55 protein-coding genes (1 of these 55 cut by a window edge) are annotated in these 55,293 nt (G+C 70.7%); 22 read left to right on the forward strand and 33 right to left on the reverse strand.

Annotated features, from left to right (window positions below):
- Nucleotides 1-73 precede the first annotated feature (73 nt).
- The 7 genes from ACIBI4_RS18770 (at nt 74) to ACIBI4_RS18800 (ending at nt 6,451) form a co-directional block, all read left to right on the forward strand.
- Nucleotides 74-721, forward strand: a complete 648-nt coding sequence (locus ACIBI4_RS18770) for a DJ-1/PfpI family protein (protein ID WP_399205022.1) — start codon at nt 74-76, stop codon at nt 719-721.
- A complete protein-coding gene (locus ACIBI4_RS18775; protein ID WP_399205023.1) occupies nt 718-1,164 on the forward strand; it encodes a MarR family winged helix-turn-helix transcriptional regulator in 447 nt (148 codons plus the stop codon). The genes ACIBI4_RS18770 and ACIBI4_RS18775 overlap by 4 nt, the downstream gene beginning before the upstream one ends.
- Before the next feature lie 99 nt (nt 1,165-1,263).
- Complete coding sequence (locus ACIBI4_RS18780; protein ID WP_399205024.1) at nt 1,264-1,596, forward strand: putative quinol monooxygenase; 333 nt, start codon at nt 1,264-1,266, stop codon at nt 1,594-1,596.
- Nucleotides 1,597-1,652: 56 nt separating this feature from the next.
- Entirely contained in the window at nt 1,653-3,590 is a 1,938-nt protein-coding gene (locus ACIBI4_RS18785; protein ID WP_399205295.1) for a protein kinase, read from the forward strand.
- Nucleotides 3,591-3,710: 120 nt separating this feature from the next.
- Entirely contained in the window at nt 3,711-5,237 is a 1,527-nt protein-coding gene (locus ACIBI4_RS18790; protein WP_399205025.1) for a PstS family phosphate ABC transporter substrate-binding protein, read from the forward strand.
- Between the two features lie 61 nt (nt 5,238-5,298).
- Nucleotides 5,299-5,781, forward strand: a complete 483-nt coding sequence (locus ACIBI4_RS18795) for a MarR family transcriptional regulator (RefSeq protein ID WP_399205026.1) — start codon at nt 5,299-5,301, stop codon at nt 5,779-5,781.
- A gap of 115 nt (nt 5,782-5,896) precedes the next feature.
- Nucleotides 5,897-6,451: a hypothetical protein gene (locus tag ACIBI4_RS18800; RefSeq protein ID WP_399205027.1), complete on the forward strand. Its 555-nt coding sequence runs from the start codon at nt 5,897-5,899 to the stop codon at nt 6,449-6,451.
- Here ACIBI4_RS18800 and ACIBI4_RS18805 read toward each other — a convergent pair.
- Entirely contained in the window at nt 6,435-6,851 is a 417-nt protein-coding gene (locus ACIBI4_RS18805) for a hypothetical protein (protein ID WP_399205028.1), read from the reverse strand. The two genes, ACIBI4_RS18800 and ACIBI4_RS18805, sit on opposite strands and share 17 nt — an antisense overlap.
- A gap of 124 nt (nt 6,852-6,975) precedes the next feature.
- On the opposite strand from ACIBI4_RS18805, the gene ACIBI4_RS18810 reads away from it, so the two are divergent.
- The 4 genes from ACIBI4_RS18810 to ACIBI4_RS18825 all read left to right on the forward strand — a co-directional run bounded on the left by ACIBI4_RS18810 (nt 6,976) and on the right by ACIBI4_RS18825 (nt 10,916).
- Nucleotides 6,976-7,812 (forward strand): helix-turn-helix transcriptional regulator, encoded by an 837-nt coding sequence (locus ACIBI4_RS18810; protein ID WP_399205296.1) that lies wholly within the window; start codon nt 6,976-6,978, stop codon nt 7,810-7,812.
- Nucleotides 7,809-8,003, forward strand: a complete 195-nt coding sequence (locus ACIBI4_RS18815; protein ID WP_399205029.1) for a DUF397 domain-containing protein — start codon at nt 7,809-7,811, stop codon at nt 8,001-8,003. The genes ACIBI4_RS18810 and ACIBI4_RS18815 overlap by 4 nt, the downstream gene beginning before the upstream one ends.
- 37 nt (nt 8,004-8,040) lie before the next feature.
- On the forward strand, nt 8,041-9,993 hold the full coding sequence (locus ACIBI4_RS18820; RefSeq protein ID WP_399205030.1) for a serine/threonine protein kinase: 1,953 nt from the start codon (nt 8,041-8,043) through the stop codon (nt 9,991-9,993).
- Nucleotides 9,994-10,190: 197 nt separating this feature from the next.
- A complete protein-coding gene (locus ACIBI4_RS18825; protein ID WP_399205031.1) occupies nt 10,191-10,916 on the forward strand; it encodes a hypothetical protein in 726 nt (241 codons plus the stop codon).
- A gap of 43 nt (nt 10,917-10,959) precedes the next feature.
- On the opposite strand, the gene ACIBI4_RS18830 is transcribed toward ACIBI4_RS18825, so the two are convergent.
- Nucleotides 10,960-11,856: a LysR family transcriptional regulator gene (locus ACIBI4_RS18830; protein ID WP_399205032.1), complete on the reverse strand. Its 897-nt coding sequence runs from the start codon at nt 11,854-11,856 to the stop codon at nt 10,960-10,962.
- Nucleotides 11,857-11,953: 97 nt separating this feature from the next.
- Here ACIBI4_RS18830 and ACIBI4_RS18835 point away from each other — a divergent pair, with 97 nt between their 5' ends.
- Nucleotides 11,954-12,784, forward strand: coding sequence for an oxidoreductase (locus ACIBI4_RS18835; RefSeq protein WP_399205033.1), 831 nt, complete (start codon nt 11,954-11,956; stop codon nt 12,782-12,784).
- Between the two features lie 13 nt (nt 12,785-12,797).
- On the opposite strand, the gene ACIBI4_RS18840 is transcribed toward ACIBI4_RS18835, so the two are convergent.
- Nucleotides 12,798-13,376, reverse strand: a complete 579-nt coding sequence (locus ACIBI4_RS18840) for a Uma2 family endonuclease (RefSeq protein WP_399205034.1) — start codon at nt 13,374-13,376, stop codon at nt 12,798-12,800.
- 72 nt (nt 13,377-13,448) lie between these two features.
- Nucleotides 13,449-14,732 (reverse strand): adenylosuccinate synthase, encoded by a 1,284-nt coding sequence (locus ACIBI4_RS18845; RefSeq protein WP_399205035.1) that lies wholly within the window; start codon nt 14,730-14,732, stop codon nt 13,449-13,451.
- 184 nt (nt 14,733-14,916) lie between these two features.
- On the opposite strand from ACIBI4_RS18845, the gene ACIBI4_RS18850 reads away from it, so the two are divergent.
- A complete protein-coding gene (locus ACIBI4_RS18850; RefSeq protein WP_399205036.1) occupies nt 14,917-15,780 on the forward strand; it encodes a diacylglycerol kinase in 864 nt (287 codons plus the stop codon).
- Nucleotides 15,781-15,807: 27 nt separating this feature from the next.
- On the opposite strand, the gene ACIBI4_RS18855 is transcribed toward ACIBI4_RS18850, so the two are convergent.
- Nucleotides 15,808-16,302 carry a GbsR/MarR family transcriptional regulator gene (locus tag ACIBI4_RS18855; protein ID WP_399205037.1) on the reverse strand — a complete coding sequence of 165 codons (495 nt, stop codon included), beginning with the start codon at nt 16,300-16,302 and terminating at the stop codon, nt 15,808-15,810.
- A gap of 93 nt (nt 16,303-16,395) precedes the next feature.
- Here ACIBI4_RS18855 and ACIBI4_RS18860 point away from each other — a divergent pair, with 93 nt between their 5' ends.
- Together ACIBI4_RS18860 and ACIBI4_RS18865 are read left to right on the forward strand one after the other, a co-directional pair.
- Entirely contained in the window at nt 16,396-17,307 is a 912-nt protein-coding gene (locus tag ACIBI4_RS18860; RefSeq protein WP_399205038.1) for an ATP-binding cassette domain-containing protein, read from the forward strand.
- Nucleotides 17,304-18,914, forward strand: a complete 1,611-nt coding sequence (locus ACIBI4_RS18865; RefSeq protein WP_399205039.1) for an ABC transporter permease — start codon at nt 17,304-17,306, stop codon at nt 18,912-18,914. The genes ACIBI4_RS18860 and ACIBI4_RS18865 overlap by 4 nt, the downstream gene beginning before the upstream one ends.
- 22 nt (nt 18,915-18,936) lie before the next feature.
- Here ACIBI4_RS18865 and ACIBI4_RS18870 read toward each other — a convergent pair whose 3' ends face one another.
- The 9 genes from ACIBI4_RS18870 to ACIBI4_RS18910 form a co-directional block, all read right to left on the reverse strand.
- Nucleotides 18,937-20,151 carry a cytochrome P450 gene (locus tag ACIBI4_RS18870; RefSeq protein ID WP_399205040.1) on the reverse strand — a complete coding sequence of 405 codons (1,215 nt, stop codon included), beginning with the start codon at nt 20,149-20,151 and terminating at the stop codon, nt 18,937-18,939.
- Nucleotides 20,152-20,216: 65 nt separating this feature from the next.
- Nucleotides 20,217-20,891 (reverse strand): response regulator, encoded by a 675-nt coding sequence (locus ACIBI4_RS18875; RefSeq protein ID WP_399205041.1) that lies wholly within the window; start codon nt 20,889-20,891, stop codon nt 20,217-20,219.
- On the reverse strand, nt 20,888-22,270 hold the full coding sequence (locus ACIBI4_RS18880) for a sensor histidine kinase (protein ID WP_399205042.1): 1,383 nt from the start codon (nt 22,268-22,270) through the stop codon (nt 20,888-20,890). Before ACIBI4_RS18880 ends, ACIBI4_RS18875 begins: the two co-directional genes overlap by 4 nt.
- 145 nt (nt 22,271-22,415) lie before the next feature.
- Nucleotides 22,416-23,618, reverse strand: a complete 1,203-nt coding sequence (locus ACIBI4_RS18885) for an NAD(P)/FAD-dependent oxidoreductase (protein WP_399205043.1) — start codon at nt 23,616-23,618, stop codon at nt 22,416-22,418.
- A 142-nt stretch (nt 23,619-23,760) separates the two neighbouring features.
- A complete protein-coding gene (locus ACIBI4_RS18890) occupies nt 23,761-24,708 on the reverse strand; it encodes an RNA polymerase sigma-70 factor (RefSeq protein ID WP_399205044.1) in 948 nt (315 codons plus the stop codon).
- A gap of 78 nt (nt 24,709-24,786) precedes the next feature.
- Nucleotides 24,787-25,665, reverse strand: a complete 879-nt coding sequence (locus ACIBI4_RS18895; RefSeq protein WP_399205045.1) for an alpha/beta hydrolase family protein — start codon at nt 25,663-25,665, stop codon at nt 24,787-24,789.
- Between the two features lie 259 nt (nt 25,666-25,924).
- Nucleotides 25,925-27,142: a kynureninase gene (kynU, locus tag ACIBI4_RS18900; RefSeq protein ID WP_399205046.1), complete on the reverse strand. Its 1,218-nt coding sequence runs from the start codon at nt 27,140-27,142 to the stop codon at nt 25,925-25,927.
- Complete coding sequence (locus ACIBI4_RS18905) at nt 27,135-27,986, reverse strand: tryptophan 2,3-dioxygenase family protein (protein WP_399205047.1); 852 nt, start codon at nt 27,984-27,986, stop codon at nt 27,135-27,137. The genes kynU and ACIBI4_RS18905 overlap by 8 nt, the downstream gene beginning before the upstream one ends.
- Nucleotides 27,987-28,112: 126 nt before the next feature.
- Entirely contained in the window at nt 28,113-29,627 is a 1,515-nt protein-coding gene (locus tag ACIBI4_RS18910) for a hypothetical protein (RefSeq protein ID WP_399205048.1), read from the reverse strand.
- A gap of 63 nt (nt 29,628-29,690) precedes the next feature.
- Here ACIBI4_RS18910 and ACIBI4_RS18915 point away from each other — a divergent pair, with 63 nt between their 5' ends.
- Nucleotides 29,691-30,104 (forward strand): DUF3151 domain-containing protein, encoded by a 414-nt coding sequence (locus tag ACIBI4_RS18915; protein ID WP_399205049.1) that lies wholly within the window; start codon nt 29,691-29,693, stop codon nt 30,102-30,104.
- Between the two features lie 98 nt (nt 30,105-30,202).
- On the opposite strand, the gene fbaA is transcribed toward ACIBI4_RS18915, so the two are convergent.
- The 7 genes from fbaA to ACIBI4_RS18950 form a co-directional block, all read right to left on the reverse strand.
- Nucleotides 30,203-31,225 carry a class II fructose-bisphosphate aldolase gene (gene fbaA / locus ACIBI4_RS18920; protein WP_399205050.1) on the reverse strand — a complete coding sequence of 341 codons (1,023 nt, stop codon included), beginning with the start codon at nt 31,223-31,225 and terminating at the stop codon, nt 30,203-30,205.
- A 202-nt stretch (nt 31,226-31,427) separates the two neighbouring features.
- Nucleotides 31,428-31,976 carry an orotate phosphoribosyltransferase gene (pyrE, locus tag ACIBI4_RS18925; protein WP_399205051.1) on the reverse strand — a complete coding sequence of 183 codons (549 nt, stop codon included), beginning with the start codon at nt 31,974-31,976 and terminating at the stop codon, nt 31,428-31,430.
- Between the two features lie 34 nt (nt 31,977-32,010).
- Nucleotides 32,011-32,808 (reverse strand): aldose 1-epimerase, encoded by a 798-nt coding sequence (locus tag ACIBI4_RS18930; RefSeq protein ID WP_399205052.1) that lies wholly within the window; start codon nt 32,806-32,808, stop codon nt 32,011-32,013.
- Nucleotides 32,809-32,917: 109 nt separating this feature from the next.
- The gene (locus tag ACIBI4_RS18935) at nt 32,918-33,889 is read right to left on the reverse strand and encodes an SRPBCC domain-containing protein (RefSeq protein WP_399205053.1); all 972 of its coding nucleotides are present in this window, start codon (nt 33,887-33,889) and stop codon (nt 32,918-32,920) included.
- Nucleotides 33,890-33,981: 92 nt separating this feature from the next.
- Complete coding sequence (locus ACIBI4_RS18940; protein ID WP_399205054.1) at nt 33,982-35,616, reverse strand: polyamine aminopropyltransferase; 1,635 nt, start codon at nt 35,614-35,616, stop codon at nt 33,982-33,984.
- 104 nt (nt 35,617-35,720) lie between these two features.
- Complete coding sequence (locus ACIBI4_RS18945; RefSeq protein ID WP_399205055.1) at nt 35,721-36,248, reverse strand: DUF2617 family protein; 528 nt, start codon at nt 36,246-36,248, stop codon at nt 35,721-35,723.
- Between the two features lie 469 nt (nt 36,249-36,717).
- Nucleotides 36,718-36,930 (reverse strand): hypothetical protein, encoded by a 213-nt coding sequence (locus tag ACIBI4_RS18950; RefSeq protein ID WP_399205056.1) that lies wholly within the window; start codon nt 36,928-36,930, stop codon nt 36,718-36,720.
- 214 nt (nt 36,931-37,144) lie between these two features.
- Here ACIBI4_RS18950 and ACIBI4_RS18955 point away from each other — a divergent pair, with 214 nt between their 5' ends.
- Complete coding sequence (locus ACIBI4_RS18955) at nt 37,145-38,329, forward strand: pyridoxal phosphate-dependent aminotransferase (protein WP_399205057.1); 1,185 nt, start codon at nt 37,145-37,147, stop codon at nt 38,327-38,329.
- A 76-nt stretch (nt 38,330-38,405) separates the two neighbouring features.
- On the opposite strand, the gene ACIBI4_RS18960 is transcribed toward ACIBI4_RS18955, so the two are convergent.
- Both ACIBI4_RS18960 and ACIBI4_RS18965 read right to left on the reverse strand, forming a co-directional pair.
- Nucleotides 38,406-39,269 carry an immunity 49 family protein gene (locus ACIBI4_RS18960; RefSeq protein ID WP_399205058.1) on the reverse strand — a complete coding sequence of 288 codons (864 nt, stop codon included), beginning with the start codon at nt 39,267-39,269 and terminating at the stop codon, nt 38,406-38,408.
- 358 nt (nt 39,270-39,627) lie between these two features.
- Nucleotides 39,628-40,539 (reverse strand): GNAT family N-acetyltransferase, encoded by a 912-nt coding sequence (locus ACIBI4_RS18965; protein WP_399205059.1) that lies wholly within the window; start codon nt 40,537-40,539, stop codon nt 39,628-39,630.
- Between the two features lie 165 nt (nt 40,540-40,704).
- On the opposite strand from ACIBI4_RS18965, the gene ACIBI4_RS18970 reads away from it, so the two are divergent.
- A complete protein-coding gene (locus ACIBI4_RS18970; protein WP_399205060.1) occupies nt 40,705-41,901 on the forward strand; it encodes a hypothetical protein in 1,197 nt (398 codons plus the stop codon).
- Between the two features lie 9 nt (nt 41,902-41,910).
- Here the strand turns inward: ACIBI4_RS18970 and ACIBI4_RS18975 are convergent, their stop codons facing one another.
- Both ACIBI4_RS18975 and clpB read right to left on the reverse strand, forming a co-directional pair.
- On the reverse strand, nt 41,911-42,459 hold the full coding sequence (locus ACIBI4_RS18975; protein WP_399205061.1) for a YbjN domain-containing protein: 549 nt from the start codon (nt 42,457-42,459) through the stop codon (nt 41,911-41,913).
- 109 nt (nt 42,460-42,568) lie between these two features.
- Nucleotides 42,569-45,154, reverse strand: coding sequence for an ATP-dependent chaperone ClpB (gene clpB, locus ACIBI4_RS18980; protein WP_399205062.1), 2,586 nt, complete (start codon nt 45,152-45,154; stop codon nt 42,569-42,571).
- Nucleotides 45,155-45,337: 183 nt separating this feature from the next.
- Here clpB and ACIBI4_RS18985 point away from each other — a divergent pair, with 183 nt between their 5' ends.
- Nucleotides 45,338-45,742, forward strand: a complete 405-nt coding sequence (locus ACIBI4_RS18985) for a pyridoxamine 5'-phosphate oxidase family protein (protein ID WP_399205063.1) — start codon at nt 45,338-45,340, stop codon at nt 45,740-45,742.
- Between the two features lie 113 nt (nt 45,743-45,855).
- On the opposite strand, the gene ACIBI4_RS18990 is transcribed toward ACIBI4_RS18985, so the two are convergent.
- Nucleotides 45,856-46,191, reverse strand: coding sequence for a hypothetical protein (locus ACIBI4_RS18990; protein WP_399205064.1), 336 nt, complete (start codon nt 46,189-46,191; stop codon nt 45,856-45,858).
- On the reverse strand, nt 46,188-46,397 hold the full coding sequence (locus tag ACIBI4_RS18995; RefSeq protein ID WP_399205065.1) for a hypothetical protein: 210 nt from the start codon (nt 46,395-46,397) through the stop codon (nt 46,188-46,190). The genes ACIBI4_RS18990 and ACIBI4_RS18995 overlap by 4 nt, the downstream gene beginning before the upstream one ends.
- A gap of 129 nt (nt 46,398-46,526) precedes the next feature.
- On the opposite strand from ACIBI4_RS18995, the gene ACIBI4_RS19000 reads away from it, so the two are divergent.
- Complete coding sequence (locus tag ACIBI4_RS19000) at nt 46,527-47,546, forward strand: helix-turn-helix transcriptional regulator (protein ID WP_399205297.1); 1,020 nt, start codon at nt 46,527-46,529, stop codon at nt 47,544-47,546.
- Nucleotides 47,547-47,561: 15 nt separating this feature from the next.
- On the opposite strand, the gene ACIBI4_RS19005 is transcribed toward ACIBI4_RS19000, so the two are convergent.
- Nucleotides 47,562-48,533: a LuxR C-terminal-related transcriptional regulator gene (locus ACIBI4_RS19005; protein ID WP_399205066.1), complete on the reverse strand. Its 972-nt coding sequence runs from the start codon at nt 48,531-48,533 to the stop codon at nt 47,562-47,564.
- 296 nt (nt 48,534-48,829) lie between these two features.
- On the opposite strand from ACIBI4_RS19005, the gene ACIBI4_RS19010 reads away from it, so the two are divergent.
- Nucleotides 48,830-49,744 carry a class I SAM-dependent methyltransferase gene (locus tag ACIBI4_RS19010; protein ID WP_399205067.1) on the forward strand — a complete coding sequence of 305 codons (915 nt, stop codon included), beginning with the start codon at nt 48,830-48,832 and terminating at the stop codon, nt 49,742-49,744.
- Between the two features lie 92 nt (nt 49,745-49,836).
- Here the strand turns inward: ACIBI4_RS19010 and ACIBI4_RS19015 are convergent, their stop codons facing one another.
- Genes ACIBI4_RS19015 through dnaK form a run of 4 tightly spaced genes read right to left on the reverse strand, consistent with a single transcriptional unit; the run spans nt 49,837 to nt 54,061 of the window.
- Nucleotides 49,837-50,292 (reverse strand): heat shock protein transcriptional repressor HspR, encoded by a 456-nt coding sequence (locus ACIBI4_RS19015; RefSeq protein ID WP_399205068.1) that lies wholly within the window; start codon nt 50,290-50,292, stop codon nt 49,837-49,839.
- 5 nt (nt 50,293-50,297) lie between these two features.
- Complete coding sequence (gene dnaJ, locus ACIBI4_RS19020; protein ID WP_399205069.1) at nt 50,298-51,485, reverse strand: molecular chaperone DnaJ; 1,188 nt, start codon at nt 51,483-51,485, stop codon at nt 50,298-50,300.
- Nucleotides 51,486-51,524: 39 nt separating this feature from the next.
- Nucleotides 51,525-52,199 carry a nucleotide exchange factor GrpE gene (gene grpE / locus ACIBI4_RS19025; RefSeq protein WP_399205070.1) on the reverse strand — a complete coding sequence of 225 codons (675 nt, stop codon included), beginning with the start codon at nt 52,197-52,199 and terminating at the stop codon, nt 51,525-51,527.
- Nucleotides 52,196-54,061: a molecular chaperone DnaK gene (dnaK, locus tag ACIBI4_RS19030; protein ID WP_399205071.1), complete on the reverse strand. Its 1,866-nt coding sequence runs from the start codon at nt 54,059-54,061 to the stop codon at nt 52,196-52,198. Before dnaK ends, grpE begins: the two co-directional genes overlap by 4 nt.
- A 204-nt stretch (nt 54,062-54,265) precedes the next feature.
- Here dnaK and ACIBI4_RS19035 point away from each other — a divergent pair, with 204 nt between their 5' ends.
- Nucleotides 54,266-55,084, forward strand: a complete 819-nt coding sequence (locus tag ACIBI4_RS19035) for a glycosyltransferase family 2 protein (RefSeq protein ID WP_399205298.1) — start codon at nt 54,266-54,268, stop codon at nt 55,082-55,084.
- Here ACIBI4_RS19035 and ACIBI4_RS19040 read toward each other — a convergent pair.
- Nucleotides 55,073-55,293, reverse strand: partial view of an FkbM family methyltransferase gene (locus ACIBI4_RS19040; RefSeq protein ID WP_399205072.1) — the 3' end only. The gene runs 592 nt beyond the window's last position; only the last 221 of its 813 coding nucleotides appear in the window; its start codon lies off the right edge, out of view; the stop codon is at nt 55,073-55,075. The two genes, ACIBI4_RS19035 and ACIBI4_RS19040, sit on opposite strands and share 12 nt — an antisense overlap.

Genomic DNA, 55,293 nt, shown 5'->3' on the forward strand with positions numbered 1-55,293 from the left:
TTGACAGCTTGCTGTCATTACGACAAGATGCTGTCAAGCGAACGGTACGAACCGTGACCGCCGGGAGGCAGAGATGACCCGCAAGCCCGCACACATCGCCGTCTACGACACCTTCGCCGACTGGGAGACCGGGTACACCACGACCGGTCTCGTCCGGACCGGCTACCCGACCCGGACCGTCGGCGCCTCCACCGCGCCCGTCACCACCATGGGCGGTCTGCGCGTCACACCCGATCTCGCGCTGGACGGGCTGCGGCCCGAGGACAGTTCGCTGCTCATCCTCACGGGCGCCGACCTGTGGGACACGGGCGACGATCTCGCCCCGTTCGCCCGCAAGGCCCGCGAGTTCCTCGACGCCGGCGTGCCCGTCGCCGCGATCTGCGGCGCGACCGCGGGGCTCGCCCGCGAAGGGCTGCTCGACGACCGCGCGCACACCAGCGCCGTCTCCTTCTACCTCGACGCCACCGGCTACAAGGGCGGCGAGCACTACGTGGACGCGGACGCGGTGACCGACGGTGTCCTCGTCACCGCCGGCCCGACCGAGCCCGTCGCGCTCGCCCGCGAGGTCTTCGCCCTGCTCAAGGTGTACGAGGGCGAGGTGCTCGACGCGTGGTACCGGCTGTTCCATGACTCGGACGCCTCGGCGTTCGAGGTACTCGAAGCCGCCGAGCAGGCCGCGGAGTCCGGGGCTTCCAGGCAGGACGGACAGGACGGACAGTGAGCGAGCGGGCGGGCGAGCTGCTCAGCCGCAGCGCGCTCGGGGTGTTCCGGCTGAACGGGCAGTTCCTCGCGCTCAGCGAGAAGCTGGCGGCGCCCGCGGGCCTGACCGCCGCGTGGTGGCAGGTCCTCGGGGCCGTCCTGCACGAGCCGCGCACGGTGTCCGGGATCGCGCGGACCATGGGGATCACCCGGCAGAGCGTGCAGCGGATCGCGGACCTCCTGGTCGACAAGGGCCTCGCGGCGTACGAGCCGAACCCGGCACATCGCCGCGCCAAGCTGCTCGCGCCCACGTCCGCCGGGCGCGAGGCCATCGCGCTGCTCGCCCCGGGCCACGCGGCGTTCGCGGCGCGGCTCGCGGCGGAGCTGGGCGAGGCGGAGCTGGCGGAGACGGTGGCCGTCCTGGAGCGGCTGTCGGAGGTGCTCGACCGGCTCTCGGAGCAGTGATCCGCCGCCGTCGACGTGCGGGGCCGACTGGCAGGAATTCGCGGTCGGTTGCCGTCCGTCCGCTGGCAGCGGAGGCCGTACGGAGCCGAGGATCGGCGCATGACGCAACCGGTGACCCCGCCCGAGACGCACGCCGTGATCACGAGAGTGAGCGAGGCGCGCGTGCGCCCCGAACGCTTCGAGGACTTCCGGGAGTTGATCGTCTCCGCGGTCCGCGAATTCCCCGACCACAACCCCGGCCTCGTCTCCCATGAGGTACTCGTCGATCCACCGCATTCCCTGCTCTACGTGAGCCGTTGGCGCAGCGAGGAGGATCTGGCCGCGTACGCGGGAGCGGCGTGGCGGGAGCAGCCGGTGATGCTGCCGGGCGAGGAGGACTACCTCCTCGAACCGCTGCGGGTACGTCATTTCACCCACAGCCCATTGGACTGATCGGCGCGCGCACTATCCTCGACGTGACGAGCCGGGGCACGGGGGAGGCGGCGGCCATGGAGTCACTGGCGGCGGGGGATCCGCAGCGGATCGGGGCGTACCGGCTGCTCGGGCGGCTCGGTGCGGGCGGGATGGGCCAGGTGTATCTGGCGCGTTCGGAGCGCGGGCGTACCGTCGCCGTGAAGCTCGTACGCCAGGAGCTCGCCGAGCAGGAGGAGTTCCGCGCGCGCTTCCGCCAGGAGGTGCAGGCGGCGCGGCGCGTCGGCGGGCAGTGGACCGCGCCCGTGCTCGACGCGGACACCGAGGCGGCGATCCCCTGGGTCGCCACCGGCTATGTGGCGGGCCCCTCGCTGCAGCAGGTCGTGGGGGTGGAGCACGGGCCGCTGCCCGAGCGTTCGGTACGGATCCTGGCGGCGGGGCTCGCGCACGCGCTGGGTGACATCCACGCGGCCGGTCTGATCCACCGCGACCTCAAGCCGTCCAACATCCTGGTGACGATCGACGGTCCGCGCGTCATCGACTTCGGGATCGCGCGCGCCCTGGAGACCGTCGCCGACGGCGGGCTCACGCGGACCGGCGCGCTCGTCGGCTCCCCCGGTTTCATGGCGCCCGAGCAGGTACGCGGGGACCGGATCACGCCCGCGTGCGACGTGTTCTGCCTCGGGTCGGTGCTGGCGTACGCGGCGACGGGGCTGCTGCCGTTCGGCAGTGAGAGCAGCGGTGTGCACGCGATGATGTTCCGTATCGCGCAGGAGGAGCCCGACCTCTCCGAACTCCCCGAGAGCCTGCGGGACTTGACCCGCGCCTGCCTGCACAAGGACCCCGCCGCCCGGCCCTCGCTCGCCGACGTCCTGGACGCGACGGGCGCCGAGGACACCGTGCAGGGCGGACGGGCCCTGGAGCCGTGGCTGCCCGGGATGCTGGTGGCCCAACTCGGGCGGCATGCGGTGTCGTTGCTGGATTCGGAGGGGCCGGAGGCTCCTGGTGGGCCGGGGGCTCCTGGTGGGCCGGGGGCTCCTGGTGGGGCGGCTCCGGAACGGGCCGAGCCCTCGCCCGTGCCCTCGCCCTCACCGGAGGAGCCGGCCGCTCCCGGGAGTCCCGACGCCGGGGCGGCTCCGCCTCCGGGCTCCACGCCGCCGTCCCCCGGCGCTCCTGGGGAATCCCACCTCCCGACGGTGATCGTGGGCGGGCACGCGGCGTCGACTCCGCCGCCGGGTGCGGTGGGTCAGCCACCGGCCGGTGCGGGGCCAGGCTCCGGGGCGGGTACGCCGCCGCCCGCCGCGGGCACGCCCCCGCACGGCCACGCACCCGCCTACGGCTACCCGCAACCCCAGCCGGCCCATCTCCAGCCGCAGCCGCACCCCTCGCCGCAGGGCCACCCGTACCCGCCCATGGGTGGCGTGCCGGGTCCGTATGCCCCGCCGCCGCGGCGCAACGGGCGGGCCACCGCGGTGCTCGTCGCCGTCGCCGTGATCGTGGCGATCGGCGCGGGCGGCACGGTGTACGCGGTGATGAAGGGCGACACCGGCAACCGCAAGGAGGGCCGGAACACTCCGACGCCGACCGCGCCGACCACCCCGGGCGAGACCACCGGGCAGCCGCCGACCACGGACCCGCCGCCCACGTCCGACGCCCCGACGACAGATCCGCCGGAGAACGGTGAGATCCCCGTCGAGTTCCTCGGCACCTGGGAGTCCTCGTTCGGCGCGGGCGGCGCGAACACGCGCGTGCTGCGGATCCAGCAGGGCAACGCGGGCGACACCGTCATGAGCCTCACCGGCAAGGGCCCCACCCACGACTGCCGCTGGACCGCGACGCTGCGCTCGGCGGGCAACACCCTGGTGCTCGGACCGTCGAAGGTGACCTTCGGCCAGACCACCGAGTGCAAGCCGGGCGAGGTCAGCGAGCTCCGGCTGATCGACGACGTGACGCTCACACGCGAACTGATCGGAAGCGGCGGCGAACCGCTCACGTACACGCGCGCGGGTGACTGAACCGGACGTCTCTGATCCCCAACGTGCTTGTACGGGGCGGTACTTGAACCCCGGACGAACATCACCCGAACCTCCGGAGCCCGCCCTCCGTCACCGTCACCCCGTTCGTACCGTGACCGCATGGAGTGGCTGAGCACCGAGAATGTCATCGCCGTCGGCACCGCGCTGCTCGGCGTGCTCGCCACGGCAGCCGCGCTCGGCTGGGAGCGGTGGATGTCGAAGCACAAACGCCTCGGCTACCGCGTCCAACTGGACACTCCGGTCGGCAGGAACGGCGCGGACGGCCCCAATGTGCGGCTCGGGCCGTTCGACAACGCACAGGGCAGAAGCGCACAGGACGCGACCCTCGTACTCCTGCGCTTCGAGAACAGCGGCTCGCAGACGATCGCCGTCGCCGACTACCAGAGCGGCGGGAGCCACGGCTTCACCGTCGAGTTCACCGGCCGGCGGGTGAGCGGCGTGGCGGCCACGGTGCCGTCCGACGACCAGCACCTGATGGGCTACCTCTCCGGCCCGGGCGGCCTGCGGCACGAAGGCCACAGCCTCCACGTCCCCCGCGTACCGCTGAACGCGGGCAAGCACTTCAAGCTGCTCGTCCTGCTCGAAGGCGGCGGCACCGGCAGTGCGATCCGTATCGTCGGCGACGTGGCGGGCGGCAAGGTGAAGCCGACCCAGTCGGCGACCTTGGACGACACCCCGCCCCTCCTCGGCAAGCAGGCCCGCCTCCTGACCGCATTCCTCACCCTCTGCATCCTGTCCCTCTCCACGATGGTGATGGTGCGGGGCGAGACACCCCCGCCCATAGGCTGCGAGAAGGGCGAGCTCAAGGTCGTCGGCTCCACGGCGTTCAAGCCGGTGGCCGAGGAACTGGCCGGCAAGTACGAGCGTGACTGCCCGGGCTCCACCGTCACCGTCGAGGCCCGCGGCAGCGCGGCCGGCATCCGCGACCTGATGGCGGCGGGCGCGGAGACGAAGCTCGGCTCACCGGCCGTCGTGACCTTCGCGGACGGCCCGCAGTCCGCCGCCGACGCGAAGCTCACCGAGAACCGCGTCGCGGTCACCGCCTTCGCCATGGTCCTCAACGACAAGGCGGGCCTCAAGGACCTCACCGTCCGCGACCTGCGCCGCCTCTACAAGGGCGAGATCGTCAACTGGTCCCAGCTGGGTGGGCCCGACCTCCCCGTCGTCCTGGTCAGCCGCAACTCCAACTCGGGCACGCGTGGCGTCTTCCAGCGCCGTATCCTGCGCGGCTTCGAGCCCGCCGCCTCCTCCGCGGACTGCAGCCACAAGGACGACGCGCGCGCGAAGGTCTTCCGCTGCGAACTCGACTCCACCGACCAGGTGCTGGCCACCGTCGCCGGCACTCCGGGCGCGATCGGCTACAGCGAGCTGCGCACGGGCACGGAGACGAAGGGGCTGCACCGCCTCCGCATCGACGGCCACGCGCCGACGCCGGCCGACATCGCCCACTCCGCGTACCCCTTCCGTGAGATCGAGTACGCCCACACATACGGCCGCCCGCCCGCCGACTCCCTGGCCTCCTCCTTCCTCCACTACGCGATGCGCGGCGCCGGACAGGACGTGATCCGCACGCATGGCCATCTGCCGTGCTACACGCCGGAGGGGCTGAAGGTGTGCGCGTCGTAGCCGGCACGAGCCCCCCACCACGGTTGACCTCAACCGCACTTGAGCTCCTACGGTCACGAACATGACCGCCACCGAGCCCTCCGCCGAGACCCTCACCGACACGCAGCTCGCCGGGCAGCCCGTCGCCTACTGGACGGGCCTGGCCAACGAGGCGACCGTCGCCTTCATCCGCGCCCGCCTGGCCGAACTGGGCTGCACCCAGCCCCAGTACTGGCTCCTGCGCAACCTCTCGCCCCACGACATCTCACCGGACGGCCGGGGCATGACGATCCCCGAACTCGAACAGGCCATGTCCGCCTACCTCCGCCCCGGGGACGACCTGACGTGGGAGGCCGAGCCCTTGATCGGCCGCGGCTGGCTGACCCGCGACGCGGAGTCCCGCCTCTGGCTCACGGACGAGGGCGAGAAGGCCCGCCTGACCATCAAGTCCCACGCCCCGGCCATCCGCACCGCCCTCCACGAGGGCATCGACGACGCGGATTACGTCACGACGGTGAGAGTCCTGCAGCGGATGATCGTGAACGCGGGCGGGGACCTGGTCTGACACGCCCTCCCCCGCACGGCTGAGCCTGATCACTCCGCGCGCCGATGTGGCCCGGCCGCCCCGCTGGAACAGTCGAGGTGAACCAACCCCCCTCGCCTGCCCCAGGAGGCCACCCATGTCCGCACGCACCGCGCACACCTCTGCCGCGCACACCTCGCCCACGTTCCCGCCGCCGTCCCGGCGCACGATCCGCGCGGCCTACGCCTCCGCCCTCTCCGCGACCGTCGGCTTCATCCCGCTGCACGCCGTGTGGGCCCTCGGCATCCCGCTGTGGGCCGACCCGGACAGGTTCGACACCTGGTACGCGGAGGGCGGCGGCCCGTACCTCTTCGTCCTCAACGCGATGGCCGCCCTGGCCGGCCTCCTCGCCCTGAGCCTGGTCCGCCCATGGGGCCACACCTTCCCGGCCTGGCTCCCCCTCCTACGAGGCCACCGAGTCCCACCCCGCACCCTGACCGCCACGGCCTACACCGTCGCGACGGCCCTCCTCGCCTACACCGCTTTCGCCACGTACCGCACCTTCGTCGAGTGGAACGACCCGGGCGTCTTCAGCCGCTGGATCGCGGTGTACGGGATTCCGCAGTTCTTGGTGTGGGGGATCGGGTTGTTCATCGCGGCGCGGTCGTACGGGCGGCGGGCGTCGGCGTCGCCGCTCACGTCCCGGACGTGAGCGCAGGCCCGTGTACACCCAGCGCGTTCCGCAACAGCAGTACGTGGACCAGATGCCCGTCCGGCGTCGGCCGGCTCAGCCAGCTGAGGGGCCAGGTGCGGCCCGTGAGGGACGGGACCGGGACGTACGAGATGCGGCCCGGTCCGGCTGTCAGGCGGGTGATGTCGGGTGGCCAGGCGCGGTGGGACGTGCTGCCCGGCGGGACGAAGAAGTAGACCGCGCGGCGGCCGTTCGCTTCCGCGACGATCGGGCCCGGGTCGCCGCCGGTGAGTTTGGAGAGGGTGGCGGCGAGGGCGAGGCCGGCGTCTCCGTCGACGCGTACGGCGTCGAACTGGACGCCGGCGAGGTGGAGTTGGATGCCGGTTGCGGGGACCCAGGTGGGGTGGGTTTTTGCGTTCATGGGTTCAGTTTCCGCAGGTCGGGCTAGCGTTTCCATGACTGGCTGTTGACCGGTAGCAACGGTGCGCTATCGGCACAGGCAGGTGGTGACCGGTTGAGTTCGATTGAGTCCGGGGGTGACCGCAATGGCGCGGGCAGAGAACAAGAAGCTGGCGAGTACGGCGACACAGCTGATTGCCGAGTTCGCACGCATGAAGCGCATCGAGAAAAACCTGACCCAGGAGGACGTGGGCCATCTGATCGGGTACACGGCATCAGCCGTCAGCGCCCTGGAGACAGGTGCGCGGCCTCCCAGCGACCTGATGCTCGTCAAGCTGGAGGAGGTACTCGGCGACGAGCAAGGTCTGTTCGACCGGGCACGTGATTTTGTCCGGATGGACAAATACCCGCACCAGTTCAAGGACTTCGCACCCCTGGAGCAGGCAGCGGTGACGCTCTCCTCGTACGTGATGATGACGGTTCATGGGCTCTTCCAGACCGAGGAGTACGCCCGCGCCTTGATCAGCGGCGGCTTTCCGCCCTTGTCCGAGCAACGAGTGGGCGAACTCGTGGAAGCGCGGATGGAGCGCAAGGCGCTGTTCGACCGAGAGCCGGTCGCGCTGATCGAGCTCGTCATCGATGAGGCCGTGCTCCGACGCGTCGTGGGTGACGAGCGGGTCATGCGCGACCAGTTGCTGCACCTCGCCGAGTGTGGCCGGCGGCGGAATGTGACGCTGCAGGTCCTGCCGTTGGACGCGGGGCGTTCCGGCCAGCACGCCGGGACACGAGGACCGATGACCCTGGTGGAGACCAACGAACACGACCGTCTCGTATACCTCGAACCGCAGGACGAGAGCCTGCTGATCAGCGACCGCGCAAAGGTGAGTACGTACACACAGCGCTATGCGAAGATCCGGGCACAGGCACTGGGGCCGCATGAATCGCTGGGCCTCATCGAGAAGTTGGCGGGAGCAACTCAATGACCAGCAACCTGCAGTGGTTCAAGTCCAGCTACAGCAGCGACAGCGGCGGCGAGTGCGTCGAGGTGGCCTTCGCCCACCTCGCCACCGCCCGCAACGAAACAGTGCACGTCCGCGACTCAAAGACCCCCACCCACCCCCACCTCACCCTCACCGCCCCCACCTGGACCACCTTCCTCGACTGGGCCAAGTAGGGCCCAACTCCCGTACAGGCGTGCAAAGATCCGACGCATGGATGGTCTCGAACCGCTGACCCCGGACGAGCCCGCACGGATCGGTCCGTACACGCTCGTCGGCCGCTTGGGGAGCGGTGGAATGGGGCGGGTGTATCTCGCGCGGGACGGTGGCGGGGAAGCCGTTGCCGTGAAGCTCGTGCATGGGGAGCTGGCCGGGCAGAGAGAGTTCCGGGAGCGGTTCGCGCGGGAGGTGACCGCCGCGCGGCGGGTCGGCGGGGAGTGGACCGCGCCCGTCATCGATGCCGATACCGAGGCCGTGGTGCCGTGGGTCGTGACCGGTTACATCCCCGGGATGTCGCTGCAGGCCGTGGTGGGCAGGGAGTACGGTCCGCTGCCCGGGGAGTCGTTGCGCGTGCTCGCGAGCCGGCTGGCGCACGCGCTCAGGTCCGTCCACGAGGCCGGGCTGATCCACCGCGACCTCAAGCCCTCCAACGTCCTGCTCACGGCCGAGGGCCCACGCGTCATCGACTTCGGTGTCGCCCGCGCGCTCGACACCGTCACCGGCGGTCAGCTCACGCAGACCGGCGCGGTGTTGGGCTCACCCGGGTTCATGAGCCCCGAGCAGGTGCGTGGTGAGCGCCTGACGCCCGCATCCGACCTCTTCTCACTCGGCTGCAGCCTCGTCTTCGCGGCGACCGGCCGCAGTCCCTTCGAGGGCGACGACAGCGGGGCGCATGCCCTGATGTTCCGGATCGCGTTCGAGGAGCCGGATCTGGAGGGCGTTCCGGAGGAGATTCTCCCGCTGGTGAGGGAGTGCCTGCGGAAGGAGCCCGGCGAACGGCCGGATGCGGAACGGCTGTTGGAGCTGGCCAATCCCGAGCCGCTCGGGCCGTGGCTGCCGGAGCCCGTACAGGAGCTGCTGACCCGGCATGCGAGCGGTGTACTGGCCGCCGAGGTGCCGGAGCGCGGCGAGGAGGAAGCGGGTTCGCAGCCTCCCACCGGCGGGGATGGCGCGTCCCTGTCCACGGAGCCCGGCCCGAAGCCGAAGCCGAAGCCGAAGCCGCCGGGGCGCAAACGCACCACTCTCATCGCCACCGGCGCGGTCCTCGCCGTCTGCGCGGCGGCGTCGCTGGCGTACGTACTCAATCCCGGGAACGACGGCGGAAGCCGGACGGACGCGAAGGGTTCGGGAGTGGCGGCCGGCGGGGTGACGCAGTCGCCCGGCAAGTCCGGGACGCCCTCGCCGAAGCCGTCCGAGTCCAAGGGGAAGGGCAAGGAGAAGGGCAGGAAATCGCCGAACCCGTCCGCCGAGGAGTCGGGGCAGGGCGGCTCGTCCGGTGGGGACGGCGGCGACGGCAAGGTGGCCGCGGCCTTCATCGGCGGCTGGGAGGGCGAACTGCCCGGCAGCAACGGCGTTCTGCGCCTCGACATCCGCGCGGGGGCCGAGGGCGATACGGTCGCGACCTCCGTGGACGTCGGCAACGACTGGATGTGCGTACGCAAGTCGGTGGCCGTCTCCGCCGACTCCTCCACGCTGGAGCTGAACGGCGGCGAGGTCCCGCTGCAGCGCAATCCGGCCAAGTGCACGTTCCCGACCGAGATGTCGCTGACCGCCGGATCGGCGGACGTCCTGAACCTGAAGTCGAGCGCGGGCAGCGTACGGCTCAGCCGCTCCGGGACGTCCGTCCCCTCCTCGTACGTGGGGAAATGGCAGGCGCTCGACATGGAGGGCAACCGCAACAAGATCTGGTTCACGATCGAGGCGGGCGCGGTCGGCACGGCCCGCATCACGGTGGTCGACAAGCGGTACGAGACGCCGTGCACGACGACGCAGGTGCTGGCGTCGCTCGACAAGGGTCTGGTGTACGGGCCCTCGTCGAAGCCGTCCAGCGGCGACTGCGGCGCCCGCACCAGCGAACGCGTCACGCCGTACGCGGACGGCAAGCTCCTCGTCGAGGAGTGGCGGGGCCTGGGAAGCGGGCCGGCGGAGCTGGTGCGGGCGTCGTGACCTTCCGCCTCAGTCCTTGAGTCTGCAACAGGTCTGCAATAGCTGGGGTGTTCGCGACCCGGAGATCACACAGGGTCGACGTATTGTTGTGTACACAACCAATCTGGCGGCCGGTGGAACGAGGCCCTGGGCGCTGAGGAGATACGCGGATGCGGGCGCGTGGACGTCGTACGACACGGGGCGCCGCCATGGCGGGAATGACTCTCGCCGTTCTGTTGTGCACCGCCTGCGGTTCCGGTGGCGACGGCGGGGCATCCTGGCCGGACAAGGGGCGGCCGGGGCCGACCGGCCAACGCTCCGAAGCCGCACCTGAGAATCCCTGGGGCAAGGCGCAGGCTCCCTTCGACGAAGAGGCCGCCGCGGAGGCGCTGCTGTCGTCGGGGGACATGGGCACCGGGTGGGTACCGGGGGAGGTCGAGACCAAGCCGGGGAAGGCGGTCGACGACAGCGACACATGGGCGCACGTCACGGACAGCCAGTGCCGCGCCGCCCTCACGGGCGAGAAGATGCGCACCACCGGTGGCGCCGAGATCACCTACGAGTCCTCCACGAAGGGTTCGGGCCTCACCATCGGGTCCGAAGCCGGAGGCTATGCCACCGAGAGGCAGGCCACCTCCGCTCTGGAGCATCTGCGCTCCTGGCCCACCGCCTGCGCCGATCGGCGGATCAACTTCGAGGGCAGTGAGGCAGTGACCTTCACCCCCACGCGCTTGACCATGCCGGAGCTCGCCGAGGACCGCACCGCCGTGCGCATGACGCTCAAACGGGTGGGCTCCGAGGGCTGGTTCACCATCATCGACATGTACCACCTGCGCAAGGGACCCAACGTCTCGACGGTGGGAGTGATCCTCAAGGCGGGCACCATGCCACTCGCCGAATCCGAGGTCACCCGCCTCCTCGAAGCCGCCGCCGCACGCCTCTGACCCGCCACGAGGGAGCAGGCCGTCGCCGTATGAGCAGCCGGCCTCACCCCTCCCCCACCGCCAACCGCCCCGCCTCCGCATACCCCCGCACCAACGGCCGCTCGTCCCCCGCCCGCCACGCCAGCGCGAACCGGCTCGGTGCGACGCCGTCGACCGGGCGGGTGATCACGCCTCCGCGGGCGACCAGCGGGACGTTGCCCGCCGCGACCAGGCACACGCCCCGGCCGTCCACCAGCGCCTCGTACGTCTCGTCGATGCTCGCGATCTCCGCGCCGATCCGCGGCGGGCGGCCCGCCCGTTCGTCCGTCGCAAGCCAGTAGTCCCGCAGGTCACCGGCCTCGCGGGGCAGGGCGAGGAAGGGTTCGTCGAGGAGGTCGGTGAAGGGGATGCGGTCGCGCGCGGCCAGCGGATGGCCTTCCGGCAGGGCGACTTGGCGCGGCTCCGTCGCGAGCACCACCCAGCGGAAGCGCTCCGGATCGGCCAACGGCAGCCAGACGAAGGCGATATCGCTGGAGCCGTTCGCGAGACCGGCGGTCGGGTCGTCCCACGTGACCTGCCGCATCCGCACCTCGGCCAGCGGGTGCGCCGCCGTGAACCGGGAGCGGATCGCGGGCCGCAGGCCGCCGCGCGCCGGGCTGTGGCTCATGCCGACGACGAGGGTGGCGCGCGCGGCGGCCTTCGCGCGCTCGACCGCGGCCACGGCCGCCTCCCACGCGGCCAGCACCTGCCGCGCCTGCGGCAGCAGCGCCTCGCCCACGCCCGTGAGCCGTACGCCGTGCCGGTCCCGCTCGAAGAGCGGCGCCCCCAACTGCCGCTCCAGCGCCCGGATCTGCTTGCTGAGCGCGGGCTGCGACACGTACAGGCGCTCGGCGGCGCGCGTGAAGTGCAGCTCCTCGGCGACCGTCACGAAGTAGCGCAGGTCCCGTCCGTGTACGTCCATAACCGATGGCTATCACGGCAGGTCTTGGACGGGGAAGGGCGGACGGGGCGAGGCTTTGACTCGTCAGCGGGAAACGCCACTTCGAGGGGGAGACACCATGAACAAGGTCTGGCTGATCACGGGCGCCAACAGCGGTTTCGGGCGGGCGTTCACGGAGGCGGCGGTCGGCGCCGGTGATGTGGTCGTGGCGGCCGCACGCCGGATCGCGACCCTGGACGATCTTGTCGCCGCCCACCCCGACCAGGTGGAGGCCGTCACGCTGGACGTGACGGACCACGCCGCGATCGACGCGGTGGTCGCGGACATCGTGCGCCGCCACGGACGGATCGACGTCCTGGTCAACAACGCGGGCCGGACGCACGTCGGTTCGGTCGAGGAGAACGGCGACGCCGAACTGCGCTCGCTCTTCGACGTGCACTTCTTCGGGCCCGCGGCCCTGACCCGCGCGGTGCTCCCGCACATGCGCTCCCGCCGCTCGGGGGCGATCGTGCAGCTCAGCAGCGTGGGCGGGCAGATGTCGATGGCCGGCTTCGGCGCGTACAGCGCGACGAAGTTCGCGCTTGAGGGTCTGTCGGAGGCGCTCCAGGCCGAGGTGAAGCCGCTGGGCATCGATGTGCTGATCGTCGAACCGGGCGCGTTCCGCACCAGCCTGTTCGGCAACCACAGCCTGAGCGAGGGCGAGATCGCCGACTACGCGGAGACGGTGGGGGCGACGCGCGCCTACGTCGAGACGGGCGGCGGCCAGCAGGCCGGCGACCCGGCGAAGGCGGCGGCCGCAGTGCTCGCCGCGCTCGACGCACCTGAGACTCCTCTGCGTCTCGCCCTGGGCGGCGATTCGATCGACACGATCCTGGGGCACCTGGACCAGGTCCGGGCGGACCTCACGGCCTGGGACAAGGTGGGGCGCGGCACGGCGTTCGACGCGTAGTGCCTACGGCTCGTCAGCGCACGTAGTTCTTGAGGATCTCGGTGTCGAGGGTGATGCCGACGGGGTCGGGGAGGGTGACTTCCTTACCGAAGGCCGCGGTGTGCACGTCCTCGTAGCGCCCGCGCTCCGGGTCGGGGTTGGTGTGCACGACGACATCACGCGCGGCACGGTCGATCAGCAGATAGACCGGGATTCCGGCGCCCGCGTAGGCCTCGGGCCTCTCCACACGGTCACTGTGCAGGCTGTCGGAGTCGTACGAGGTGACCTCGACGGTCATCAGGATTCCGGCCGGGTCGGACCACTCGCCGTGGCCCCTGAAGTGCTCGTCCGGGGCCAGGGTGCCGTCCGGTCGGGCCCGCCCCATGCCGTGCGTCTCCACCTGAAGCCCCCGCAGGGAGTACAGGTACGCATCGGGTCTGGTCTCCAACAGGCGGCGCAGCAGCCATTGGAGAACCTCGGAGTGATTCCCGTCCGCCACACACTTCTCGCGGATGCGCTGCCCGATGAACTCCAGGGTGACCGTCTCCGGAGCGTGGGCTGCGATCTCTTCGAAGTCCTCGACGAGCATGTAGGCGTCCGTGTGTTCCCTCATGGTCCCGAGTGTCGGCGAAACGCCGTTGGGGGCGGACTGTCACCACACAGTCCGCCCCCAAGGTGTGAACGCCTACAGGAACGAGTTGATCTCGATCGTCTCGGTCCGGCCGGGGCCGACACCGATCGCCGAGATCGGCGCGCCCGACATCTCCTCCAGGGCCTTCACGTACGCCTGCGCGTTCTTCGGCAGGTCCGCGAAGGTCTGGGCCTTGGTGATGTCCTCGGACCAGCCCGGCAGGTACTCGTAGACGGGCTTCGCGTGGTGGAAGTCCGTCTGGGAGTACGGGAGTTCCTCGACGCGCTTGCCGTCGATCTCGTACGCGACGCAGACGGGGATCTGCTCCCAGCCGGTCAGGACGTCCAGCTTGGTGAGGAAGAAGTCCGTGAGGCCGTTGACGCGGGTCGCGTAACGGGCGATCACGGCGTCGAACCAACCACAGCGGCGGTCACGGCCCGTCGTCACACCGCGCTCGCCGCCGATGCGGCGCAGGTCCTCGCCGTCCTGGTCGAACAGCTCGGTCGGGAACGGGCCCGCACCGACGCGCGTCGTGTACGCCTTGAGGATGCCGATGACCCGGTTGATCTTCGTCGGGCCGACGCCCGCACCCGTGCAGGCGCCGCCCGCGGTCGGGTTCGAGGACGTGACGAAGGGGTACGTGCCGTGGTCCACGTCGAGGAGCGTGCCCTGGCCGCCCTCGAAGAGGACGACCTTGCCCTCGTCGATGGCGTTGTTCAGGATCAGCGTGGTGTCCGCGACGAACGGCTTGATCTGCTCCGCGTACTGCAGCATCTCCTCGACGATCTTGTCCGTCTCGATCGCGCGACGGTTGAAGACCTTCGTCAGGAGCTGGTTCTTGGTGTCGAGGGCCGCTTCGACCTTCTGGGTGAGGATCGACTCGTCGTAGAGGTCCTGGACGCGGATGCCCACACGGTTGATCTTGTCGGCGTAGGTCGGGCCGATGCCGCGACCGGTCGTGCCGATCTTCCGCTTACCGAGGAACCGTTCCGTCACCTTGTCGACGGTGACGTTGTACGGCGTGATGAGGTGGGCGTTTCCGCTGATCAGAAGCTTGGACGTGTCGACACCGCGGTCGTTCAGTCCGCTCAGCTCGGAGAGCAGGACGGCCGGGTCGACGACGACACCGTTGCCGATGACCGGCGTACAGCCGGGCGAGAGGATCCCGGAAGGGAGCAAGTGGAGCGCATACTTCTGGTCGCCTACGACAACCGTGTGGCCGGCGTTGTTGCCACCCTGGTAGCGCACCACATAGTCAACGGAGCCACCGAGCAGGTCGGTGGCCTTTCCCTTGCCCTCGTCACCCCACTGAGCACCGAGCAGCACAAGTGCGGGCACAGGCGTACACCCCTTCCGGGCGGGGCATGTCCAAGGTCAGGGGCGTACGTGTGCACGTACACCTGGCGGTCCCCATTGACCGCGGACGTCGGACCGGTGCCCCGGAATAGACCAAGCCCCTGGCGCAATAGCGCAAGGGGCTCTTGCACAAAGATGCTACCCCGTACCTTGAGGAAGGACCGAGGTGTCGGCTTCAGCGCCCGCCGCGAACACGGCTCAGCCGCTCCTTGTCGTCGTCGATCCCGCCGCCAGGCGCGCGGACGGGGAGTCCGTCCGCATCGCGAAGGACGTGCTCTGCGCACGCTCCGGCGGCCCGGTGAAGATCTGTCTGCCGGACGGGCCGGAGGAATTCGCCCGGGCGCTGCAGCGCCGCGGGGCGCGCAGACCGGTGGTCGTCGGGGACGACCGGGCGCTGCTGCGCGCGGTCGCCGTGCTGCACCGCGAGCGTGAGCTGGCCTCGGCGGTCCTGTCACTGGTGCCCGTGGGCACACAGACCCGGCTCGCCCAGGACCTGGGCGTGCCGTCCGGACCGGTCGCGGCGGCCTCCGCGGTGCTCGACGGTGCGGGGCGGCAGCTGGACCTCCTGGTGGACGACAGCGACGGTGTCGTCCTGGGCGACCTGCGCATTCCCGCGCTGGCGCCGTCAGGGAGCGGGACCGCCTCCGCCGGGTCCGGGGCCGAGCCCCACGGCCGTGACCACTGGTGGCGCACCTGCCAGTCCCTCGTACGGACGCTCGTCCGCCCCGCCCCGGCCGGAGCGCCGGGACCTTCTCGGCTGCGGGTCGAGGCGGACGGGGTGACGCTCGTGGACCTGGACCAGCCGGTCGAGGACATCTGGGTCTCCACGTCGCGTGGCGGCCTCGCCCGCGTGGAGGTCCGCCCGACGTCGGTGGGCGCCGCGGCCCCGTCCCTCCTCACCCGCGCCCGCTCGGTCACGGTCTCGGGCCCGGACTTCCGCTACCGCGCGGACGCGCTGACGGCGGGTCCGGTCCGGACGCGGACGTGGACGGTGCGGGCGGGGGCCTGGACGCTGACGTTGCCGGCGTAGCGCCCTCGCGCAGCCCCTGCGCGGGGATCAGGCGTTCGGCCCGAAGACCCGCTCGCGATGCGCCCGCCAGCGGTCCATGAGCGTGCCGAGCTCGTTGTCGAGGAACGTGAAGAACTCGAGGGTCTCGGCGATCCGCCGGCCCGCGTCCGTCTCGGGGCCGAGCATGGAGACGCCCTCCTTGAGGGTCGCCTCCCAGCGCTTGAGGATCGACTCGCGGTTGGTGAGCGCCTCGTACCAGCTGCTGCTGTGCACGCGATAGCGCTCACGGCGTGAACCGGGCTCGCGCTCGCGCGAGACCATGTGGACCTGGGAGAGATAGCGGATCGCGCCGGAGACCGCGGCCGGGCTGATCTGCAGCTCCTTGCCGAGCTCGGCGGAGGTCATCACGCCCGTCTCGGAGGCGAGAAGTCCCGCGAACACGCGCGACGGCATCCGCGGCATCCCCGCCTCGACCAGCTGAGCGGCGAACTTCTCCACGAAATCCGACCGCACCGTGTCGGCTGCCCCACCGCTCTGACTCATCCGTCGATCCTCTCCCCTGCTCATGACGCCACGGTCGAGTTTATACGCTTCCTTAACTTCACAAATTCGTGAACTTACCGTACGTTCAAAAGCATGACGAAGGCAATCACCGTCTCCGGACTGCACAAGTCGTTCGGCAAGACACATGCGCTGGACGGTCTCGACCTCGACGTCGAAACCGGCGAGGTCCACGGCTTCCTCGGCCCGAACGGTGCCGGGAAGTCCACGACCATCCGCGTCCTGCTCGGCCTCCTGCGCGCCGACTCCGGCGCCGCCCAGCTCCTGGGCAAGGACCCGTGGAACGACGCGGTGGAGCTGCACCGCCGTATCGCCTACGTCCCCGGTGATGTGACCCTGTGGCGCAACCTCAGCGGCGGCGAGGTCATCGACCTGTACGGCAGGCTGCGCGGAGGACTCGACAAGGCGCGGCGCGCGAGCCTGATCGAGCGGTTCGAGCTCGACCCGACCAAGAAGGGCCGTACGTACTCCAAGGGCAACCGCCAGAAGGTCGCCCTCGTCGCGGCCTTCGCCTCCGACGTCGATCTGCTGATCCTCGACGAGCCGACCTCCGGACTCGACCCCCTCATGGAGGAGGTCTTCCAGGTGTGCGTGCGCGAGGAGCAGGCGCGCGGCCGGACCGTGCTCCTGTCGAGCCACATCCTCAGCGAGGTCGAGGAGCTCTGCGACCGGGTGAGCATCATCCGCAAGGGAGCGGCCGTCGAGACCGGCTCGCTCGCGGACCTGCGCCATCTGACCCGTACCGCCGTGTCCGCCGAACTCGCGGGCGCGCCCAACGGGTTGTCACAGCTCCCGGGCGTCCACGATCTCGACATCCAGGGCCACCGGGTCCGCCTCCAGGTCGACTCGGACAAGCTCGACGCGGTGCTCAAGTCGCTCGCGGAGTCCGGCGTACGGACGCTGACGAGCACGCCGCCCACCCTGGAAGAGCTGTTCATGCGGCACTACCAGGACGATGTCCGCAGCGAAGAGGCGATGGCGCGATGACTGCGGTGACTGCGGACTTCGCGCCGCGAACCGGCGGCAACCGCCATCTCGCGGGCACCGGCACGCTGTTGCGGCTCGCCCTGCGCCGCGACCGGATCATGCTGCCCCTGTGGGTGCTCGCCATCGGCGGCACCACGGCGAGCGCCGCGGGCTCGCTCGGCTCGGTCTACAACACGCCCGAGGAGCGCGCGAACGTCGTCACCTCGATGGCGACGAACAGTTCGCTGCGTTCGCTGTACGGGCCCGTCTTCGACGACTCGCTCGGGGCGCTGGTCTCCTGGCGGTACGTGGCGTTCATGGGCGCGTTCGCCGCGGTGATGAGCCTGCTCATCGTCGTCCGGCACACGCGCGAGGAGGAGGAGACCGGGCGGCAGGAGATGCTGTCGTCCGCGATGGTGGGGCGGCGGGCACCGCTGACCGCCGCGCTCCTCGTGGCGCTGACCGCCAACGCCGGGATCGCGCTCCTGACGACGCTCGGGCTCGCGGGCGAAGGCGCCGCCGGCGCGCTGGCCCTTGGGCTCGCGATCGGCGGGGTCGGCATGGTCTTCGCGACCATGGCGGCCGTCATGGCCCAGCTCACCGAGACCGCACGGCTCGCGAAGGGCCTCACCGCGGCTGTCCTGGGCCTCGCATGGGCACTGAAGGCGGCGGGCGACGCGGCCTCGACGGACGGTTCGCACGTTCTGACCTGGCTCTCCCCGATCGGCTGGGCCGAGAACCTGCGCGCCTTCGCGGGTGAACGCTGGTGGGTGGTGCTGCTGTTCGCGGCCGTGATCGTGATCCAGGGCGCGGTCGCGTACAACCTCGCGGGCCGCCGCGACGTCGGCATGAGCTTCCTGCCGGCCCGTCCCGGTCCGGCGAACGGCCGCCTCTCCACGGCCACTTCGCTGGCCTGGCGGCTGCAGAAGGGCTCGCTGCTCGGCTGGGGCATCGGCTTCCTGCTCGCGGGCCTGATGTTCGGCTCGATGACGGACGGCGCATCGGATCTCGTCGGCGACAACGAGAACACCCGCGAGATCCTGGAGCGCATGGGCGGCCAGACCGGCGTCACCAACTCCTTCCTCGCCGCGATGACCGGCATGCTCGCGATGCTCGCCGCGCTGTACATCGTCCAGTCGGTGCTCCGCCTCAACGGCGAGGAGACCTCGCAGCGCGCGGAGCCGATCCTCGCGGGCGCGGTCGGCCGGATCCAGTGGGCGATGGGCCATCTGTACGTGGCGTTCGGCGGCGCGGCCGTGATCATGCTGCTCGGCGGGCTCGGCCTCGCGGCCGGCTACGGGCAGGACTACGGGCCGATCCTCGGCGCGGTCCTCGTGCAGACCGTGGCGGTCTGGCTGCTCGGCTCGTTCGCGGTCCTCGTGTACGGCTTCCTGCCGCGGGCGGCGGCCCTCGGCTGGGCGTACGCGGGCCTCTCGCTCGGCCTCGGCTGGCTGGGCGCGGCGCTGAACCTGCCGTCGGCGGTGATGAACCTGTCGCCCTTCGAGCATCTGCCGAAGCTGCCCGGCAACGAGATGCTGTGGACGCCGGTCCTCATCCAGCTCGCGCTCGCCGCGGCGTTCACGGTGGCGGGGCTCGTGGGGCTGCGGCGCAGGGATCTGCAGACCTGAGCCCTCGGGCCGGGGCGCGGCCTCAGACCTCGACCGGAAGGCTCGCCAGCCCTCTGATCACGAACCCGTCCTTGCGCTGCGGCTCCCCCACGAGCCGCAGCGCAGGCGCCTGCCGGAGCAACTGGCCGAAGGACGCGGCGAGTTCGACACGGGCCAGCGGGGCGCCCAGGCAGTAGTGGATGCCGGCGCCGAGCGAGACGTGCGGGTTGTCCGCCCGTGTGAGGTCGAGGCGGTCCGGGTCGGGGAAGACGGCGGGGTCCCGGTTCGCGGAGCCGAAGAGCAGCGCGACCTCGCTGCCCCGGGGGATCCGGACCTCACCGACCTCGATGTCGTCGAGCACCCAGCGCTCGAAGAGATGGAGCGGGGTGTCGTACCGCAGGATTTCTTCCACAGCTGTGGACAACTTTTCCGGAGCGGGGTCCGCGCGCAGAGCGTCCAGCTGCTCCGGGTTACGGAACAGGGCAAGCCACCCGTTCCCGGTCGTGTTCACCGTCGCCTCATGACCCGCGTTGAGCAGCAGCACACAGGTGGAGATCATCTCCTGCTCGCTGAGCCGCTCCCCGTCCTCGTACGCGGCGATCAGACCGGAGATCAGATCCTCCCCCGGCTCCTTGCGCCGCCCGGCGATCAACTCGCGCAGATACGCGGAGAACTCCAGCGAGGCGGTGACGGCCTTGCGTGCCGTCGCCTCGGAGGGATTCAGCTCGTACATCCCGCAGATGTCCGCCGACCACGGCCGCAGCAAGTACCGGTCGTTCTCCGGGATTCCCAGCATCTGGGCGATCACGGCGACGGGCAGCGGTTCGGCGAGCTCCGCCACCAGATCCCCACCGCCGTTCGCCACGATCCGCGCCACGAGCGTGGCGGCCAGCTCCTCGACGTACGGCTGGAGTTCGCGCACCGTACCCGGCGTGAAGGCTTTCGAGACGAGCCGTCGGATCCGGGGATGCCGCGGCGCCTCCAGGTCGAGCAGCCCGTTGTCGTTGAGCGTGTGGAAGGGCTCGTGTCCGGGCGGGGGCGAGGTGCGGCCGAACTCCTCGTGCGTGAACCGGTGCAGATACGTGCGCCCGAGCCGTCGGTCCCTGAGCAGGGCGGACACATCCGCGTGGTGCGGGATCAGCCACTGCCGCGAGGGCTCGAACCACAACGCCCGTCCGGTGGCACGGAGTTCGGCGTAGGCGGGGTAGGGGTCGGCGGCGAAGCCGGGGGACGACGGGGCGAAGGCGGACGGTGTCATACGGCGACTCTAAGGAGCCGCGCACCCGCAGGTCACGGCCCGCGCGCCACCGGCCGCACACTCCCTCACCCCGGCGTCACCAACCGCGCCTCATACGCGAACACCGCCGCCTGCGTGCGGTCCCTGAGGCCGAGCTTCACCAGGATGCGGGAGACGTGGGTCTTGATGGTGGATTCGGCGACGACGAGGTGGTCGGCGATCTCCGCGTTCGACAGGCCCTGGGCGATGAGGACCAGGACCTCCGTCTCGCGTTCCGTGAGGTCGCCGATCTGGTCCTGGGCCGGGGCCTTGAGGCCGCTCGTCGCGCCGATCCGCGAGAACTCCACGATGAGCCGCTTCGTGACGGTCGGCGCGAGCAGGGCCTCGCCCGCCGCCACCACCCGTACACCTTCGGCGAGTTGACGCGCGGAGGCGTCCTTGAGCAGGAAGCCCGACGCTCCCGCCCGCAGCGCCTCGTACACGTACTCGTCGAGGTCGAAGGTGGTCAGGACCAGGACCTTCGTGGCGGCGTCGGACGCGACGATCTCGCGGGTGGCCTCGATGCCGTTCATCTCCGGCATGCGGATGTCCATCAGGACGACGTCCGGCCGGAGTTCGGCGACGCGCGCGATGGCCTCGCGGCCGTTGACCGCCTCGCCGACCACCTCGATGTCCGGCATCGCGTTGAGGAGGACGGAGAAGCCCTCGCGGACCATCATCTGGTCGTCGACGATGACGACCCGGATACCGCCGCCGCTCATGCGCTCTCCTCCGCGGGCTCCTGGTCGGTGGGCGCGACCGGCAGGAACACGCTCACCTCGTAGCCGCCGTCCGCGCTCTCGCCGGCGGTCATCGCCCCGCCCAGCATGGCCACCCGCTCGCGCATCCCCGTGAGGCCGTGCCCCGCGCCGGGTGACGTCTTGATCAGTCCGGTCGCCGGGCCGTTGACGATCCGCAGACCCAATCCGCCGAGCACGTACGACACTTCCACCTTGGCCTGCGCGCCCGGCGCGTGCCGCAGAGTGTTGCTGAGGGCCTCCTGCACGATGCGGTACGCGGACAGCTCCACACCCGGCGGCAGTTCGCGTACGGCCCCCGTCACCGTCTTGTCGACCACGAGTCCGATCTCCCGCACGTTGTGCACGAGCCCGTCGAGATCCGCGAGCGTCGGCTGCGGCGCGTCCGGCGCCTCGTAATCCTCCGCCCGTACGACCCCGAGCACGCGCCGCAGCTCGGTGAGCGCCGCCACCGCGTTCTCGCGGATCGTCGCGAAGGCCTGCTCCAGCTCCGGCGGCGGATTCTCCACGCGGTACGGGGCCGCCTCGGCCTGGATCGCCACGACGCTCATGTGGTGGGCCACGACGTCGTGCAGTTCGCGCGCGATGTTGGTGCGCTCTTCGAGACGGGTGCGCTTGGAACGTTCGGCCTGCGTGTCCACCTCCTTCGCGGCCACCTCGGCCTCCTTGACCGCGACCTCGCGCCGGGCCGTGTTCCAGCCGCCGAAGGCGACGGCGGCCGTGAGGGAGAGCGCGGAGAGGATCACCATGGCGGTCAGGGCGTCGTCGCCGTTGCCCTCGTAGCCGACGACGACACCGGCGAAGGCGAGGGTCAGCAGCCACATCTCGGCCGCCACCCTCGGCCGGCTGCGCAGGGCGACCTGGGTCATCACGACGAGATGGCCGAGGAAGCCGGCGGCCGTCCACGGGAAGGCGCCGTGGACGGCGACACCCCCGATCACCACTCCGAACATGCTGATCCCGAGCGACAGCCAGAACGCCGCGACCGGCCGGGACAGTGTGAGCAGCACGGGCGCGGCGGCGACGAGGCCCTGCAGCAGACCGACGAAGTCGTCGTTGTTCTCCGCGACGCCGAGCAGGAAGACGAACACGGCGGCCAGGACGACGGTCGCGTGCGGCAGCCACCGCCCCCGGTCCCGGAAGCGCCGCGGTATGCGCTTCACCAGGCGGTGGTCGGCGGGCAGCGGAGGCAGAGGCCGGAAGGCGAACGCGCCGGTGAAGAGGTCGGCGCGCAGCGCACCGAGGCCGCCGCGGATGAGCCGGGCCTCGGTGCGTGCGCCACCGTCCTCGGTGCGTGCGCCGCCGTCCGCGGCGCCAGGGGATTCGTGCGCTGTCTGGTTCACGGTGACGACGGTATGCGGCCCCGCGACCTGCGTCGTCACCTGCGGGCCGGATCCTTCGGGGTCCGTCTCAGGTACTACGGGCCGCCGCCCCGCCGACCACGCGGAGAGGGCCGGGACACGAAGTCCCGGCCCTCTCCGGCTCACCTCAGGCAACCGCCGGCGCGAGCTCCCCGGCCTTCACGCGGCGCCCGCGCGACATGACCGTCGCTCCCGGGTTGGCCACACCCCAGGCCGCGCCCTTGCAGATGATCTCCTTGTAGAGCGCCGCGGTACGGCCCGTGATCGTGCGCTGCGTCGAGACGTCGTCGGCGGTCACGAACTGGATCAGACCGTCCTTGCGGCCCAGCGAGATGCACTGGTTGAAGTAGCGCAGCGGCATCTTCGGCTGCTTGAGGCCCGTCAGGTCCGCGGTGATCGCGTCCGCCGCCTGCCACGCCATCGGGGTGCCCGAGGCGCAGGACATCCGCAGCGCCTTGTCGCCGGCGCCCATCGCGTAGCCCGCGTCGCCGACCGCGTACACCTCCGGGTGCGACACCGAGCGCATCATCCCGTCGACGACGATCTGACCGTTCTCGGTGACCTCGAGTCCGCTGGCCTGCGCGAGCGGGTGGACGGCGAAACCGGTGGTCCAGACGGTGACCTCGGAGGCGATCAGCTCGCCGTCCGCGGTCTTCACCTGGCCCGGCTCCACGGCCGCGACCTGCGTGTTCTCGTACGCCGTGATGCCGAGGCGGCCGAAGACCTTGCGCACGTGCGCCGCGCCCTTGGTGCTCAGCCAGTCGCCGAGCCCGCCACTGGCCGCGAGCGCCACGTCGAGGTCGGGGCGGGTCTCGGCGATCTCGGTGACGGCCTCGATGCCGGTGAGCCCGCCGCCCACGACCAGGACCTTCCGGCCCGGCTCCAGCGTCTCCAGGCGCGAGCGCAGCCGCAGCGCGCCCGGCCGGCTCGCGACCTCGTACGCGTGCTCGGCGACGCCCGGGACGCCGTGGTCGTTCGAGCGGCTGCCCAGCGCGTACACGAGCGAGTCGTACGGGAGGTCCTCCTCGCCCGCCGTGCTCACGACGCGCACGGACCTGCGGTCCACTTCGACGGCGGTCACCTTCGCGAGCTTCATGTCCACGCCCGTACCGGCGAACATCGCGTCGAACGGCCGGTGCTTCAGGTCCTGGCCCGCGGCGAGCTGGTGGTTGCGGACCCGCTCGACGAAGTCCGGCTCGGCGTTGACGAGGGTGATCTCGACGTCGTCGCGGTGCAGCCTCTTGGCGAGGCGGCCCGCCGCGGAGGCCCCGGCGTAACCGGCGCCGAGGACGACGATGCGGTGCTTGCCCTTGCCTGCGGTACCAGTCATGTCCCTGCTCCTGTCGACTCTTCGCTGTCTCTCTTCGCGGTTACGCCCCTTGAACCGGGCAGCCCGCGGATTCCTGACAGGAGAGCGGTGTGACCTGCGCCACAGAGGGTGCGATGGGGTCGGAGCAGGCCGTACGTGCAGGTCAGAACAGGGCGTCGACCAGCGGTTCTCCCCGGTCGGCCGAGGCCCAGACCTCCGTGGCGCGCCCCAGCTTCTCCGGGTTGACCTGACTGCGGACCGCGACAATGCCCTCGTCGGTCTGCTCCAGGCACATGACCCCGTAGACCTTGCCGTCGACCACGACGACCAGGGCCGGGGAGCCGTTGGCCGTGGAGGCGTAGACCGAGGCCGTACCGCCGAGCATCCTGCGCTTGACGTCGGCCGGCTTGAACAGGCCGCGCAGGAACTTCGCCACCGCGACCGCCCCCTCGAACGGCGTGGCCTTCGCCGGCACATGCCCGCCGCCGTCGCCGACCGCGATGGCATCGGAAGTCAGCAGCTTCACCAGCGGTTCGGTCTGCCCGCTGGTCGCCGCCGCGAGGAACTCCTCGACGATCCGCTTCGCCGCCGCCTCGTCGATCTCGGCACGCGCCTTGCCCTGCGCGATGTGCTTCCTGGCCCGGCTGAACGTCTGCTGGCTGGCCGCCTCGCTGATGTCGAGGATCTCCGCGATCTCCCGGTGCCCGTACGCGAAGGCCTCCTTGAGCACGTACACCGCGCGCTCGTTCGGCGAGAGCCGCTCCATCAGCGTCAGGACGGCGTACGAGACCGACTCGCGCTGCTCGGCCGTGTCGGCCGGGCCCAGCATCGGGTCGCCTTCGAGGAGCGGTTCGGGCAGCCACTGGCCGACATAGGTCTCGCGGCGGGCGCGGGCGGAGGTCAGCTGGTTGAGGCAGAGGTTGGTGAGCACCTTGGTCAGCCAGGCCTCGGGGACCTCGATCCGCTCGACATCGGCCGCCTGCCAGCGCAGATACGTCTCCTGCACGAGGTCCTCGGCCTCGCCCGACGAGCCGAGCATGCGGTAGGCGATGGCTTCGAGACGGGGGCGGGCGGCCTCGAAACGGTCCACGTCGGTCAGCGTCAGGGGCATGTCCGCATCGTAGCGAGCGGGGTGCGGGGCGGCCCGCTCGGCTGCGGCAGCCCTGGCGGGCCGCGCCCAGATGCCGCCCTAGAACGCCAGCTGGGCGATCTCCTCGGCGACGACCGCGGAAGCGTCGGCGGCCGGGTCGATCAGCGGGAAGTGCCCGATGCCTTCGAGCAGCGTCAGACCGACGACCTCCCCCGCCTTCGCGGCGGCGTCCGCGTACGCCTCTGCGACGGTGTACGGGACGTCGGTGTCCTCGCGGCCTTGGACCAGGACGGTGGCGATGCCCGTCGGAAGCAGCCGGGCAGGGTCGGACAGAAGAGCCCGCTCCTCGAACTTGCCCTCGCCTCCCAGAAGTTGAGTGGTCGCGTCGCCGCACACCTTCAGCTCGCGCGCCCGCTCGAAGTCGGCGATCGGGGCGAGGGCCACGACGCCGCGCAGATGCGTGGGATACGGGGCGTGCCACGGGCTGTCCTCGGGCAGAACATGCCGGGACGCGGCCCACAGCGCGAGCTGGCCGCCCGCGGAGTGGCCGGTCAGGACGGTGCGCCTCGGATCGGCCTGCGGCAGATGCTCCCGTACGAGGGCGGGGAGGGCGTCGAGGGCGGCGGCCACGTCGTCGAAGGTCTCCGGCCACCGTCCCGCGACGGGACCGCTCCCGCCCTGCGCGGGGATCGAACTCCCCCTGCGGTACTCGATGTTGGCGACGGCGAAGCCCTGGCGGGCGAGGAAGTCCGCGAGCGGGGTGATGTGCTTGCGGTCGTACGGGGTGCGCCAGGCGCCGCCGTGGAAGAGGGCGACGAGGGGTGTGCTGTGGGCTCCTTCGCCCCTGGGGGCGTAGAAGTCCACGACCTGGTCCGGGTGTTCGCCGTACGCGGCCGTTCCGTCCGGTTCGACCGGCGGGTGCGAGAACGCCGAGTGTTCTTCTGCGGCGGCTCGGGCTGCGCGCGGGTCGTCGGACATTGGGGGGCCTTTCGGAGGGTTGCTGTTGTGGCGCGTTCGTGGTGGTGCGGATGGCTCGATTTTTCCCCAACCCCGCCCCTTCCCGAAACCGGGGGCTCCGCCCCCGGACCCCCGTATCGCGCCTTAAGGGCGCTCGTCCTCAAACGCCGGACGGGCTGAATTTTCAGCCCGTCCGGCGTTTGAGGACATCCGAACGAAGTTCGGATCCGGGGTCTGGGGCGAAGCCCCAGTTTCGGGAAGGGGCGGGGTGGGGGGAAAGCTAAAGGACCTCAGCCAACACCCGAGCCGCACGCTCCACGTCCCCGAACCCCAGATACAGCGGCGTGAACCCGAAGCGCAGGACATCCGGCGCACGGAAGTCCCCGACGACACCCCGGGCGATCAGCTCAGCCATGACCGCAGACGCGTCGTCGCACTGCAGAGCCACCTGACTGCCCCGCTCCTCATGAGCGAGCGGGGTCAGAACAGACACCCGCCCCGACGGCACATACGACGAAACGCACTCCAGGAAGAAGTCCGTCAGGGCAAGGGACTTCGACCGCACCGCCTCCACCGACACCCCGGACCACACCGAAAGCGCCGCCTCCAGCGCCGCCATCGACAGGATGTCCGGCGTCCCGACGCGCCCGCGCCGAGCCCCGTCCACGGGAACGAACTCCGGCCGCATCCCGAAAGGTTCGGCATGCGAGTTCCACCCGGGCAGCGGCGAGTCGAACAACGCCTGGTGGCGCGCGGCCACGTACAGGTACGCGGGCGAACCGGGCCCGCCGTTCAGGTACTTGTACGTGCAGCCGACCGCCAGATCGACCCCATGCGCATCGAGCCCGACCGGCAGCGCACCCGCGCTGTGGCACAGGTCCCAGACGACGAGCGCCCCCGCCGCCTGCACCGCAGAGGTCAGCGCGGGCAGATCGGCCAGCCGCCCCGACCGGTAGTCCACATGGTTGACGAGCACGACCGCCGTCCGCGGCCCCACCGCCGAAGCCATCTCCTCGACCGGAACGGGCCGCACCGTGCACCCTGTCATCCGGGCCGCCGACGAGGCGATGTACCCGTCCGTCGGGAAGGTCGCCGCGTCCACGAGGATCTCGTCCCGCCCGGCCCCGGCGAGCCGCACCCCGCCGACCACGGCCTTGAACACGTTGACCGAGGTCGAGTCGCCGACCACGATCTGCCCGGGCGCCGCGCCCACGAGCGGCGCGATCAGGTCACCGATCCGCTCGGGCGCCTCCCACCACCCGGACTCCGTCCACGACCGGATCCGCAGCTGCCCCCACTCGCGCGCGATCACGTCCGCGACATGCGCGGGCACGGCGGCGGGCAGGGCGCCGAGCGAGTTGCCGTCCAGGTACACGGCCGCGTCGTCGGGCTCCTGGTCCGGCGCGGCGTCGAGCACGAACTGCTCGCGTATCTTGCCCAGTTCATCGGCCGCGTCCAGTTCCGCGGCCCGTATCGCGAGCGAGGTCGGCTCAGACATAGGACCGCGCCGTCCACAGCTCGGGGAAAACGTTCTTGCGGGCGCGCTTCTCCAGCCAGGCCACACCCGCCGACCCGCCCGTCCCGGTCTTCGACCCCATCGCGCGGCGCGTCGCCACGAGGTGATCGTTGCGCCAGCGCCACACCAGCTCGCCGACATCGGTCAACGCCTCGCCGAGCCGGACCAGTTCACCGTCCTGGTCGCCGCCGTACACCTCGGCCCACACGGCCTCGACCTCGGCCGAGGGCTCGTACTTCTGCGAGAGGTCGCGGTCGAGGACGGCCTGCGGGACCGCGTATCCGCGGCGGGCGAGCAGCTGCAGCACCTCGTCGTAGAGCGAGGGCTCGTGCAGGGCCTTCTCCAGCTCCATGTGGACGCGCGGCGCACCCCGGTGCGGGACGAGCATCGAGGCGGACTTGTCGCCGAGCAGGAACTCCATGCGCCGGTACATCGCCGACTGGAAGCCGGAGCCCTCGCCGAGAGCGGCGCGGTAGGAGTTGAACTGTGCGGGGGTGAGGCCGATGAGCGGCGTCCAGGACGCGTTCAGCGCTTCGAGTTCCCGTACGGAACGCTTCAGGGCGTCCTTCGCGACGGTCAGCTCGTCGTCGCGGATCGCCCGGGCTGCGGTCTCCCACTCGTGCACGATCACGGTGAACCAGAGTTCCATGACCTGCGTGGTCACCAGGAAGACCATTTCCCCGGGATCGTCCGAGAGGGTCTTCTGCAGGTGGGTGAGGACGTCGGCCTGGACGTAGTCCTCGTACGGCGTGGTGCCGGCGAAGTCGAGATGCGGGGTCTCCGGGGTGTCCGGGACGGCTGCCGCCTCTGCGGTCTCGTGGGACATCACTGTCTCCTCGGTACTTCGGGTAGCGGTCCGCCCCTGCCGATGCCGGCACGGGGGCCCCGGTCCCCACCGGCATCCTCCGCAATCCTCCCCCGTATCGGCAAGGGCTGCCTGGTCACAGCCGTCTCACGGGCTCTGTGCACCCGGCCTGACCAGCACGGTCCAGCCGCTCGTGTACGTATCCGGCACAGGGTGCCGCTCCCATCCGGCGGCCCACGGCGGCGGCTCGCGGCGCAGCAGCACGAGGGCGTCGGGGACGTGCGGCTCCTTGGTGGCGCGGCAGCCCGCGGTGTACGCGACGGGCTGCAGCTGAGCGTTCCCGCCGAGCACGCACGGCGCCCGCACCCTTTCGCCGGCGACCACCCGCGCGACCCGCTCCCAGTCACTGCGCGCCCGCTCCTGGATTGCCCCATGCCGCTGCAGCACGAGCAGCTGCCCGGCGGCATGGACCCCGAGGACGGCAAGGACGACGGCCCGTTTCGTACGGGATCCCCGCACCCACTCCCACACGGCAAGCACCCCCAGCCCGGCGGGCAGGGCGAGCAGTGCGTACGCGGGGAAGAGGAAGCGGGGCGCGGCGTAGGGCACGAGGACGAAGTACGGGGCGGCGGCGCAGGTGGCGGTGGTGAGGATGAGAGGGAGGGGGAGGGGGGAGGTGGGGCGGGCGGGCACGGCCCCTCCGTCGCCACCCGTCCCCCACTCGCGCTCGCGCTCCCGCTCGCGCTCCCGCTCCCGCTCCCGCTCCCGCTCCCGCCGAGCCCACACCACCCCCGCCACCCCGAGCCCGACGAGCACCACCCACACCGCCACCCCTGGCGGACTCACCTCGTCCCCGTCGCACGGGCGGCACAGGAGGCGGCCGTCGAGGGCCGCGAGGTGGGCGCGGAGCGAGAGCACCGGGCGCAGGCCGCCCTGGATCTCGCTCGCCGCCTCGATCCGCGCCCCCACACCCCCGTACCGCAGCCGCGCCTCCACCACCCAGGGCAGGAGTCCGGCCGCCACACCGCCGACGACCGCGAGGGCCGCCCCGCGCCACCGCCACCACGCCGCGGCGCCCGCGAGTGAAAGCCCCACCCACACGCCGTCGTTGGGCCGCATCAGCGTGGCCGTCGCGAGACCGAGCACGATCCCCGCGTACGGCCCGGCGCGCGAACCACCGAGCGACCCGGCACCGACACCGATACCGGCACCGGCACCCCCACCCCCAGGCCGCACCAGCAGCCACCCGCTCGCCGCCAGCGCCCCCATCGCCGTGTAGTGGTTGGGCATCGCGTGCCCGGCGTAGAACAGGACGCTCCACACGCCCGCGTACACCCCGGCCGCCGCCGGCACCGCACGCGCGGGCCGCAGCACCCGCAGCCAGGGCAGGAATCCCAGGTACAGCGCGCCCGCCCACAGCGCGAGCAGCCACAGCCGCAGCAGCACCACCGAGTCGCTCCACAGCGCGACGGGCGCGATCAGGAGCGGGACGCCCCGCGTGCGCGGTGCGCTGAACGCGACGTCCAGGCCGTCCGCGTACGAGGGGAAGCGGGTCGCGTAGACGAGCTCGTCCCAGCCGAGCGGCAGCCCCCAGGGCATCAGGAGCACGGACACGGCGGCCCCGCCCACGGCGACCGCGGCGAGTGCGCGACGGACCGGCATGGGCGCCTCCCTCGTCGTCCCCGAGGAAACCACCCGCCGGGACCGGGTGACAGACTTGCGGCCATGGACACCCACAAGAACCTGCTCGGCGGCCCCGGCCCGACCCTTCTGGCGGAGAACGAGGCCGCGAAGGCCCTCGTCGCCACGGCGAGCCCGGCCGAGGCGGCCGCCGCGCACCCCACGTACTCCCTGGCCTGGGCGCTGCTCGCGGACGAGGCCTTCGCGGGCGGCCGGACCATCGAGTCGTACGCGTACGCCCGCACCGGCTACCACCGCGGCCTCGACGCCCTGCGCCGCTCCGGCTGGAAGGGCCACGGCCCGGTCCCGTGGAGCCACGAGGCCAACCGCGGCTTCCTGCGCTGCCTGGCCGCCCTGGCCCGCGCGGCCGGCGCGATCGACGAGAAGGACGAGCACGAGCGCTGCCTGCAGTTCCTGCGCGACAGCAGCGAAGAGGCGTACGACCAGCTGATGGTCTGAGCCCACGGCATGACGAAGGGCCCGGGTCCCGTACGACGGTACGGAATCCGGGCCCTTCGACTTGCTTGCTTCGGGCCCGAGTTGAGCGGGCCGGAGCCTTACTTCAGCTTCGTGCCCGCCGAACGCAGCGCCTGGCAAGCCTCCAGGACACGGGCGGCCATGCCCGCCTCGGCGGCCTTGCCCCAGGTGCGCGGGTCGTAGGTCTTCTTCGAGCCGACCTCGCCGTCGACCTTCAGGACGCCGTCGTAGTTCTTGAACATGTGGTCGGCGACCGGGCGCGTGAACGCGTACTGCGTGTCCGTGTCCAGGTTCTGCTTCACGACGCCGTACTCAAGGGCGGTGTGGATCTCCTCCAGCGTGGAGCCCGAGCCGCCGTGGAAGACGAAGTCGAACGGGGAGGTCTTGCCGTACTTGGCGCCGACACCCGCCTGCAGCTCCTTGAGCAGCTCGGGCTTGAGGACGACGTTGCCCGGCTTGTAGACGCCGTGCACGTTGCCGAACGAGGCGGCGAGCAGGTAGCGGCCCTTCTCGCCCAGGCCCAGGGCCTCGGCGGTACGGATCGCGTCGTCGACCGTCGTGTACAGCTCGTCGTTGATCTCGTGGCTGACGCCGTCCTCCTCGCCACCGGTCGGGGTGATCTCGACCTCGAGGATGATCTTCGCGGCGGCGGCCTTGGCGAGCAGCTCCTGCCCGATGGCCAGGTTGTCCGCGAGGGTCTCGGCGGAGCCGTCCCACATATGACTCTGGAAAAGAGGTGCCTCGCCGCGGGCCACGCGCTCGGCGGAGATGTCCAGGAGCGGGCGGACGTAGGTGTCCAGCTTGTCCTTGGGGCAGTGGTCCGTGTGCAGCGCGACGGTGATGTCGTACTTCTTCGCGACGACGTGCGCGAACTCGGCGAGCGCGACCGCGCCCGTGACCATGTCCTTGTTGTGCTGGCCGCCCAGGAACTCGGCACCGCCGGTCGAGATCTGGACGATGCCGTCGCTCTCCGCCTCCGCGAAGCCGCGCAGGGCAGCGTGCAGCGTCTGAGAGGAGGTCACGTTGATGGCCGGGTAGGCGAACTTGCCTGCCTTCGCCCGGTCGAGCATCTCGTTGTAGACCTCGGGGGTTGCGATGGGCATCTGTCCGCTCCTTGATGTACGCGGTGTGGGTGCTTGGCGTCCCGGGCGGTCGGACCGCCCGGAACCCCTCACTGAGGGGATGACGTCATCGTCGCCCCTATCCTTCCAGACTTACGGGATTGCTCCAGTCCACGGGGAGACGCGAAACGGGGGACCAAAGTCCCCCGTTTCATGGCGTTCGTCCCCGCGGGCCGCAGGGCGCTCAGGCGAGGCCGAGCTCGTCCTTGCCGAACGCGAAGAGATACGGCACCCCGGCGCCGTCCTGGATCTTCTCGGCGGCACCCGTGGCGCGGTCCACGATGGTGGCCACGCCGACGACCTCGGCGCCCGCCTCGCGTACGGCCTGAACGGCCTCGAGCGGGGAGCCGCCGGTGGTCGAGGTGTCCTCGACGACCAGGACACGGCGGCCCTTGATCTCCGGGCCCTCGACGCGGCGCTGCAGACCGTGCGCCTTCGCGGCTTTGCGCACCACGAACGCGTCGAGCCTGCGGCCGCGCGCGGCGGCGGCGTGCAGCATCGAGGCGGCGACCGGGTCGGCGCCCATGGTCAGACCGCCGACGGCGTCGAAGTCCAGCTCGTCGGTGAGGTCGAGCAGGACCTGGCCGACCAGCGGGGCGGCCTCGCCGTCGAGGGTGATGCGGCGCAGGTCGACGTAGTAGTCGGCCTCGATGCCGGAGGAAAGCGTCACCTTGCCGTGCACGACGGCCTTGTCCTTGATCTGCTGCAGCAGCTCGCCGCGTACGTCACTCATGGGGCCAGGGTATCGGGGCGTCCGCCGGGCCCGTTCAGAGACGCCGCCAGCTCCACGTCGTCGACGCCTCCAGCGGATCGATGGGCGTGACCAGGCGCGGGTGCGTGTTCAGACCGTTCGGCGGACCGGTCTGGGGCTCGACGCAGACGCCGTCGGGCTGGTGGTCGTAGACGACGACCCACTGCTCACGGCTCTTGACCCGCAGCTCCAGCTCGTCGGCCCACGTGACCGTCACATCGACACCGTTCGGCATGCCGAAGCAGTCGTCCCACGGGCTCGGCTGCGGGTCGATGCGCTTGCCGGTCGGCAGATAGTTCTCGCCGCGCTCCTCCTGCCACGCCGCGTCGAAGGCGATCTCCGCCTCCGCGCCGCCCTCGCGCAGGTGCCGCTTGAACCAGGGGTGCCAGCCGATCTGCGCGGGGAAGGACTCCCCGTACGTCTCGACGCCCATCGTGACGGTCACCTTGTCCCCGGACAGCGAGAAGATCTGCGTGACGCGGCCGTCCCACGGCCAGGGATCGGTCAGGTCGTACGTGAACACCGCCTCGTCCGCCGAGGAGCGGACCAGCTTCCAGGGCTTGTCGCGCACGGTGCCGTGGATCGCGTGCGGGGGGTCGGTGATGGGCAGCTGGTAGGTCTGCCCGCCGCTGAGGAACCGTCCGTTCTCGGTACGGCCGCACCACGGCACCATCGGAAAGCTGCCGTAGTGGTCGCCCTGCCGCAGCACTTCGGTGCCGTCGATCCGCAGCGAACCGATCCGGCAGCCGTTGCCGCCCTGCACGGTGAGCTCCGCGGGGCCGGCGGTCAGCGTGATGTCGTCCTTTGTCGTCACCCTTCGACCCTAGCCGTGCGGGTGGGGGTGCGGCTCGGTGTGGTGGGTACGGGCGGGCGGGGGCCGCTCTTGCCGTGGTGGCCGCTTGTGGTGGCCCTTGTGCCCGTGGCTACTTGCGGCGGCGCAGGACCCGGCTCACGACGATGGCCGAGGCCACGGCCAGCGCGGCCGCGGGGGCGACCCAGCGCAAGGTGTCGGAGGCGGTGGTGCTGTCCGGCGCGGGCATCGGGGCGTACCGGCCGCGCGGCGGGGCGTGGTCGACCTCCTCGGCGCTGCGCCCGATCATCGTCCGCCGCGCGTGCGCCGCCTCACTCGGCACGTCCCCGAACACCTCGTCCACCTCGTCCACGAGCGCCTCGTCGAAGGCGGGGTCGAGGGAGGGCGGGGGGATCTCGGCGTCGTAGATGGAGGCGGGGGGTTCTTCGGGGTCGGCCCCGGCCCTGGCTTCGGCTTCGGCTTCGGCTTCGGCTTCGGCTTCGGCTTCGGCTTCGGCTTCGGCGAGAGGGTTCTCGGCTTCGGCGAGGGGTTCTTCGTCTGGTTCCGCTGCCGCTGCGGCTTCCGCGTCGGCCGGAGCGTCTTGTGCGGCCGCCTCTTCGGCAACGGGTTCCCCGACCGGAGGCTTCTCGGCCAGAGCAGAAGCCTCCGCGGCCTGCCCCTCCGCTCCCGCCACTTCCCCCAACCGCTCCGCGAACCGTGTCAGCAACCGGCGCGCGGTCGACTGGATCGCGGTGTCGTCCGCCTCCGCCGCCCGCCCCTCGGCCTTCGCGCCGCCGCTGAACGCCAGCGTCGTACCGCCGTCGGCCGCCACCAGGCGCAGTTTCAGGGCGAGTTGGACGGATCCGGAGCCGCGCACCTCCGAGGCGTCGCCCTCGATCGCGTACGCACCGCCGCGCTTGGCGACCTTCGCGGAGCCGCGGTACGTGATGGTGTGACCGCCGATCCGCACCTTGAGGCGCCCTTCGAGCGGCCCGCCGTCGGCCGCGCGCTGCAGCCCGGGCACGGACCGGGCGACCTGACCGGGGTCCCCCAGCGCGCGCCGCAGTTCCGCTTCGGACACCGGGACGAACACCTCGAGCTCCATGCCTCGCGAGCCTACCGGGGTGGTTCGTACGGGGGCAGTGGTTCTGAGCGTTCGGGTGCAGCAGCCCGGACAGCGGCCTCCGGGGCACCGCCTCAGTAGCGCGGATGCACCAGCGTGGACGGCCCCACGTCCACCCGGGTCCGCTCCACCCTCCGCGCCCCCGCCTCCAGCACCCCCAGGGTCAGCGACCGGTACCGGTAGCCGTCGTCGAGCCCGAGCCCCGGCTTGGTGTGGCCGGCCAGGACGAAGCCCCAGCCCTGGGGGGCCTGCCGCCCCGCCGACCCCCGGTCGGGCCCGGCGGCGAAGCCCGCGAGCCGGCCGTCCACCCCGTACCGCACGGTCCGCAGCCCGGCCGCGCGCACGCTCGCGTCCACCGTCCAGAACGTCCGCGGCCGGGTGCGAGCCGATCCCGCGTGCACCGCGAACCGTCCGTCGGGCGCGAGCAGCCGGCCGGTGAGGCCGAAGAATTCCTGCGAGTAGAGCTTGGTGGACGCGGTGATCCCGGGGTCGGGCAGGTCGGAGATCACCACGTCGTACGCGGAGCCCGCGGCCGGGACCCCGGCGCCGGACGCGGGTGCCGTACGCAGCCACTGGAACGCGTCCGCGTGCACCACCCGCACCCGGGGATCCGCGAACGCCCCCTTGTTCAGCGCGACGAGCGCGGGATCGCGGCGCGCCAACGCGACGACCTCCGCGTCGAGTTCGACCACGTCGACCTGCCGCACCCCGGAGTGCCGCAGCACCTCCCGTAACGCCAGACCGTCCCCGCCGCCGAGAATCAGCACCCGGCCGTGCGGCCCCGCCATCGCGGGCTGGACCAGCGCCTCGTGGTACCGGTGCTCGTCGCGGCCGCTGACGCGCAGCCTGCCGTCGAGGTACAGGTTGAGCGGGCCGCCGACGGGGCCGGTGAGGACGACCTCCTGGACCTCGGTCTGGACGGCGACCCGCACCCCGGGCCCGTACACCGCGCGCCGTGCCGCCCGCTCGAAGTCGTCGACGAGGATCGCGGCGGCGGCGAGGAGCGCGAGCACCCCGACGTTCACGATGACGAGGAGCCTGCGGCTGCGGCGGCTCAGGTCGTGCCGGAAGAGCCAGAGCACCAGGCCGCCGCCCGCGATCACATTGACCGCACCGGTCAGGAGCGCACCCGTCAACTGCCCGAAGACCGGCAGGAGAAGGAAGGGGAACGCGAGCCCGCCGACCAGCGCCCCCACATAGTCCGCGGCGAACAGATCGGCGACCGCACCGCCCGCGTCCTGGCGGCGGATGCGCTGGATCAGCGTCATCAGGAGGGGGACCTCGGCGCCGATGAGGACGCCGATCGCCAGCGAGAACGCCACGAGCAGGGCGCGCGCCTCGCCGCCCCAGACGAAGCCCGCGTACAACGCCATCGCACTGCAGCCGCCGACGAGCGCGAGCACCGCCTCGACCATGCCGAAACCGGCCGCGGCGCGGCAGCGCAGCCGCTTGGCCGCGAGCGAGCCGAGGCCCATCGCGAAGACCATGACGGACAGGACGACGGAGACCTGCGTGACCGAGTCCCCGATCAAGTACGACCCCAGGGCCACCAGTTCGAGTTCGTAGACGAGACCGCAGGCCGCGCAGATGAAGACGCCCAGGAGCACCAGGAACCGTCCGGTGCGCACGGACACGGGCAGCCGGGCACCGGCCACTGCCTCCCGGGGCGCGGGGACGCCGGGAGCTGTGGGCACGGACGGTTCGATCACGCTCCGAACGCTACGTCACGACCGGTGGACAGCCTGTCACCCACAAGGCTTAACTCGCAGGTCGGAGGTTGAGCGCGGAGAGGGCCCCGCGGGGAGCCCCTTTCTCACACCGCGGCGGGCTGCCGCACCCCGACACGCGTCCGGGTCGCGACCAACTGCCCTTCCTGCGGATACGCGTGCCACGTGCGCCAGTGCACCTGCGACGGATGGTCCGGGCGGCGCTGCACCAGCATCGCGGTGAACGCGTGCGGGCTGCCAGGGAAGACGCCCGCGAGCCCGTTGGGATGGTCGGAGACCAGCGCGATCAGCTCCTGCGCGCGCCCGGCGAACGAGCCGCGCGAGAGCGTCTCGACGCGCGCGGCGAACTCGTACTCCCAGTCCCCCACCCGCTTCGCGACCCCCAGCGGCAGCGGGGTGCTGCTGCCCGGCATACAGGCCACGGTCTCCGAGCAGGTGCCCTCCGCCTGGTCGAGGAGCACTTGGTGGGAGGCGCCGAGCAGCCGTAACTGCACCTTGGCGTCCGCCAGTTCGAGATCGAGGACCGCGAGCGCCGGCAGCGGCTCGCGGCCGAGCGCCCAGGCGAGGTCGGCCGCGCGCGTGTCGGTGTAGGAGGTCTGGAGGGTCGTGAGCATGGGTCGGCTCCGCAAACACGCAGTGGGAGGGAGGGCGGACCTGGCACTTGGGCCGGCATGGGGGCTTGGCTCTTGCGGTCCGGGCTGCGTCAACAGGGGAAAGGGAATCATGAAGGGGCGCGCCACCACAGCGTTTTTACCCAACTTCGTCGGGTTTCCATCCCCCCGAGGGCCCCACAGTTCAACTGTTCTCCACTCTTCAACAAGCAGGTGCCCGACGGGACTTCTCTCCCCGCCGGGCACCTTGGTGTGACGACTATGCCGGATGCATTCCCTCTGGCAGTTGCCACGTACTGACCGGCTCCCCGACCGGCTCGCTGACCGGCTCCCCGACCGGCTCCCCGAATGCACCGCCCGATCGGCGGCCCGCGCCGGCCTTCCGGTGACGGACCGGCTGCCCCGTGTCAGCCGCCTCCGCCGCGGAGCGGCCGCCCCGTGCCGGCCGCTCCGCCCGTGCCATGAGGCCTGGTCAGCTGCCTCCACCACCGCATCCGCCGCCACCGCCGCCACACGACGAGCCGCTGCTGCACGACGACCCGCCGCCGCAGCCACCGCCGCCGCCGCTGCCGCCGGCCCAGCCACTGCGCCGGCGGCGCCCCGAGCTGCTGTTCCCCTGTGCGCCGACGACGCCCAGCACCGCCAGAACGACGACCACGACGGCCACCGCGATGAAGATCCCCACGGAGATCACCCCGCCTTCCTGTCCCCCGAAGCGGCGATCCCGCTTCTTGCGTGCGGTGGGGATGCCCCGCGCCGGAGCGCCCCAAAGCGGAGTTGAGCTACTTCAGAGGTTCGGGGCTCGGTGTTCGGGGCGCTGGGTTCGCGGCTCTGGGTTTGGGGCTCTGGGTCCGGGGTTCGCGGTTCGGGGTTGAGCGGGTGCACCCGGTCGGCCCAGGATGTCCGCCATGACCGCACCCGCAGCCCGCCCGCTCCTCAACGCCCGCCTCGCCGAGTTCGGCACCACGATCTTTGCCGAGATGTCCGCGCTCGCCGTCCGCACCGGCGCCATCAACCTCGGCCAGGGCTTCCCGGACACGGACGGCCCCGAGTCCGTACGGGAAGCGGCAGTACGGGCGTTGCGCGACGGCCGCGGCAACCAGTACCCGCCGGGCCCGGGCGTCCCCGAGCTGCGCACCGCCATCACCGACCACCAACAGCGCTTCTACGACCTGACCTTCGACCCCGACACCGAGGTCCTGGTCACCGCGGGCGCGACGGAGGCCATCGCCGCGACCATGCTCGCCCTGCTCGAGCCGGGCGACGAGGTCATCGCCTTCGAGCCGTACTACGACTCGTACGCCGCGACCATCGCAATGGCGGGCGCCAAGCGCGTCCCCCTGACGCTCCGCGCCCCGGACTTCCGCCCCGACCTCGACGCACTCCGGGACGCGATCACCGACCGCACCCGCCTGCTGCTCCTCAATTCCCCGCACAACCCGACGGGCATGGTCCTGACCCGCGACGAGCTGACAGCCATCGCCGAGCTGGCGGTCGAGCGCGACCTGATCGTGGTGACGGACGAGGTGTACGAGCACCTGGTCTTCGACGGCGAGCACGTACCCCTCATCTCGCTCCCCGGCATGCGCGACCGCACGGTCTCGATCTCATCCTCCGGAAAAACCTTCTCGTTCACGGGCTGGAAGGTCGGCTGGATCACCGCCGCGGCCCCACTGATCGCGGCGGTCCGCACCGCCAAGCAGTTCCTCACGTACGTCTCCGCGGGCCCCTTCCAGTACGCCATCGCGGAGGCGCTGCGACTCCCGGACACCTACTTCACCGAGTTCCGCACAGCCCTCGCCGCCAAGCGCGACATCCTCTCCGCGGGCCTGGAAGCGGCAGGCTTCGAGGTCCACCGCCCCCAGGGCACGTACTTCATCACGACCGACGTCGCCCGCCTCGGCGAACACGACGCCCTCACCTTCTGCCGCTCCCTGCCGGAACGCTGCGGCGTGGTCGCCGTGCCCAACTCGGTGTTCTACGACGACAAGGAGGCGGGCCGCAGCCAGGTGCGGTTCGCGTTCTGCAAGCAGGACGACGTACTTCACGAGGCTGCCGGCCGCCTGCAGCGGTTGGAGTGCTGACCTGGCGCTGTCGAGCGTATTGCAGCTCAGGTAGCACTGCAGAAGGAGCAGATGTTCATCGTGCGGCCGGCTCGGATCAGGTGGGGAATTCCCCGAGCCAGGCCCGGTTGAGGAGTTCGCTCGGAATGTAGGGCGATTCGATGTCGAGCGGGAACTGGGCATCGTAGGCAAGGCAGGCCATGGCCAGCGGCCCGAGCGCGAGGTAACCCTCCACCGAGCTCGCACGGTCCTCCGATGCGCTCCAGTACGCCTTGTGCTGTTGCAGCGCCTCAACAAGCGTCTGCTGGAATTCCTCTCGGTCCTTGCGGATGAAGCGGTGGAAGAGGCTGATCGGCTGGAAGAGGAGTCTGTCCAGCGACTCCGGGTCCGTGGTCTGCGCTCGTTCGGGGTGAGACATCTCGATGGCTGCAACCAACTTGTCTACAAGACCCGGCTGTTCAAGCCAGTAGGTCTGCAGCGTATCGATCCAGTGAAAGATGAACTTGTCGTATTCCACCGGGCTTTCACGCAGCATCTCGAGCGTCACGTTGCACAGCATGGTCATGCGGGCCTGATCGCGGCACACGATTGCGAAGTAGAAGGCCGTGAGCCAGTTTCCGGCCGTGTGGGCCGACAGCGGTCCGGTGGGCGCCAGGGCGCGGATCTCGTCGCTGATGCGGCACTCGACCGGGTCGCTTCCACGTGGAGCGGACGTGGCGAAGAGCGCGGAGCTGATCTGCATCGCGGAGACCACTGCCTCCCACGTGGGGAGGTAAGAGGCGTCCGGGTCGACGGCCAGGCGCGCGTTGACGTGAACCTGGGCGACCATGAGCGTCGCATCGAGCATGTCCGGGGAGCGCTCCAGAGCGTCGACCATAGAAGCCAGTTGCTGGCCAAGGCTGCCGGCGTAAGCCGCGTCGTCCGGCCCGGCGCTGCCGTGCCTGCTGACTGACACTGTCACGGGACGTTCCTGCCCTATCCGAATTCCGCTTGAACGAGTCAAAAGCCGCCTTACCCGACCCGTTGAACTTGCCTTCGAGGGGCTGCGCGGCAGCGATCAGCTGACGGATCAGCGACCCCAGATCATCACTCGACGTCTGCGACTGCGACCGCAGACTCGACAGCACCGACGCGCCCATATCGAACTTCATACGTGCACCCACCCCCGTGGATATCGATCTACCAGGCAGAGCTGGACCGGCCCTGCAACCCCGTCCTGCGCATGCGGAACATACGCACCACCGCTGTCGATCATCCTCACCCGAATGCCCCTGCAAACACCATGTGGATCAGGCCAAACCGGATTCGGCGCGTGCGACTCAGAGATCGAGCCACCAGCCTCGGGACGTCTGCGTGAGCGGGGCGAAGCCCGCGTGCGTGAGGAACGTGTGCAGGGCGGGTTCGTCGGGCTCCGTGTAGGCGAGCAGCCGCGTGGTGCCTCCGAGGGTGAGCCAGTCGGCGGCCTGGCCGAGGAGCCACGTGGCGATGCCCCGGCGGCGGTGGTCGTTTGCGGTCCAGAGGTTGCCGAGGTCGGCCCAGCCGGGCTGGCTCGCCAGGCGGGTCGGGCCGACGACGCCCGCGTCGACCTCGATGGCGCCGGCCTCGATGGCGCCGCGGTACGCGGTGAAGCGGGTCCCGTTCACGCCGAGTGTGCGACGCACCGTCAGGCCGCCAGGGGCCGGCGGGCGCGGCAGGGCGTCGACCGTCGCGAGCAGGACTGTCTCGGTGTGCTCGCCCGGTGTGAAGCCCGCGCCGCGCAGCAGGGTCCGGATGTGCGGCCACTGTTCCGGGATGCCGTAGACGCCGGGTGCGGGCAGGGCGCCCTCGGCGACGAGGCGGGGCGCGCGCCAGTCGCGTGCCTGTGCCACGACGGCGTCGGTGAGGGTGGCTGCCGCGCGGGACGCGTCCGGCCAGAACGGGGCGTCGAGCCAGTGGAGCAGCCACTGGAGTTCGGCCGTGCCGCGGTACGACGGGCCGACCTCGCGTCCGGTGCCGTAGCGCACGAGGTGGGCGGCGGCGCTGATGCGGCCGCGCTGATCGGCGACGAGGGTGGTGCGCTCGCGCACCCACGGGTCGACGACGAACTCGCCGGGCTGCCGCTCGATCTGGCTCAGTACGGCGTTGACCGGTACGGACACACCCGGCGTGACCGCCTGGACGTGGGCGTTGACCAGGTCGGTCAGCTGATCACGGTCACCGCGCCGGAACGCGCGGACCTCCACCGTGGACATGGCTCTCCCCTTCACTCATCGGTCCTGAGGAAAAGCCGCCACCGGTGCGGTACCCGGCCACGGTAGCGCGCAGCCCGCGTACGCCGGTTGAAGTCCCGGTAACGGATTGGCCGCCCCCGGACGCGTTCACCCAGCACGTGGGGACAAAAGCCGCATCGTACGCATGTGACGCAGAATCAGATCCGGCCCGCCCGCCCCCTCGTCCGCCCGGCCGTCGCGGCCGGGCACCTCCCCGCCCCCGTCCTCGCCCTCGGCGTCTTCGTCGCCGCGCGGTGTGCGGGGATCGCGGTGCTGGCCGTCGTGGCGCGGTGGACCGGGCAGGGGACGTTCGCGCTGCTCGGCGGGTCGTGGGACGCGCGGTGGTACACGGGGATCGCGGCGCACGGGTACGGGCGCACGCTGCACTTCGGGCCCGACGTCACCCACAGCGACCTGGCGTTCTTCCCGCTGTACCCGGGGCTGATCCGCGCCGTCACCACCGTGCTCCCGGTGAGCGGGGGCGCGGCGGGGCTGCTCGTCGCGTGGAGTGCGGCCGCGCTCGCCGCGTACGGGATCTTCGCTCTCGGCGCGCGCCTCTACGACCGGCGTACGGCGACGCTGCTCGTCGCGCTCTGGGGGCTGCTTCCGCACTCGGTCGTGCTGTCGGTGGCGTACACCGAACCGGTCCTCACCGCGTGCGCCGCCTGGTCCCTGTACGCCCTGCTCACCGGCCGCCCGCTCGCGGCGGGCGCGCTGGCGGCGCTCGCGGGTCTTTCGCGGCCGAGCGGGTTCGCGGTCGCGGCGGCGGTGATCGCGGTGGCCGCGTATCAAGGGGTACGGGACGGAGGTGCCCGGTGCGTACGGGACGGAGGTGCCCGGGCCCGGTGGGTGGCGGGTGCGCTGCTCGCTCCCGCCGGGTGGTGCGCGTACGTCCTGTGGGTGGGGCGGCGGCAGGGCGATCTGCTCGGCGGCTACTTCGCCGTGCAGGACGGCTGGGGTTCGCGCTTCGACTTCGGGCTCGCGTCCCTGCGCTTCACGCGGCACCTGCTCCTGGACGGCGACCGCTTCGTCTTCCCCGTGGCGCTGCTCGTCGTGGCGGCCGGGGTGGTCCTGTTCGCGCTGCTCGTGGCCGACCGGGCGCCGCTCGCGCTCCTCGTGTACAGCGGGGTGCTGCTCCTGATCGCGGTCGGCGGCTCCGGGTTCTACGAGTCCAAGGCGCGCTTCCTGCTCCCGGCGTTCCCGCTGCTCGTCCCGCTCGCGCGGGCCCTGGCCCGGACGACGAGAGCCCGGCCGTGGCACGCGGGCGTGGTGCTCGCGTCCCTGGCCGGGCTCTCGCTCGGATACGGGGCCTACCTGGTGGCCGTGGCCCGGATGCCGCTGTAGACCGGGCGGCTACTCGCCGTCCTCGTCCGCGGGCTTCTCCGCCGAGTCCACGTCCTCGACGAGGCCGAGGTGCTCGACCAGCCAGCGGTCGAACTCGATAGCGGCGCGCACCCAGCTGACCGTCGAGGACACGAAGTGCTCAAGGAGCACACCGGTGCCGATGAGGGTCTGCGCCTCGCCGATGAGGCGGATGGTCGCGGTGCCGTCCTCGTCCTCGTGGGTGTGGCTGTAGACCTTGGGCCACAGGGTGCGGCGGTTCCAGTCGTCGATCGCGTCGAGGATCTGGGTCTTGGACTCCATGGCGTGCGGACGGTCGTAGAACGTGCGCACCGAGAAGACGGCCTGGTCGCCCTCACCACGGAACATGAAGTACGTACGGAACTCCTCCCACGGCGCGACGAGGTCACCCTCGTCGTCCACACCGTGCTTGAGCTCCATCTGGTCCAGAAGCTGCTTGACGAGATCCTGGTCCGGGACGACGGCGCCCGCCGGGCCCTGGGCCTGCTGCTGCTTGGGCTGGCCCCCGAAATTCGGAATCGAGGACGGGTCGATGCTCACGCGGGATTTCCCTTCGTACGGATTGACCCATCCTCTCCCATGCCGGGCGGGGCTTGTAAAGCCCCGCCCTGGGCGGGTCCGGGGGTTCCGCTGCGGGCGGACGGGATGCCTACGCGGCCGGGCCCACGACCAGCCCCTCCCCGGCCACGTCCACCCGCACCGTGTCCCCGTCCTGGACCTCCCCGGAGAGGATCTCCTTCGCGAGGCGGTCACCGATCGCGGTCTGGATGAGGCGGCGCAGGGGGCGTGCGCCGTACGCCGGGTCGTTGCCCTCGTCGGCGAGCCAGGCGAGTGCGGCCGGGGTGACGTCGAGCGTGAGCTGCCGTTCGGCGAGGCGCCTGGCGAGGCGGGCGATCTGGAGCTCGGCGATGTGCGCCAGCTCGTCCTTGTTCAGGGCCGAGAAGACGACGAGGTCGTCGAGGCGGTTGAGGAACTCCGGCTTGAACGAGGCCCGGACCACCTCCAGGACCTGCTGCTTCTTCTCCTCCTCCGACGTCAGCGGCTCCACCAGATACTGGCTGCCGAGGTTCGAGGTCAGGATCAGGATCGTGTTGCGGAAGTCGACCGTGCGGCCCTGCCCGTCGGTGAGGCGCCCGTCGTCGAGCACCTGCAGCAGGACGTCGAAGACCTCCGGATGCGCCTTCTCGACCTCGTCGAGCAGCACGACGGAGTACGGACGCCGGCGTACCGCTTCCGTCAGCTGTCCGCCCTCCTCGTATCCGACGTAGCCGGGAGGCGCACCCACGAGCCGGGCGACGCTGTGCTTCTCCCCGTACTCCGACATGTCGATACGGACCATCGCCCGCTCGTCGTCGAAGAGGAAGTCGGCCAGCGCCTTCGCCAGCTCGGTCTTGCCGACACCGGTCGGTCCGAGGAAGAGGAACGAACCGGTGGGGCGGTCGGGGTCGGCGATGCCCGCGCGCGTGCGGCGCACGGCGTCCGAGACCGCCTGCACGGCCTCGCTCTGCCCGATGAGCCGCTTGCCGAGCTCGCCCTCCATGCGCAGCAGCTTCTGCGTCTCGCCTTCGAGGAGGCGCCCGGCCGGGATCCCGGTCCAGGAGCCGACCACGTCCGCGATGTCGTCAGGCCCGACCTCGTCCTTGACCATCGTGTCCTTGGCCACCTCTTGCTCGGCCTCGGACGCCTCCTGCAGCTCACGCTCCAGGGTGGGGATCTCCCCGTACAGCAGCTTGCTCGCACTGTCGAAGTCGCCGTCGCGCTGGGCGCGTTCGGCCTGGCCGCGCAGGGCGTCCAGCTTCTCCTTCAGCTCACCGACCCGGTTGAGGGAGGACTTCTCCTTCTCCCAGCGCGCGGTGAGCCCGCGCAGCTCCTCCTCCTTGTCGGCGAGGTCGCGGCGCAGCTTCTCCAGACGCTGCACGCTCGCCGCGTCGGTCTCCTTGCCGAGCGCGAGCTCCTCCATCTTCAACCGGTCGACGGCGCGCTGGAGTTCGTCGATCTCGACGGGGGACGAATCGATCTCCATACGGAGACGGGAGGCGGCCTCGTCGACCAGGTCGATGGCCTTGTCGGGCAGGAAGCGCGAGGTGATGTAGCGGTCGGAGAGCGTGGCGGCGGCCACGAGCGCGGAGTCCGCGATGACGACCTTGTGGTGGGCCTCGTACCGCCCCTTCAGGCCGCGCAGGATCGCGATGGTGTCCTCGACGGACGGCTCGGCGACCAGGACCTGCTGGAAGCGGCGCTCCAGGGCGGGGTCCTTCTCGATCCGCTCGCGGTACTCGTCGAGCGTGGTCGCGCCGACCATGCGCAGCTCGCCGCGGGCGAGCATGGGCTTGAGCATGTTGCCCGCGTCCATGGCGGAGTCGCCGCCGGCGCCCGCGCCGACGACCGTGTGCAGCTCGTCGATGAACGTGATGATCTGCCCGTCGCTCTCCTTGATCTCGGAGAGGACGGTCTTCAGGCGCTCCTCGAACTCACCGCGGTACTTGGCGCCCGCGACCATCGCACCGAGGTCGAGGGAGACGAGCCGCTTGTCGCGCAGCGACTCCGGTACGTCGCCCTTCACGATCCGCTGGGCGAGCCCCTCGACGACGGCGGTCTTGCCGACACCGGGCTCACCGATGAGCACGGGGTTGTTCTTGGTGCGGCGGCTCAGCACCTGCACCACGCGCCGGATCTCCTGGTCCCGCCCGATGACGGGGTCGAGCTTCCCCTCGCGTGCGGCGGCGGTGAAGTCCGTCCCGAACTTCTCCAGCGCCTTGTACGAGCCTTCGGGATCGGCGGTGGTCACGCGGCGGGCACCCCTCGTCTTCTGGAACGCGTCGAGCAGGCGCTTGGCGGTGGCGCCCTCCCCGGCCAGTACGGAACCGGCCCGACCGCCCTTCTCGGCGGTCCCGATCAGCAGATGCTCGGTCGACAGGAACTCGTCACCGAGCTCCTTGGCCCGTTTCGCGGCCTCCGTGATCACGGCGAGCATCTCGCGGTTCGGCTGCGGCGGCGAGACGGTGGACCCCGTCACACTCGGCAGCCCCGCGAGCACGCGCTCGGCCCCGGCCCGTACGACGGCCTGATCGGCGTCGACGGCGGCGAGCAGGTCGGTGATGTTCTCGTTGTCCTGCCCCTCCAGGAGCGCAAGCAGCAGGTGCGCGGGGGTCAGATCGGGGTGTCCGGCGGACACGGCGCGGCTGGTCGCCGCGTTGATCGCGTCCCGGCTCCTGTTGGTCAGCTCGGCGTCCACGTGGGGGGTCTCCTCCTGGTGGTAGGGGTCGGCGTCGGGCCCGGTCAGGGTCTGACTGGGTCAACGTGCACAAAGTTGAGTCTATTCCACTCAACTATTCCACTCAAGGTGCGCCGTCACGGCGTCCGGCCCACTCGAGGTACCGCCGTCACGGCGTCAGGAGGGATGGCTTAGGTTCCGGTCATGGCCATCGACCCGCGCTCCCCCGACGCCGCCTACCTCAGCTTCTGGCGCGAACGGCACATGTGCACCCTCACGACGCTCCGGCCCGACGGCACCCCGCACGTGGTGCCGGTCGCGGCGACGTACGACCCTGAGGCCGGGGTCGCGCGCGTGATCACCAACAAGGCGAGCAAGAAGGTGTCCCACATCCTGGCGGCGGGCCCGGACGGCGCCCGCGTGGCGCTCTGCCAGGTCGACGGCCGGCGCTGGGCCACGCTGGAGGGCCTCGCCCGGATCCACACGGACGAGGAGCTCATCGCGGACGCGGTCGAGCGCTACACGGAGCGGTTCACGCGCGTGCCGTCACCGAACCCGGACCGGGTCCTGGTGGAGATCACACTGACGCGTGCGATGGGGCGGAGCTGAGCCGGCCGCCCCGGCCGGGCCCCGAAAACACAGCGGCGCCACCGTGTTCAGGTCCACGGTGACGCCGCTGTGGGGGGAAGCGCCTGAGCGATGTTTGACGACGGGGGATCGCGTCAGGCACTGCGGGGGGTGGCGGGGATTTGTACGGGGTCGACCAGCGGCTCGACAAGCTGGTGGTCGCGCTGATCAAGGTTCACGAAGATCATTCCGTAGCGCACCGCACACCGCACGGGCTGCGGCGCGCCACGGGGCCGGCGCAAGCACCGGAAGGCCCGGACGTCATCGTCCTCCGCGTCACGCACGACCACCACGGGCTCACCGAACAGGGTGACCATCAACGAGTCACCAGGGCGGGGAATCGCCGTGGCGAGATCGATGAAGTGCCAGCCCGAGCGGTAGGCGGTGGCCATTTCGCGACGGAAGGTTCTGTCGTCCGGGGGCGTCGTCATGCGCGCCCGCTCGGGGAGGCAGAGCCCCACGTCGGCTCACCCGCGAGCACGCTGCCTGCAGGCTCGCTGCCCCACGTCGGTTCGCCGACGGCGGTGTTGCCCGCGGGAGCACTGCCCCACGTCGGCTCGCCATTGGCGACAAACACACCGAGGGCGGCTGCCGCCGCGATGGCCAGAGCGCTGAGTGCACGAACCATCCTGGTCATGGCCGTTCTCCACCTCGTTTGATCAAACTCCTTGACTCCTGCGTTTAAGACGATGGCTCAGACAGAACCCTTCCACCAGCAGATACAGGCATCATGTTCCTGTAATTCAGGACCCTGAGGGGGGTGGAAATGACGTCAAAGCGGGGCGATTCGGGAAGGCATCAGGGCGAAGAAGAGCGGTGCACTGGGGACGATCTGTGCACCGGTGGCAAGGACCTGTACGCGCAAGCTCTGCGTGCGGGGCGCATCAGGCGCTCTGCTGTGCAACATGTGCCATGCCTGCTTCGGCTGGCGCTGCTGCGCCCCGATTCCGAGGACACCGAATGGCTCTGGCCGGTTCCCCCGTCGGTCGCGCTGAACCAGCTGATACACCCCCTTGAACGGGAGATCCACGAGCGTAGACAGCAGGCCAGCTCCCTCGCCGATGCGTTCGAGCCATTTATGACGATCACCACGCCGGCGCCGACAGCAGACCATTCGATCACGGTGCTCGACGGGTTCACGGCCATCAACGCCGCGCTCGACCGCGCGATGGACGAGTGCACCGAGGAGTTGCTCGCCATACAGCCCGGAAGCGGACGTACTCCCGAGGTTCTGGAGGAAGGGCTGCGCAGGGTCGCGCCACTGATCGAGCGCAAGGTACGCATGCGAACCCTGTACCAGCACACCGCCCGACATCATTCGGCCACCATCGGATACGTCGAGCGCGTGGGACCCTACGGGCTCGAAGTGCGCACTCTCGAGGAGATCGTCGACCGGTTGATCCTCGTGGACCGCAAGGTGGCGTTCGTACCCGCCCGGAGTGACCGCCGGGTCGCCCTCGAACTGCGCCATGAAGGTCTTGTCAGCTACTTGGTCGGAGTGTTCGAGCAGTTCTGGCTGCTCGGCACCGATTGGGCGGAGGAAGTCCACTACCAGGCGGAACAGCACGGCCTCACGGGCGTGCAGCGCTCGATAGCCAAACTTCTCGTAGAGGGCCACGTGGACGAGGCCATAGCCCGCCGCCTCGGCATGAATGTCCGCACCTGCCGGGCCCACATAGCCAAGATCGCCGCCACCCTCGGCAGCGGCAGCCGGGCTCAACTCGGGTATCTGATAGCGAAGTCGGGGATCCTGGAACAGGACGATCAGGGCCCGTCCCAGGCATGATCCGCCGGACAGGCCCTAGGCGGGCGGTACGTGCAGGCCGGTCTGGGCGATGCGGACGCCGAGTTGGGTGCGGGTCGCGCAGCCCAGCGTCTCGGAGAGCCGGCCTATGTGGTGCCTGCATGTGCGTACGTTGATGCCGAGCCGCTCAGCGATGACGGCGTCGGTGTACCCCTCGGCCAGGAGGGCCGCGATGGCGTGTTCGCGGTGACTGACGCCCTCGACGACGCCGGCGTAAGGCACGTGTTCGGAGAACGGAACAGCCCGGTGCCAGAACCTGTCGAACACCCCGACGAGATAGTCGATCAGGGCAGGATGCCTCAACTCCAAGGCGACCGAGCGGTCCGGACTGGCCGGAATGAACGCCACGGCGCGATCGAAAATCAGTAGGCGCTCGCCCACCTCGTCGAGCGTGCGGACCTCCACCGAGCCTTCCAGCTGCTCCAGGTAGGTCTCCAATCCCTGCCCGTGCCGGGCGACATGGGTGTACAGACTGCGGGTGCGCACCCCTCGTTCCTGCAGGTCGAGCGCGCGCGGCAGCGCCCCGCTCAGGTCACGCTCCGAACGGATACCGGACGGCTGCATGGCACGCAATTCCGCGACACAGGCGGCTGTCGCCTCGTCGATGGCGAGGTTGATACGCGGCATGCCTTCGAGCACCCTGAGTGCAGCACTCGGAGAAGCATTCGCTGCCCTGGGTACGGCACTTCGCTCGGCCATTCCGGCGAGCACGCCCGCCCTTCGTCGTATCTCCCCCAGCTCTCCCTCGAATTCCCGCAGCAGACGAGCGACCACCACGCCGGGATTCGTGGGCAGCAACCACGCCATGTCCAAGGGATCCGGGTGCAAGAGGCCCAACTCGACCAGGCAGCGCGCATCCGTCACCTTCGACCGCGAGATTCGCCCAGCCTGCAGCGCCGCCTGATAGGCCTCTTCTCCGGCGTCGCACAATTCCTCGACGTCATGCCGATGCGTATCGCCTTCGGCCACCGCCCTACCCCCAAATCCGGTACTCCGCGCCCATTATCCCGGGGCTCGACGCAGAACTGACGCCACCTGACCCATCCCCTCACCTCCCCCACAAATGCAGCCAAGCCCAAGAGGGCCCACCCGTCCACGAGAACCGGAACATCCCGGCCACCACCCTTGAAGACAAAGGGCCCTCACCTTCAGCACCGCACACAAAAGGACCACCCCCTTCCGTAGCCCAACTGCCATCCCCGCTTCTCCCGCAGGGGCCCGCACATTGGTTGTGACGGGGAGAGCCTCGGCCTACGGTCCACGCCATGCGAGCGCTCATCACCAGCAAGGCCGGCAGGCGTACCCTGCGGCCCATCGTCCAGCTCATAGACCAGCGAGTGGAACGCCAGGTCCGGCGTGTCATCGAGGAGTCCGGACGGGCCGAGGTGACGCAGCAGGAGCTGAACCGGCTGCGGAACCGGCAGCGGCCGTTGGAGCTGTTCTTCGACGGCACCGGGCGAGGGGCGTCCAGGCTGCCTTCCGCGCCTCATCTCAACCGGACCATCAGTGAGTTGACCGAGGTGACGGGCGCCGGGCAGGAGGCCGTCGAGCGGACCGTCGCGCAGGCATTCCGGCTGCTCATCGCATTGGAGGCGCTGGGTGTGGGGCGGATCGCGGGCGGCACGATGAACATCGTGGGCAAGCTGTCCGCCGTGCCGCTGCTCGATCCGCCGAACGACGAGTTCCTGGAGATCGGGACGCTGTACGGGATGTTCAGCGCCGGGATGAGCCGGATGATGCAGCGGGCCGGCCGCACGCCGGAGCTGACGATCGTCGACCCCTTGGCAGGCAGCCAGCTGCAGCCCGGGGCCACGATGGGCGTCGACGCTTCCGGTACGCCCGTGAACGAGGCCGCCGTACGCACCAACCTGTCACTCGTCGGCGCCGACGCCCGTATCCGGCAAGGGTTTTCGGAGGACCCGGAGGTCCGCGCCGAGATCTCCGACCGCGAGTACGGCGTGATCATCGTGGACGGTGACCACTCCGCCGCGGGCGTCGCCGCCGATCTCGAGTGGGCCGAACAGATCGCCGCGCCAGGCGGGGTGGTCGTGCTCGACGACTTCGGTCACCCCAAGTGGCAGGGGATCAAGGAGGCGTTCGATAAGCACATGGCAGGTCGGACCCGGTTCCGGTTCCTCGGGCAGGTCGCCCACTCCGGCTACCTCAAGGCAGAGGGGTAGCGGGGGCAGCGGCTTCAGTACAGCGAAGAAGGCCCCTTCCTGTCAGTGGCAGGAAGGGGCCCTCGTTCAGGCCGTGGGGAGCGGGACGCCGCTCAGTCCGTGGGCTTCTTCGGCCGCCACACCACGAGCGCCGACGTCTGCTGGACCTCCTGATAGGGCACCAGATCGCGGCGGTACGAGGCGTGCACCGCCGCTTCACGTTGCTGCAGCGTGGCGGCGGCTCCCTCCAGCGCGGCGGCGAGTTCGGCCACGCGGGACTGCAGCGCGGCGACCTGGTTCTCCAGCTCGATGATGCGCTTGATGCCGGCCAGGTTGATGCCCTCGTCCTGCGACAGCGCCTGCACCTGGCGGAGCAGTTCGATGTCGCGGGCCGAGTAGCGCCGGCCCCGGCCCGCGGTGCGGTCCGGGGAGACGAGACCGAGGCGGTCGTACTGCCTCAGGGTCTGCGGGTGCAGGCCGGACAGCTGCGCCGCCACCGAGATGACGTAGACCGGTGTCTCGTCGGTCAGTTCGTACGGATTACGGCTTCGCCCCGAGCGGCTGTCCATGTGCCTCATGCTCCCTTCGCGGCCTGGAAGAGTTCTGCCCGGGGATCGTGGTCCTCAGTCGCCTCGGCATAGGCGGTGAGGGCGTCACGCGCCCCGTCGGAAAGCTCCGTCGGCACGGCCACTTCGACCGTGACGAGGAGGTCGCCCCGCGTCCCGTCCTTGCGGACCGCACCCTTTCCGCGGGCGCGCATGGTGCGGCCGTTGGGGGTGCCCGGGGGCAGTTTGAGCTTGACCGCGGGGCCGCCCAGGGTCGGGACCCTGATCTCGCCGCCGAGGGTCGCCTCGGTGAAGGACACCGGGACGGTCACCGTGAGGTTGTCGTCCTTGCGGCCGAACACCGGGTGCTTGTCCACGTGCACGACGACGTACAAGTCGCCCGCGGGCCCGCCCCGTTCACCGGGTGCGCCCTTGCCGCGCAGCCGGATCCGCTGGCCGTCCGAGACGCCCGCCGGGATCCGGACCTGCATGGTGCGCGAGGACTTGGCGCGGCCGGAGCCCTTGCAGACCTCGCAGGGGTCCTGGGCGATGAGGCCGCGGCCCTTGCAGTCCACACACGGGTCGGTGAGCGAGAAGCCGCCACCGCCGCCGCGCGAGACCTGGCCGGTGCCGACACAGGTCGGGCACACGCGAGGCGTGCCGTTCTTGTCGCCGGTGCCCGAACAGGCCTTGCAGGGCTGCTGCGAGGACATCCGCAGCGGGACGGTCGCGCCGTCCACCGCCTCGGTGAAGGACAGGGTGACCTCGGACTCGATGTCCTGGCCGCGGCGGGGCTGGGTCCGCGGACCCGTGCCGGTGCCGCCGCGGTTGAACAGCCCGCCGAACACGTCCCCGAGGCCGCCCCCGAAGGTGCCGCCCTGGGTGCCCTGCGAACCGCCCGCGCCGCCGCCGAAGAGGTCGCCGAGGTCGAAGTTGAACGAGCCGCCGCCCGCGCCGGGACCGGCACGGAAGCCGCCGTTCCCGAACAGGGCGCGCGCCTCGTCGTACTCCTTGCGCTTCTTCGGGTCACCGAGGACGTCGTTCGCCTCGGAGATCTCCTTGAAGCGCTCCTCCGCCTTGGCGTTGCCCTTGTTGGCGTCCGGGTGGAACTCGCGGGCGAGCTTGCGGTACGCCTTCTTGATCTCGGCCTCGGTGGCGTCCTTCGGGACGCCGAGGACCTTGTAGTAGTCCTTCTCGATGAAGTCCTTGGTGCTCATCCCCGGCGTCCCTCCTCACGTCTACCGGTGGTGATCGCGTCAGCCCTCGTCCGGGCCACCGCTCTCCTTGTCGTCAGCGGCCGCGTCATCGGCGTCCTTGGCCGCCTGCGCGCCCGGCTGGGGCTCGGCGACGGCCACCCGCGCGGGGCGGATGGTGCGCTCGCCGATGCGATACCCGGGCTGCAGGATCGCGACGCAGGTCGTCTCCGTGACGTCCGGCGCGTACGAGTGCATCAGGGCCTCGTGGATCGTCGGGTCGAAGGGCTCGCCCTCCTTGCCGAACTGCTGCAGGCCCATCTTCGCCGCGACCGTCTCCAGGGATTCGGCCACGGACTTGAACCCGCCCACGAGCTCGCCGTGTTCACGGGCGCGCCCGATGTCGTCGAGCACCGGGAGCAGCTCGGTCAGGAGGTTCGCCACGGCGATCTCCTTGACCGTGATCCGGTCGCGCTCCACCCGGCGGCGGTAGTTCTGGTACTCGGCCTGCAGCCGCTGGATGTCCGCGGTGCGCTCGTTGAGCGCCGTACGCATCTGGTCCAGCTGCGCCGTCAGCGCCACTGTCGCGTCCCCGGCCGGGGCCGCCCCCTCCTTCTCAGGAGCGGGGGCGGCCTTCGGCTCGGCGGACTCGGCGGCCTCGGAGGTGTCGCCGTTGTCGCCGGAGGAGACGTCGGTGGGCTCGTTCTGCTCGTCGAACCCGGGGGTCTCCTCGGTCACGCGGCACCGCCCTTGTCAAAGTTGGGCTTCTCGTCGTCGACGATCTCGGCGTCCACGACGTCGTCCTCGGCCTTGGCCTCGCCCGGCTGGTCCTGCGGACCCTCGGCGCCGCCCGCGGCCTGCGCGCCCTGGGCGTCGGCGTACATCGCCTGGCCCAGCTTCTGCGCGACGACCTGCACCTTCTCGGTGGCGGTGCGGATCGCGGCCGAGTCCTCGCCCTTGAGCGTCTCCTTGAGCTCGCTCACGGCCTCCTCGACCTCGGTCTTCACCTCGCCCGGGACCTTGTCCTCATTGTCCTTGAGGAACTTCTCCGTCTGGTAGACGAGCTGCTCGCCCTGGTTACGGGACTCGGCGGCCTCCTTGCGGCGCTGGTCCTCGTCCGCGTACTGCTCGGCCTCCTGGCGCATGCGGTCGACCTCGTCCTTCGGCAGCGAGGAGCCGCCGGTGACGGTCATCTTCTGCTCCTTGCCCGTGCCGAGGTCCTTCGCGGTCACGTGCATGATGCCGTTGGCGTCGATGTCGAAGGAGACCTCGATCTGCGGGACACCACGCGGGGCCGGCGGCAGACCGGTCAGCTCGAACATCCCGAGCTTCTTGTTGTACGCCGCGATCTCGCGCTCGCCCTGGTAGACCTGGATCTGCACGGAGGGCTGGTTGTCCTCGGCCGTCGTGAAGATCTCGGACCGCTTGGTCGGGATCGTGGTGTTGCGCTCGATGAGCTTGGTCATGATGCCGCCCTTGGTCTCGATACCAAGCGACAGCGGGGTCACGTCGAGGAGCAGGACGTCCTTGACCTCACCCTTGAGGACACCGGCCTGCAGGGCGGCGCCGATGGCGACGACCTCGTCCGGGTTCACACCCTTGTTGGCGTCCTTGCCGCCGGTGAGCTCCTTGACGAGCTCGGCCACGGCGGGCATACGGGTCGAGCCGCCGACGAGAACGACGTGGTCGATCTCGGACAGCTGGATGCCGGCGTCCTTGATGACGTTGTTGAACGGGTTCTTGCACCGCTCGAGAAGGTCGGACGTCAGCTGCTGGAACTGGGCGCGCGTGAGCTTCTCGTCCAGGTGCAGGGGGCCCTCGGCGGAGGCCGTGATGTAGGGCAGGTTGATCGTGGTCTCAGTGGAGGACGAGAGCTCGATCTTCGCCTTCTCGGCGGCCTCGCGCAGGCGCTGGAGCGCCATCTTGTCCTTGCCGAGGTCCACACCGTGACCGTTGTTGAACTGCTTCACCAGGTAGTCGACGACGCGCTGGTCCCAGTCGTCACCACCGAGGTGGTTGTCACCGTTGGTGGCCTTCACCTCGACGACGCCGTCGCCGATCTCGAGCAGCGAGACGTCGAAGGTGCCGCCACCGAGGTCGAAGACGAGAATGGTCTGGTCGTCCTTGTCGAGACCGTAGGCCAGGGCGGCCGCAGTCGGCTCGTTGACAATACGCAGGACGTTCAGACCCGCGATCTCACCGGCCTCCTTCGTCGCCTGACGCTCGGAGTCGTTGAAGTACGCCGGGACGGTGATGACCGCGTCCGTGACCTTCTCGCCCAGGTACGCCTCGGCGTCCCGCTTCAGCTTCTGCAGCACGAAGGCGCTGATCTGCTGGGGGTTGAAGTTCTTGTCGTCGATCGCGACCTTCCAGTCGGTGCCCATGTGGCGCTTCACCGAGCGGATGGTGCGGTCCACGTTGGTGACGGCCTGCCGCTTGGCGACCTCACCGACGAGAACCTCGCCGTTCTTCGCGAAGGCGACGACGGACGGCGTGGTCCTGGCGCCCTCGGCGTTGGTGATGACGGTGGGCTCGCCGCCTTCAAGAACGCTGACGACAGAGTTAGTCGTGCCCAGGTCGATGCCGACCGCACGTGCCATTTCGATTCCTCCATACGGACTTGAGTGGAACTCGCTCAAGGATGCATCACCGATCGGATGGAGTCAACAGAACTGAGTCGAGCCGACTCAACTTTTATCCCTTCCTTAGGTGCAATACCTGGCCACTCCCAGCCTGACCTGCGCTTTTACAGCGCCTCACCCGCCCGAGGAGTCCCATTGGTGCCGCTGCGTCTCGCCGTTCTCATGACCTGCCACAACCGGCGCGCGACCACCCTGGCCGCGCTCGACGCCCTCGCCCGTCAGCGCGGACTGCCCCGCGGCACCGAGATCCGCGTCCACCTGGTCGACACCGGATCCACCGACGGCACCCCCGAGGCGGTACGCCGTGCCCACCCCGGCGTCGACCTCATGTGTGTGGCGGCCGATGTGCACTGGGGGCAGGGCATGCGCATCGCCAGCCGCAACAGCAGGGCAGCGGGCCGCGAACCGTTCACGCACCAGTTGTGGCTGCACGACGACGTGGTCCTCGACGACGACGCCCTCGCCCGGCTCATGGAGACGTCCCGGGTCCTGAGCGGCGCGGTGCTCGTCGGCGCCGTCCACGACGGCACCGCCACCACGTACTCCGGGCACACGGGCCGCGATCTTCACCTGGTCGAACCGTCCGGACGGCCCCGGCCCTGCCGCACGTACGACGGCAAGGTCGTGCTGCTGCCGCGCGCGGTGCGCGACCGGATCGGCGACATCGACCGGCGCTTCCCGCACGGCATGGGCGACTACGACCACGGCTTCCGGGCACGCAAGGCGGGCATCCCCGCGTACGTGGCGCCCCGCCACGTCGGCCGCTGCCCGGCCGGACCGCCGCGGCGCGGCTCGCGCGAGCCCGGGATCGGGGTGCGCGAGGCCCTGCGCCGGGTCACGTCCGCGGCCGAACTCCCGCCGCGCGTCTGGTGGGTGTACTGCCGGCGGCACACCGGGCCCTGGGCTCCGGTGCGCCTGGTGACGCCCTATCTGATGACGGCGGTACGGGCCGGTGCGGGGCGGTGGACCTCAGCCGGATGAACCCCGCTCGGCCGAACCCCGTCCGGCCGGACGGAAGCAGACCAGGTCGCACTGCAGCAGCCGCCCCGTCCGCGGGTCGCTGAGGCCGGGGACCATCGAGGTCAGGCCGAGGCCCAGGTCCTCGCGGGCGATCCGCAGCGCCTCGTCGAAGCCGAGGCCGCCCTCGAAGAGCGGCGCCATCGAGGTGCCCACCTGCAGGCCGGCGATCT

Origin of the sequence: Streptomyces sp. NPDC050418 (genome assembly GCF_044458745.1) — a bacterium.
Taxonomy (GTDB): Bacteria; Actinomycetota; Actinomycetes; order Streptomycetales; family Streptomycetaceae; genus Streptomyces.

Bases quoted from the DNA above. Each gene is read 5' to 3' on its own strand.
- ACIBI4_RS18835 (WP_399205033.1), top strand. From the start codon at position 11,954: ATGAACAAGGTCTGGCTGATCACGGGCGCCAACAGCGGTTTCGGGCGG.
- ACIBI4_RS18990 (WP_399205064.1), bottom strand. From the start codon at position 46,191: ATGACGACGCCCCCGGACGACAGAACCTTCCGTCGCGAAATGGCCACC.
- ACIBI4_RS18895 (WP_399205045.1), bottom strand. From the start codon at position 25,665: ATGTCCGACGACCCGCGCGCAGCCCGAGCCGCCGCAGAAGAACACTCG.
- ACIBI4_RS18910 (WP_399205048.1), bottom strand. From the start codon at position 29,627: ATGCCGGTCCGTCGCGCACTCGCCGCGGTCGCCGTGGGCGGGGCCGCC.
- ACIBI4_RS19015 (WP_399205068.1), bottom strand. From the start codon at position 50,292: ATGGACAGCCGCTCGGGGCGAAGCCGTAATCCGTACGAACTGACCGAC.
- ACIBI4_RS18785 (WP_399205295.1), top strand. From the start codon at position 1,653: ATGGAGTCACTGGCGGCGGGGGATCCGCAGCGGATCGGGGCGTACCGG.
- ACIBI4_RS18935 (WP_399205053.1), bottom strand. From the start codon at position 33,889: ATGGAGCTCGAGGTGTTCGTCCCGGTGTCCGAAGCGGAACTGCGGCGC.
- fbaA (WP_399205050.1), bottom strand. From the start codon at position 31,225: ATGCCCATCGCAACCCCCGAGGTCTACAACGAGATGCTCGACCGGGCG.
- ACIBI4_RS19035 (WP_399205298.1), top strand. From the start codon at position 54,266: ATGACCTGCCACAACCGGCGCGCGACCACCCTGGCCGCGCTCGACGCC.
- ACIBI4_RS18780 (WP_399205024.1), top strand. From the start codon at position 1,264: ATGACGCAACCGGTGACCCCGCCCGAGACGCACGCCGTGATCACGAGA.
- ACIBI4_RS18815 (WP_399205029.1), top strand. From the start codon at position 7,809: ATGACCAGCAACCTGCAGTGGTTCAAGTCCAGCTACAGCAGCGACAGC.
- ACIBI4_RS18860 (WP_399205038.1), top strand. From the start codon at position 16,396: ATGACGAAGGCAATCACCGTCTCCGGACTGCACAAGTCGTTCGGCAAG.
- ACIBI4_RS18810 (WP_399205296.1), top strand. From the start codon at position 6,976: ATGGCGCGGGCAGAGAACAAGAAGCTGGCGAGTACGGCGACACAGCTG.
- ACIBI4_RS18915 (WP_399205049.1), top strand. From the start codon at position 29,691: ATGGACACCCACAAGAACCTGCTCGGCGGCCCCGGCCCGACCCTTCTG.
- ACIBI4_RS18985 (WP_399205063.1), top strand. From the start codon at position 45,338: ATGGCCATCGACCCGCGCTCCCCCGACGCCGCCTACCTCAGCTTCTGG.
- ACIBI4_RS18855 (WP_399205037.1), bottom strand. From the start codon at position 16,302: ATGAGTCAGAGCGGTGGGGCAGCCGACACGGTGCGGTCGGATTTCGTG.
- ACIBI4_RS18965 (WP_399205059.1), bottom strand. From the start codon at position 40,539: ATGTCCACGGTGGAGGTCCGCGCGTTCCGGCGCGGTGACCGTGATCAG.
- ACIBI4_RS18890 (WP_399205044.1), bottom strand. From the start codon at position 24,708: ATGCCCCTGACGCTGACCGACGTGGACCGTTTCGAGGCCGCCCGCCCC.
- ACIBI4_RS18830 (WP_399205032.1), bottom strand. From the start codon at position 11,856: ATGGACGTACACGGACGGGACCTGCGCTACTTCGTGACGGTCGCCGAG.
- ACIBI4_RS18805 (WP_399205028.1), bottom strand. From the start codon at position 6,851: ATGAACGCAAAAACCCACCCCACCTGGGTCCCCGCAACCGGCATCCAA.
- dnaK (WP_399205071.1), bottom strand. From the start codon at position 54,061: ATGGCACGTGCGGTCGGCATCGACCTGGGCACGACTAACTCTGTCGTC.
- ACIBI4_RS19000 (WP_399205297.1), top strand. From the start codon at position 46,527: ATGACGTCAAAGCGGGGCGATTCGGGAAGGCATCAGGGCGAAGAAGAG.
- ACIBI4_RS18885 (WP_399205043.1), bottom strand. From the start codon at position 23,618: ATGACTGGTACCGCAGGCAAGGGCAAGCACCGCATCGTCGTCCTCGGC.
- ACIBI4_RS18800 (WP_399205027.1), top strand. From the start codon at position 5,897: ATGTCCGCACGCACCGCGCACACCTCTGCCGCGCACACCTCGCCCACG.
- ACIBI4_RS18840 (WP_399205034.1), bottom strand. From the start codon at position 13,376: ATGAGGGAACACACGGACGCCTACATGCTCGTCGAGGACTTCGAAGAG.
- ACIBI4_RS18825 (WP_399205031.1), top strand. From the start codon at position 10,191: ATGACTCTCGCCGTTCTGTTGTGCACCGCCTGCGGTTCCGGTGGCGAC.
- ACIBI4_RS18945 (WP_399205055.1), bottom strand. From the start codon at position 36,248: ATGCTCACGACCCTCCAGACCTCCTACACCGACACGCGCGCGGCCGAC.
- ACIBI4_RS18995 (WP_399205065.1), bottom strand. From the start codon at position 46,397: ATGACCAGGATGGTTCGTGCACTCAGCGCTCTGGCCATCGCGGCGGCA.
- ACIBI4_RS18770 (WP_399205022.1), top strand. From the start codon at position 74: ATGACCCGCAAGCCCGCACACATCGCCGTCTACGACACCTTCGCCGAC.
- ACIBI4_RS18790 (WP_399205025.1), top strand. From the start codon at position 3,711: ATGGAGTGGCTGAGCACCGAGAATGTCATCGCCGTCGGCACCGCGCTG.
- ACIBI4_RS18905 (WP_399205047.1), bottom strand. From the start codon at position 27,986: ATGTCCCACGAGACCGCAGAGGCGGCAGCCGTCCCGGACACCCCGGAG.
- ACIBI4_RS18865 (WP_399205039.1), top strand. From the start codon at position 17,304: ATGACTGCGGTGACTGCGGACTTCGCGCCGCGAACCGGCGGCAACCGC.
- pyrE (WP_399205051.1), bottom strand. From the start codon at position 31,976: ATGAGTGACGTACGCGGCGAGCTGCTGCAGCAGATCAAGGACAAGGCC.
- ACIBI4_RS18870 (WP_399205040.1), bottom strand. From the start codon at position 20,151: ATGACACCGTCCGCCTTCGCCCCGTCGTCCCCCGGCTTCGCCGCCGAC.
- ACIBI4_RS18955 (WP_399205057.1), top strand. From the start codon at position 37,145: ATGTCCGCCATGACCGCACCCGCAGCCCGCCCGCTCCTCAACGCCCGC.
- ACIBI4_RS18875 (WP_399205041.1), bottom strand. From the start codon at position 20,891: ATGAGCGGCGGCGGTATCCGGGTCGTCATCGTCGACGACCAGATGATG.
- dnaJ (WP_399205069.1), bottom strand. From the start codon at position 51,485: ATGAGCACCAAGGACTTCATCGAGAAGGACTACTACAAGGTCCTCGGC.
- kynU (WP_399205046.1), bottom strand. From the start codon at position 27,142: ATGTCTGAGCCGACCTCGCTCGCGATACGGGCCGCGGAACTGGACGCG.
- ACIBI4_RS18820 (WP_399205030.1), top strand. From the start codon at position 8,041: ATGGATGGTCTCGAACCGCTGACCCCGGACGAGCCCGCACGGATCGGT.
- ACIBI4_RS18795 (WP_399205026.1), top strand. From the start codon at position 5,299: ATGACCGCCACCGAGCCCTCCGCCGAGACCCTCACCGACACGCAGCTC.
- ACIBI4_RS19010 (WP_399205067.1), top strand. From the start codon at position 48,830: ATGCGAGCGCTCATCACCAGCAAGGCCGGCAGGCGTACCCTGCGGCCC.